Raw genomic sequence first — 54,939 nt, forward strand, 5'->3', positions numbered from 1 at the left:
CGACCATCGTGTTCACCGTCGACTTCAGCTCCAGGATCTCGCCCCGAGCGTCCACCGTGATCTTCTGCGACAGGTCACCCTTCGCCACCGCCGTGGAAACCTGGGCGATGTTCCGCACCTGGGCGGTCAGGTTCGACGCCATCGAGTTCACGTTGTCGGTCAGGTCCCGCCAGGTGCCGGCCACGCCGCGTACCTGGGCCTGGCCGCCGAGCTTGCCCTCGGTGCCCACCTCACGGGCCACCCGGGTCACCTCGTCGGCGAACGACGACAACTGGTCGACCATCGTGTTCACCGTCGACTTCAGCTCCAGGATCTCGCCCCGAGCGTCCACCGTGATCTTCTGCGACAGGTCACCCTTCGCCACCGCCGTGGTCACCGACGCGATGTTGCGCACCTGGCTCGTCAGGTTCGACGCCATCGAGTTCACATTGTCGGTCAGGTCCCGCCAGGTGCCCGAGACGCCCTTCACCTGCGCCTGACCGCCCAGGTTGCCCTCGGTGCCCACCTCACGGGCCACCCGGGTCACCTCGTCGGCGAACGACGACAGCTGGTCCACCATCGTGTTGACGGTGTTCTTCAGCTCCAGGATCTCGCCCTGGGCGTCCACCGTGATCTTCTGCGACAGGTCACCCTTCGCCACCGCCGTGGAGACCTGGGAGATGTTGCGGACCTGGCTGGTCAGATTGCCGGCCAACTGGTTGACGTTCTCGGTGAGGTCACGCCAGGTGCCGGAGACCCCACGCACCTGGGCCTGGCCGCCGAGCTTGCCCTCGATGCCCACCTCACGGGCCACCCGGGTCACCTCGTCGGCGAACGACGACAGCTGATCCACCATCGTGTTGACGGTGTCCTTCAGCTCCAGGATCTCGCCCTGCGCCGCCACCGTGATCTTCTGCGACAGGTCACCACGAGCCACCGCCGTGGAGACCTGGGCGATGTTGCGCACCTGGGCGGTCAGGTTCGACGCCATCGAGTTGACGCTGTCGGTCAGGTCCTTCCAGGTGCCGGCCACGTTCGGCACCTCGGCCTGGCCGCCCAGCTTGCCCTCGGTACCCACCTCACGGGCCACCCGGGTCACCTGCTCGGCGAAGAGCCGCAGCGTGTCAGTGAGGTAGTTGATGGTGTGCGCCAGCTCGGCGACCTCACCCTTGGCCGACACGGTGATCTTCTGGGACAGGTCACCCTTGGCCACCGCCGTGGACACCTGGGAGATCGACCGCACCTGGTAGGTGAGGTTCGACGCCATGGTGTTCACCGAGTCGGTGAGGTCCTTCCAGGTGCCGGCGACGCCCCGGACGTCGGCTTGGCCACCCAGCTTGCCCTCGGTGCCCACCTCGCGCGCGACCCGGGTCACCTCGTTCGAGAACGACGAGAGCTGGTCGACCATGGTGTTCACCGTGCGCCCGATGCGCAGGTACTCACCGCGCAGCGGTCGGCCGTCGATCTCCAGCGCCATGTGCTGGGACAGATCGCCGTCCGCGACCGCCACGATGACCCGGGCGATCTCGGTGGTCGGCCGACCCAGATCGTCGATCAGCGAGTTGATCGCCCGCTGCCCCTCCGCCCAGGAGCCGTCCAGCCCCTCGTCGTCGAGTCGCTCGGTGAGTCGACCGTCCCGACCGACGATCCGGCTGATCCGCCGCAGGTCCAGGTACTGCCGCTCCTGGAGCGAGACCACCTCGTTGAAGGCGTCCGCCACCTCGCCGCCCTTGCCCGCGCGGCGGGGAAGCCGAACCTTCAGGTCGCCGCGACGGACCCGTCGCAGCGCCTCGGTCAACTCACCGAGGAGCGCCTCGTGGTCGGGTGCGGACGGATCCGCCACCGACTGCTTCGCCGTGGTCATCATTCCTCGCTCAACTCGGGGGCGCCGGCCCGTGCGGACACGCCGGCATTCCATATTGTGCCCGGGTCCACCGCAGTGCCAGGGTGCGCGACCCGCCGATTGGCCCTGCCGGGCCGTCCGATCCGCTCGATGCGGGCCGAGCAGGCACGTCGGGTCGGACACCTCGCCCGGGTGCCGGACCCCGCCGCGGCGGGCGGATGGTCGCAGCCGGGCGGAGAGCGGAACGCGACCGGCTGGCGACCTGGCCCACGCGATGGTCGATCGGCTTGGCACCCGGCGGGGGGACGGTGGAGGATACGGGGGTGTCAGCCGAGGCGGGGCCCGCGACGGCCGGGGCCCGGAACGGGGCGGTCCGGCGTGTCCGCCTGCCCGCTGACCGTCGTACGCCGGCCGCCGCCCGCGCGGTGGTCCGCTCGGTGCTGACTGAAGCGGCCCTGGACGAGCTGGCCAACGAGGCGCTGCTGCTCACCACGGAGCTGACCACCAACGCCGTCGAGCACGCCGGCACCGAACTGGACATCGAGGTCGTCGCGGACGAGATCGGGCTGTCCGTGACCGTCTCCGACTTCGCGCCCGGTACGGGCGACGAGCTGACCGTCGGCACCCGCAACGACGCCACCGAGATCAACGAGGTCTCCGAGCGGGGTCGGGGCCTGCTGCTGGTCGACCACTTCGCCAGCCGCTGGGGCACCACGTACCTGCCCACCGGGAAGGGCGTCTGGTTCCGGCTGAACCGCCCCGGCGCCGACCCGCCGGCCGGGGCCAGCGCGGGCGGCGAGTCGATGCCGGCCAGTTCCGGCCCGGGGGCCGCCACCGACGGCTCCGCGCCGAGCGCCGGCGCGATGAGCGAACTCATGCAGACCGCCCCCGACATCTACGCGGACGACCCGCTGCCCGACTTCGCCAACAGCCTGCTCAGCCGGGTCGCCGAGATGGTGGGCGCGGCCGGCGGCATGATCCGTCTGGACCGGGGCGACGGGCAGGGTCGCCAGGTGCTGGCCCGCTTCGGCCGACAACCCCGCGACGACAGTGAACTGCTGCGGGTGCCTCTCACGGTGCACCGCCCGTACGCCGGGGAGCTGGAGCTGGACGCCGCACCGTCGGCGTACGCCCGGCCGCTGGCGGTGCTCACCGCCGAGCGGCTGTCGCTGCACCTGGAGAACGACCGGCTACGCCGGGCCGACGTCCGCCGGCAGGCGTGGCTGACCTTCCTGGCCGAGGCGAGCGAACTGCTGGCCCAGTCACTGGACGTCGAGCTGACCATGGCACTGATCCCGCACCTGGTAGTGCCCCGTCTCGGCCGGTGGTGCGCGGTGCACACCACCGACGAGTGGGGCCGGCTCCGGTTGGCGGCGGCCAGCCACGCCGACGAGTCGGTGCTGCCGCAGTTGCACAAGGTGCTGGCCGAGACCGGCCCGGACTCGATCCAGGCCCGGCTGCGTGAGGCGTCCCGCAGCGCGGCGCAGATTCCGCTCGGCGGGCCGATGGAGGGCTTCGCGGTCCCGTTGATCGCACGCGGGCAGCGGCTCGGCACCCTGGCCGTGGGGCGGCACCAGCGGCACCGGCACGACCCGGACGAGGTGGCCGTGCTGGAGGACGTGGCCCGGCGGGCCGCTCTGGCCATCGAGAACGCCCGCATCCACGCCGAGCGTCGCCGGGTGGCACAGACGCTCCAGCAGTCCCTGCTGCCGCCGGTGCTGCCGCTGGTGGACGGGATCGGCTTCGCCGCCGAGTACGTCCCGACCGGCGACGACGCCGAGGTGGGCGGTGACTTCTACGACGTGCTGCCGCTGCCCGACGGGCGCTGGCTGGTGGTGATCGGGGACGTCTCGGGCAAGGGCGTCCAGGCGGCCGCGGTCACCGGGCTGGTCCGGGACGTCATCCGGGTGCTGGTCGGTGACGGCAAGCCGCTGCCGGAGGCGCTGGCGCGGCTCAACGAGACGCTGGTCGAGCGGGGCGGCGGCCGGTACTGCACCCTGGCACTGGCGGCGGTCGCCCAGGGCGACGGCGACCAGCTGGACGTTTCGCTGCACCTTGCCGGGCATGACCGGCCGGTGCTGCTGGCCGCTGCGGGTGGCGCCGGGTTCGTCGGCACCGGAGGCACCGCGCTGGGCCTGCTCGACACGATCACCTCGCCGACGGCGGAGATCACGCTCGCCCCGGGTGACTCCCTGATCTTCTACACCGACGGGGTCACCGAGCGGCGCCGCGGCCGGGAACTGTTCGGCACCGACCGGCTGCGTGACGCGGCCGCGCCACTGGGCGGGTACTCGGCCGACGTGGTGGCGGCCCGGCTGCGCGCCGCCGCGATCAACTTCTCGGTCGAGCCGCCCCGGGACGACATCGCCATCCTGGTCCTCCGCAACGACGCGCGCTGACCGCCGCTCGTCGCACCGGGTCCCGGTCGGCTCGGTAGATTGACGGTCATGTCCAGTGTCGCGCAGGCCACGCCGTACTCCCGGCCAGCGGTCCGGGCGCTGATCGCCGGGCAGTTGGCGACCGTCGGCGCGTTCCTCACGGTGCTGCTTCTCTACCTGGGCCGGATGGCAGCCGCCGGCGTCGGCCCGGCCGAGATGCTGACCGGCGCGTACGACCCCAAGGAGCTGATCCCGTTCGGGATGCACGGTGCGAACCCGTTCCTCTGGCTCTACGCCGTGGTGGGGATGCTCTACCTGGTGGGCGCAGTGCTCGGGCTGCCGCTGGCAATCGTCGCGGTGGCCGTGGCCGCGCGGGAACGGGACGCCCTGCCCCGGATGACCCGGACGCTGCTGCTGGCCGGTGCGGCTGTCACGTTGCTGGTGCTGGTGGCCCGGTTCACCCCGCCGCTGCTGGACATGCACCGGTGGTGGCTGGACTGACCGAGCACCGGTAGCGGTGGCGGTGGCGGAGCCCCGTCACAGGCCGCCGGGGAGGCGGCCGGGGGCGAGTCGATGCTCCGGGTCGAGGTGCTCCTTGGCGGACCGCAGCCGGGCCAGGCCGGCCAGCTCACCCCAGAGGTCAACGGCCTGCCGCACCGGCGCGGGGGCGGAGACCACTACGCAGCGGCCCTGCCGGGCCAGCAGGACCCCCCGGACGGCGGCCAGGATGGATGCCACCCGGTCGGGGGGCAGTGCGCCGGGCAGCGCCGCGTGCACCACGCCCAGCCCGGCGGAACCCCGCACCGGCACCGGGGTGCCGGCCGCGTCGCGCAGCGCGTAGACAGCGGCGTGCAGGTCGCTGATCGGCACTTCCAGGCGTAGCGCCGTGTCGCCGGGTGCGAACGGGTAGCGGCGCCACCACGGCGGCGCGGAGTGCGTGACGGTGGCCTCCCCGTGCAGCATGCCGACCAGGCGCTCGGCCCGCTCCGTGACGTCGGCCGGACCGCCCTCCAGCAGCACCACCAGGCTGCCCGCCCGGGACGGGGCGCTGGCCCGCCCGGACATCGAGGGGTGGCGCTCCCGGGCGGTGGCGGCCGGGTGGCCGGACGGGTACGGCGAGCGGGGCCGGGGCGCTCCGGCCGGCAGATCGAGCTCGATGGCCGCCGGCTCCAGCCGGGCGGCGAGGATCGCCCGGACCAGGTCGTGCACCTCCAGCGGCGTCCACACCGGCCGGGACACCCAGAGCCGACTGGCCGGCACCGACTGCACCCGCATGCTCGCCGAGACCAGCACACCGAGCGCGCCCTGCGAGCCGCAGAGCAGCCGCGCCAGGTCGAGCCCGGGCGCGCCGCCGCCGGCGCTGACCAGCTCGCCGTCGGCGCCCAGGTAGCGGACGCCGAGGAGCTGGTCGCACGGGCTGCCGTGGCGGTGCCGCAGAGGGCCCGCCTCACCGGCGGCGAGCACCCCGCCCAGGGTCGCGCCCGGCGACGGGGCGTCCATGGCCAGCCGCTGCCCGGTGCGCTCCAGCGTGGCCTGCACCGCGCGCAGCGGGGTGCCGGCGCCCACCTCGGCCACCGGCGCGCCGACCGGCTCGTGACCGATGCCGGCCAGCCGACCGGTGTCGAGCATGATGTCGACCTGCACGGGGGTGGCACCCCAGTCGATCTTCGTGCCGGCACCGCGCGGGACCACCGCCAGGTCGTGCGCGGCGGCCAGCCGCAGCACCTCGGCCGCGGCGTGCGGACCACCCGGCACCGCCACCCAGCGGGCCGGCCGCCCGGCCACCTCGTCGGCCGGCCCGGCGAGCCGGGCGAACGGCGGACCGCAGATCGCCGTCAACCGCCGGGTGATCTCGAGGGCTCCGGACCGGCCGAGGGAACTCGCTGCTGCCGCCATGCCGGTCATCGTACATGTGTTCGAATGGCGTGGTGGCGACTATCGGGATGCCGCTGGTCCGGCGCGCGGAGCGGGCCGGCCGGTAACGTGGCCGCCGTGACCACCGAGACTGCCCCGCCCGCGGCGAAGCGGGTGCCCACCGAGCGCACCCACCACGGCGACACCGTCGTCGACGAGTACGCCTGGCTCGCCGCCAAGGACGACCCGGAGACGATCGCCTACCTGACCGCGGAGAACGCGTACACCGAGGAGCGCACGGCGCACCTGGCCGAGTTGCGCGCGGACCTGTTCGAGGAGACCCGCCGGCGCACCCGGGAGACCGACCTGTCCGTGCCGACCCGCAAGGGCGGGCACTGGTACTACACCCGGACGGTGGAGGGGCAGCAGTACGGGGTGCACTGCCGGCGCGCGGTCCGCGACTCCGAGACCGACCCGCCGCTCAGCGCGGACGGCGCCCCGCTGGACGGCGAGGAGGTGCTGCTCGACGGCAACCTGCTGGCCGAGGGGCACGACTTCTTTTCGCTGGGCGCCTTCGACGTCAGCCCCGACGGGCGTTGGCTGGCCTACTCCACCGACTTCTCCGGCGACGAGCGGTTCACCCTACGGGTGAAGGACCTGACCACCGGCGAGTTGCTGCCGGACGAGGTGCCGGACACCTTCTACGGCACGGCCTGGTCGGCCGACGCCTCGGTGCTGTTCTACGTGACGGTCGACGACGCCTGGCGGCCGAACCGGGTCTGGCGGCACACCGTCGGCTCGGCCGCGGCCGATGACGTGGTGGTCCACCAGGAGGACGACGAGCGGTTCTGGGTGGGCGTGGAGCTGACCCGGTCGGAGAAGTTCATCCTGATCGACATCCACAGCAAGGTCACCAGCGAGGTGCTGGTGGTCACGGCCGGCAACCCGACCGGCGCGCCGGCCGTGATCGCGCCCCGGCGCCAGGGCGTCGAGTACACGGTGGAGCACCACGGCCACCGCTTCCTGATCCTGCACAACGACGGCGCGGAGGACTTCGCGCTGGCGTTCACCTCGGCCGACACGCCGGGCGACTGGGTGCCGCTGATCGAGCACAGCCCCGGCACCCGCCTGGAGGCGGTGGACGCCTTCGCGAACCACCTGGTGGTGTCGCTGCGCACCGACGGGCTCACCGGGCTGCGGGTGCTGCCGATCGGCGGCGGCGACGAGTACGACATCGACTTCCCCGAGCCGCTGTACAGCGTCGGGCTGGACGCCAACCCGGAGTACCGCACCGGGCAGGTCCGGCTGCGCTACTCCTCGCTGGTCACCCCCGACTCGGTGTACGACTACGACCTGGTCACCCGGCAGATGGTGCTGCGCAAGCAGAAGCCGGTGCTGCCCGGGCCGGACGGGCGGCCGTACGACCCGGCCGAGTACGAGCAGCACCGCGACTGGGCGCTCGCCGATGACGGCACCCGGGTGCCGATCTCGCTGGTCTGCCGGGTCGGCACTCCCCGGGACGGCTCGGCCCCCTGCGAGCTGTACGGCTACGGCTCGTACGAGGCCAGCATGGACCCGTGGTTCTCGGTGGCCCGGCTGTCCCTGCTGGACCGGGGCGTGGTCTTCGCGGTGGCGCACATCCGGGGTGGCGGTGAGCTGGGCCGGCGCTGGTACGACCAGGGCAAGATGCTGGCCAAGAAGAACACCTTCACCGACTTCGTCTCCTGCGCCCGGCACCTGGTCAAGGCCGGTTGGACGGCCAGCGACCGACTGGTCGCCCGGGGCGCCTCGGCCGGTGGCCTGCTGATGGGCGCGGTGGCCAACCTCGCCCCGGACGCGTTCAGCGGGATCGTCGCGCAGGTGCCGTTCGTGGACGCGCTCACCTCGATCCTCGACCCGTCGCTGCCGCTGACCGTCACCGAGTGGGAGGAGTGGGGCAACCCGCTGGAGGACCCCGAGGTGTACGCGTACATGAAGTCCTACACGCCGTACGAGAACGTGGCGTCGGTGGACTACCCGGCGATCCTCGCCGTGACCAGCCTCAACGACACCCGGGTGCTCTACTCGGAGCCGGCGAAGTGGATCGCCCGGCTGCGGGCGGTCGCCCCGACCGGCGACTACCTGCTCAAGACGGAGATGGGCGCCGGTCACGGCGGTCCGAGCGGTCGCTACGACGCCTGGCGCGAGGAGGCGTTCATCAACGCCTGGATCCTGGACCGCTTCAACCGCGCCTGACGGTCGAGCCTCCCGGTGCCCACCGGGATGATCGCGCTACAACCTGGAAGTAGTGGCCTTGGCTTCCCGTCGAGGCCACTACTTCCAGGACATTGCCCGGTCGCCGGGCAGCCCCGCGCAGCGAATGACGGTCGGCCGGGCGGCGGTGCCGCCTAGACTTCCGGAGTGATCGGGGGGCGGCGTTGACCGGCGACGACGAGGACGGCTTGACACCCGAAGCGGCACCGACCGCGGCCCGGCGCGCATCCGCCTGGATGATCCTCGCGGTGGTGGCCGCCGCCCTGCTCGTGTGCTGCTGCTCCGCCGCCGTCGGCCTGCTGATCTCCTGGTCCGCCGGCCTCTTCCACCCCCTGACCTGACCGATCGCCGTGCGTCCCCGACCCGCCGGTCCCGCCTGAGCGGCCCAGTCAGCCGGTGCCGCCTGAGCGGCCCAGTCAGCCGCGGCCGGCGCCGACCAGGGCGGCGGCCTCGCCGGTACGCACCATCCGCTGCCAGCGCAGCCGCTTGCCGATCAGCGCGGTGACCACCGACTGCACCACCACCAGGTACATCAGCTGCCGGTAGACCAGCTGCTGGAACGGCAGCGCCCACAGTGGCCCGTACCGCTCCCCGTCGAGGTGCAGCGCGTAGCCGGCGGTGGCCGCCTGGAGTAGCAGCAGCCCGGCCCAGGCGATGGCGAGGGTCGACCAGGGCAGGAAGAGCAGACCGTAGACGGCGAACACGTCGACCGCCGGCGCGGCCAGCGGCAGCACGATCTGGAACACCGTGAGGTACGGCAGCCCACGCCGGCCGAGCTTCCCGCCTGCACCTGACTCGCGCAGCGCGTGCCGGTGCTTCCACATCGCCTGCATCGTGCCGTAGCACCAGCGGTAGCGCTGCCGCCAGAGCTGACGCAGCGACGAGGGGGCCTCGGTCCAGGCGATGGCCGACTCCTCGTAGACCACCCGCCACCCGGCCCTGAGCACCTTCATGGTCAGGTCGGTGTCCTCGGCCAGCGTGTCCGCCGGCACCCCGCCCACCCGCAGAAGCACCTCGCGGCGGAACGCGCCGATCGCGCCGGGGATGGTTGGCATGCACTCCAGTACGTCATACATCCGCCGGTCGAGGTTGAAGCCGATCACGTACTCCAGGTGCTGCCACCGGCCGAGCAGTCGGCGTCGGTTGGCGACCTTGGTATTACCGCTGATCGCGCCGACTGACGGGTCGGCGAAGCCCTGCACCAACCGGTGCACGGTGTCCGGCTGGAACACGGTGTCCCCGTCCACCAGCACCAGCAGGTTCGCCCGAGCGGCCCGGATGCCGGTGTTCAGCGCCGCCGGCTTACCGGCGTTGGCCTGCCGGATCACGCGTACCCCGCGTAGCCGCATCCGCTCCACGATGTCGGCGGTGCCGTCGTCCGACCCGTCGTCCACCACGATCACTTCCAGCGCCGGATATGCGCTGGCCACCAGGGAACGGACCGTGGCCGCGATGTTCGCCGCCTCGTTGTACGCCGGCACGATCACCGACACCGGGGCGCGTACCTCGGGCCCGCCCCGCCGGGGCCGGCGGACCCGGCGCACGTGCCGGTGGGCACAGAACACCTGCACCGCCAGACGCACCACGCCGAGCACGAGGGCGACGGCGAGCAGCAGGTTCATCGCCCCGGCCGACCAGCGTGCGCCGGTCTGGGTCCAGCGCAGCGCGGCGCCGCTCAACCGGGTGCCAACGCCCGCCGGGACCATCGACGGCGAGGCGTCGATGCCGCTGGAGACGGTGGTGAACCGGTAGCCCTGATCGGTCAGGGCGGGCAGCAGCCGGTCCAGCGCGGCCACCGTCTGCGCCCGGTCACCGCCGCCGTCGTGCATCAGCACCACGGCGCCCCGCCCTTGCGTCGGGGTGGCCGCCTGCACGATCTTGTCGACGCCGGGGCGCTGCCAGTCCCTGGTGTCCCGGTCGGCGAGCACCGCGACGTGCCCGGCCCCGGCGGCGGCGCGCAGCGCGGCGTACTCGGGTCCGGTCAGCGCCGTCGGCACCGAGGAGAACGGTGGCCGGAGCAGGGTGACCTCTTGGCCGGTGGCCGCGGCGATCGCCTTGCGGGTCAGCGAGAGTTCGAGGTCACGCCGCCACGGCGGTACGGCGGCGAGGTCGGCGTGGGTGAAGGTGTGCGACCCGATCTCGTGGCCCTCGGCGAGGATCCGCCGGACCAGCTCCGGGTGTTCGTTGACCCGGGCCCCGACCACGAAGAAGGTGGCGTGCGCGCCATGCCGGCGCAGCACGTCGAGCACCTGCGGGGTCCAGCGCGGATCCGGTCCGTCGTCGAAGGTCAGCGCGATGGTCCGGTCCGGCAGGGCCCGGCTGACCGGCTCGGCCCGATCCAGCCGCAGCACCGGGCCGCCCGAGCCGACCTGGGCCGGTACGCCAGCGTCGGGACTGTCGGCCGCGGGGATGCCGGAGCCGCCGGCCATGCCGGTCACCAGGCCGTTGACGGTGAGCGCCGCGAGCAGCAGGAGCAGCCCGAGGAGGAGCAGGAGCCAGTGCGCCCGCGGATCGCGCCGGGCCACGTGTCGCGCCGTCATCACTGCGGCTTACCGGGTGACCTGCTCGGCTTCGCGGTGTTGCGGTGCTGGTCGCCCCGGCCCGGCTGCTCCGTGGCGGACGGCGCCACGGTGGCCGTGGTAGGCGGGCCCGAGCGCCGGGCGCCGGTGGTCGGGGCTGGGCTGGGCAGTGGCACAGACGTGCTGGTCGCCGGGGAGGACGAGGGCGACGGCGTGTCGGCCAACCGTGACTGGTTGATCCCGTCCACGCCGGCCTCCACCGGGGGCACCCGAGGGTCGTCGGACCAGCCGGGCAGCGGCGCCGAGGTGTCCAGGAAGAGCCCGGCGGCGATCAGCCCGAGGCTGGTGAGCAGGCCGAGACCCATCGCGGTTCCGGCGATGACGGTCAGCCGACGACGGCGCCCCGTCGCGTCGACGAACACCGGCGGAGCACCGCCCGTTTGGTTGTGCATCTAGCGAGCTCCCGCCATCACCGCGCCGGGAACCATCCGGTCCGGCGCCGGGGACCCGATGGTCCGGGTCTCCGGTGCAGATAGCGGCACCGCCATCAACGGCGTTACACCGACTCAGGCCGTGCGCAGCTCCTCCACCGCCGTACTGACCTGCAGGAAGAGCAGGCCGACACCGACCGTCACCAGCACCGCCGCCAACGCGCCGGCACCGAGCCAGGCCAACTGCTCCAGCGGTCTGCTGATCGCCTGGTCCGCCGGCCTGTTCCACGCACCGAACTGACCGTCGGTCGTCGTTTTCCTGTCCGGTTTCATTGCGCGAGCAGCACGGATTCCAGAGATCGGTGAATCCTCAATTGCAACCAGCATTCACTGCTGATTGCAGGACGCGGGCATTATTGCCAATGCGCACGGGCGTCGGACAGGTAGCGTCCGACGCCCGGCATCCGAGGGTCTGACTATCGCGTCTGCCACGTCGCATTGAAAGCGACGTGCCCGTTGTCGCACTTGGCGAAAGACGACCAGGTCCCGACGCCCATCCAGGCGCCGTAACGGTCGTAGTCCGGGGCCCACGGCTTGTCACACCGCGTCTTTGCCCGGAACTCTCCGGTGCCGCCGCTGCAGTATGCGCCGGAGCCGTAACCGACGGCGGTCGCCGAACAACCGGTCGGTGCGGCCTGGGCGGCCCCCGACACGCCTACGAGAACCGATGCCGTGGCGACAGCCGCAAGCAAGAAAGCGCGCTTCTTCATCGCACCTTACCCCCCGTAATTGAGACCTCTATCCCGAGCGATCATGGGAATCTATCCCATCGACAGTTGTCAGTCAAGGCTGCTAATCGCGGACCAATGTCGACAAACGCGTCGAGATGCCCTCTGGCCCGGTCCCCGGGAACACCATGCGGCCATCACACCCTGCTGGCCGCCAGAGAATGGGTCACGGGGTGGAAGGCCAGGTGGAGTTGCGGCCGGTGTGGGCCAGGAGGTGGTGCAGGTCCCGAGGGTCCTGGCTGGCCGGGGTCGGGGCCGGGTCGGCGAAGACGCCCATCTTGCGGGCGGTCGGCGCCAACTGTTCGACCAGCCCGTGCAGCTCGGCCACGGCTTCCGGAGCCGGCTGGTACGGCTGGTCGGTGGCGACGGCGAGATCCCAGCCGTGCACGGTCAGATCCAGCAGCGCCATGCCGCCGATGACGGTCTGCGGCATGCCCATGCCCGGCGACACACCCTCCAGGGTGGATGGGTCCGCCCAGGCGGCGATCAGCCGGCCGGTCTCCGTCTCGAACCGGTCCCGCCAGCCGTCGGCCAGGTGGTCGGGCTTGTCGGACCACTCCACGTCCCGTTTCTCGGCCAGGTCCTGGAAGTTCACCACCACCTCGAACAGGTGGTTGAGCAGGTCGCGGACCGTGTAGTCGCGGCACGGTGTGGGCAGGTCGAGCTGGTCGTCGGCGATGCCGCGCACCACGTCGACGGTTCGCGGCGCGGCTGCCGCCAGCAGATCGCTAGTCTGTGTGGTCATAGGGCCAGCGTATGAGGGTGGTCTTGAAAAAATGCGACAGCGACCGCGTGGCGACAGCCGGGGAATTCTCGACCCGGGCCGGTTGCTGCGCGAGGTCCACTTCCGCCGGCACCTGCCGGCGGAGTCGCTGCGCCCGTGGGTCGAGCACTACTGGCTGATCGACTGGGCGTTGAGCGCGCCGTTCGAGCAGCGGGTCGTGCCGCACCCGGCGGTGAACGTGGTCTTCCGACACGACGGCAACGGTGCCGGGCCGGAGACCGGCGAGGTGGCCGGGGTGGGCCGCCACCTCTTCCGGACCACGCTGGTCGGCACCGGCCGGGTCTGCGGGATCCAGTTCCGCCCGGGCGGCTTCCACCCGTTCTGGCGTCGACCGGTCGCCGAGTTGACCGGCCGCCGGCTGCCGTTGCCCACCGGCCGGTTGGCGCTGCCCGACGGTCGGGTGTGCGCGGGCACCGACGACGAGCGCCGCCGCGCGCTGGACGCCCTGCTCACCACCTGGGCGGCCGAGCCGGACCCGGCGGTCGAGGAGGCCGTCCGGCTGGCCGAGGCGATCCGGACGGACCGGGCGGTGCTGCGGGTCGACGACTTCGCCGCGCGGCACGACGTCCCGGTCCGCCGGTTGCAGCGGCTCTTCACGGAGTACGTGGGGGTCGGCCCGAAGTGGGTGATCCGTCGCTACCGGCTCCAGGAGGCCGTCGAGCAGGCCGCTGGCGGGCCGCTGAACTGGGCGGGCCTCGCCGCCGACCTCGGCTACAGCGACCAGGCTCACCTGGTCCGCGACTTCACCGCCGTCGCGGGCGTGTCGCCCGCCGCCTACGCCCGATCGGTCCACTGAGGCCGGGACTGGCAGGCCCGCACCGCCGCGAGCAGCTTCGGCGCCGGCTCAGCGGCGACGCAGCACGACCACGGCGACGTCGTCCTGGATCTCCGGTGGGGCCAGCTCCACCAGCAGTCGGGCACAGAACTGGTCCAGGTCCTCGTCCACGGTGCCGGACAGCGCGGCGAGCGCGGCCAGCCCCTCGTCGATGGTGGCGTCCCGGCGCTCGATCAGCCCGTCGGTGTAGAACACCAGCGTGGCGCCGGCCGGCAGCACGAACTCCAGGTCGGCCGGGCGGGGTGCACGGACACCAAGCAGCGGTGCCAGATGCTGCACGAACTCCACCTTGCCGTCCAGGCTGAGCACCGGCGGCAGGTGACCGGCGCTGGCCATCCGGACCCGCCCGGTCGGCGGGTGCAGCAGCAGCACGCAGAGCGTGGCGATCTCGGCCGGCAGCAGGGTCCGCATCAGCTCGTTGACCCGGTGCAGGATCTCGCCAGGCTGGTGCCCCTCGACCGCGTACGCCCGCACCGCGTGCCGCAGCTCGGCCATCACCGTCGCCGCGTGCAGCGAGTGGCCGGCGACGTCGCCGATCGCCAGCAGCAGGTGCCCGTCGAGCATGACCAGCTCGTAGAAGTCGCCGCCCACCTCGGTCTGTGCGCTGGCCGGCTCGTAGCGCACCGCGAGGTCCAGCCCGGCCACGTCGGGCAGCCGGCGCGGAAGCAGGCTGCGCTGGAGGGTGACCGCGATCCGGTGCTCCTCGTCGAACGAGCGCTGCGCCTCCACCGCCGCCGCCACCGCCTGGGCGAGCTGCACCAGCACCGGTGTCCGGGCGGTCTGGGTGGCGGTCGGGACCACCACGTACAACGGGGCCCGGTCCTCCCGCAGCCGGGCAGCGGCCACCGTCACCGAGCCCGCCGGCCACTCGATCAGCCCCCAGTTCGCCGGGTCCTCCACCCGGACCGTCGCGCCGGTCGGCACCCCGCTGTCGTCGACGACCCACGGCACCAGCGTGGCCCTGGTGCCGGGGCCAGCGGCGATCCCGGCCAGGCAGTCGCCGTCGAACGTCTCGGCGACCACCGCCACCGGGCTCTTGAAGATCTGCGCGGCGCCCTCGGCGGCGGCCTCCAGCAGCCGGGCGAAGGTCGGCGCGGCGTACACCGCCACCGTCGTGTCGGCCAGCACGAGCAGCCGCTCGGCGAGCAGCTCGGCGCGCTGCCGGGCCTGGTAGTAGCGCAGCACCGCCCGGGTGGTGGCGATCAGCTCTTCCGGCTCGATCGGCTCGGTCAGGTAGGCGTCCGCGCCGCGGGTCAGCCCCTGGGCGCGGTCGGCCACGTCCACGGCGTGCGCCGACACGTGGATCACCGGCATCGCCGGGTGCGCAGCCTTGACCCGTTCGCAGACCTCGTACCCGCTCAGGTCGGGCAGCCGGACGTCGAGCACCACCAGGTCGATCCGGTCCACCTCGACCCGGGCCAGCGCCTCTGCGCCGTTCTCCGCCTCGAGCACGGTGAACCCGGCCCGGGTCAGCCAGCTGACCAGCAGGTAGCGCTTGGTACGGCTGTCATCGACCACCAGGATGGTCGCCGGCCCGCCGTCCACCGTCACGCTCCGCCCACGGGCAGGGAGACCGTGAACGTGCTGCCACGGCCCGGCTCGCTGGTCAGCTCCAGCGTTCCACCGAGCAGCGTCACCAGCCGCCGGGCGTACGGCAGGCCGAGGCCGGTGCCGCCGACCCGGGTCGCCCCGGGCACCTGGTAGAACTCCTCGAAGATCCGTTCGTGCAGCTCGGGGGCGATGCCTGGGCCGGTGTCGCTGACCGAGATGATCCACCGGTCATCGCGTTGCACGGCCCGCAGCCGCACCTCGCCGATCTCGGTGAACTTCAGCCCGTTGTGCAGCAGGTTGCGCAGCACCTGGCCGAGCAGCACCTCGTCGGTCCGCAACACGGCGCGCGCGGGCAGCTCCTCCACCACCAGCTCCACCTCGGGGCGGGTGGCCAGCGCGCGCAGCGTGCCGCGCAGTTGACCGAAGATCGGGCGCAGGTCCACCTCCGCCCAGTCCGGCTCGATCCGGCCGGACTCCGCCTTGGCCAGGTCCAGCAGTTCGTTGACCAGCCCGAGCAGGTCGGCCGCCGAGGACCGGATCAGATCGACCTGGCGGGCCTGCTCGGCGGTGAGCGGGTCGGAGGCGGAGTCGGAGAGCAGCCGCCCCAACCCGATGATCGCGGTGACCGGGGCGCGCAGCTCATGGCTCACGTTGGCCAGGAACCGGCTCTTGGACTCGCTTGCCGCCCGCAGTTGGGCCGACTTCTCGTCCAGCTCGGCGTAGAGGGCGACCACACCCCGGTTGGTCTCCTCCAGCTCCTCGGTGAGCTGGTTGTAGAGCGCCAGCACGCCGCGGTTGGTCTCGGCCAGCTCGTCGTTCAGCACGGCCAGGTCGTCGCGTTGGCTGCGCACCTCGTCGAGCGCCGCGATGAGCTGCCCGTTCTGGACGGTCAGCTCGTCCAGGGCGCTGGCCGGCGCGGTACGGCCGAGTTCGGCACGGAACTCGGCGAGCCGCTCCGGGGTGGGCGTCGGCGCGTTGGCCGGGACTCGTCGGGACATCCTCACGACCGTAACCCCCGCGACGGTCGAAACGCTCAGTGTGTCGACCAGTCGGGACACCGCGCCGGACTGCGGCTCGTACCGGCCGTCCGGCAGCGGGGCCATCGGGGCCAGGTCGGCGCGGAGGTGGAACCGGCCGTCGGTGCCCGCATCGATGTGGAAGGAGACCTCCGCGCCCCCCACCGTCCGCAGCAGGTCGCGGGCCACCTCGCTGAGCGCGGTGGCGATCCGGATCTGGTCCTGGTGTTCCAGGCCGACCACCGCGGCCACCTCGCGGCCCCGCTGGCGGATCACGAAGATGTCCTGTTCGACTCGCAGCGCCATCTGCAGCAGCGGCAGCGCGGCCGGCTCCCCGGTCATGCCCAGGACCTCGCGACCAGCACGCAGGCGTCGTCGCGCCGTACTCCGGCGTCGCGCAGCAGGGTCGCCGCCATCACCAGCGGGGACCGTTCCGCGAGGCCCGGGTAGTCGGTCAACCGCCAGCGGTCGACCACTCCGTCGCTGTGCATGACGAGCCGGGCGCCCGGACCGAACGGGTAGTCGTATCCCCGGACCGTCGGCCGCTGGTGCCCGGCGATGCCGGGCAGCGACACCAGCCCTCGGCGCTTGCCGTCGCCCTCGACGACCACGCCGGCGATGTTGCCCAGCCCGGCGTAGTGCAGCACGCCGTCCTCCGGCACCAGCTCGGCGACCGCCAGCGCCGCGCCGCGGGTGTGCGACATGGTCCGGTGCAGGTGACTGACCACCGTTGCGGGTGGGCCGGCCGGGGCGTCACGGAACGCGGCCATTGCAGCCTGGGTGGCCGCGGCGGCCAGCGGGCCGTGCCCCAGGCCGTCGCTGACCAGCACCTGGTGCCGCCCGTCCGCGATCCGGACGGCGTACCCGTCGCCGCTGACCGTCTCACCGGTCAACGGCCGGGTGAGGGCGCCGGCCCAGGACGGTCGGGCCGGCTCGGCCGGCCAGACCTGCACGGCGAGGACGGTGCCCCGGCCGGGCAGCGAGTACGCGTCGAACCAGTTGGCCTGCCGGACGATGGCGCCCAGACCGATGCCGAGCGTGCCGGTGGTGGAGTGCCCGTCCTGGGACGAGGCGGTCAGGTCGGCCATGCCGGGCCCGGAGTCGATGGCCACCAGTTCCACGCCTGCTTCCCCGGCTCGGCGTACCGGCCGCAGGAGCAGAGCGCCTTCGTCGGCGTGCTTGACCAGGTTGCTGGTCAGCTCGGCGGCGACGATGGCCAGGTCGGCGATGCGTGGCTGCCCCAGCTCCACCTGCTCACCGAGGCGCTCGGCGGCACGCCGGACGGCGCTGGCCGCGCTGCTGGCCTCCACCCGGAACCAGATACCGCTGTCGGTGACCGCGTCCCCGTTCACCGGGACCACTTGGTGACCGCGATGCGGGTGCCGGTCTCCGCGGACGTCTCGATCTGGAACTCGTCGACAAGTCGCCGGGCGCCGCTGAGCCCGAGCCCGAGGCCGCCGCCCGTGGTGTAGCCGTCCGTGAAGGCCATGTCGAGATCGGCGATGCCGGGCCCGGAGTCGGTGAAGACGATCTGGACGCCCTGGCGCCGCCCGTTGTCCACGGTGGTCACCTCCACCGTGCCGCCGCCGCCGTACACCAGGGTGTTGCGGGCCAGCTCGCTAGCCGCGGTGACCACCTTGGTCTGGTCGACCAGGGAAAGCTTGACGGCCACCGCCACGGCACGGACCAGCTGCCGGACACGCACCACGTCCTCGTCACTCCGGATCGACTGCGCCTGCGGGTGGCCCAGGTCGATACCCATGGTCACAGCGTGGCCGTCTCGGCGTCCGGATCGTCGGCGAGCTGGTCATCGAGCTCGTCTGGACGCGCCGCCGCGATCAGCTCCATGCCGCGCTCGACGTTCAGAGCGGTACGGATGCCGTTCAGCGACAGGCCCAGTTCGACCAGGGTGATGGCGACGGCGGGGCGCATCCCGACCACCACCGTCTCCGCGTCGAGCACCTTGGAGATCGACGCGATGGTGGAGAGCATCCGCCCGACGAAGGAGTCGACGATGTCCAGCGCGGTGATGTCGATGATGACGCCGTGGCAGCCGGTGGCCACGATCCGCTCGGCGAGGTCCTCCTGAAGCGCGACCGCGGTCTGGTCGGACATGTCGAGCTGGATGGAGACGAGCAGGATGTCACCGATCTTGAGGATCGGTACCCGTTCCATCAGGCGTCCCGGCGTGACTGCCGGCGGGAGTTCTCCACACCGGTCAGCCGCAGCACGTGGCGCAGTGCGTCGGCGAGGGTCGCCTTGGTGGCGATGTCACCGAACTCGATGCCGAGCGCGACGATGGTCTGCGCGATCTGCGGGCGGATGCCGGAGATGATGCAGTCGGCGCCCATCAGCCGGGCGGCCACCACGGTCTTCAGGATGTGCTGGGCGACCTGGGTGTCCACCGCCGGGACGCCGGTGATGTCGATGATCGCGTACGGGGAGCTGGTGTCGACCAGGGTCTGCAGCAGCCGCTCCATCACCACCTGGGCGCGGGCCGAGTCCAGGGTGCCGACCAGCGGGACGGCGACCACGCCCTCCCAGAGCTTGACCACCGGCGTGGAGAGCTCGAGCAGTTGCTCGGCCTGGTCGGCGATCAGGCTCTCCCGGGTGCGCACGAAGCTCTCGAAGGTGAACAGGCCCAGCTCGTCGACCAGCCCGGAGAAGGCGACGTAGTCGTGCAGGGCCTTGTCGCCGCCGGCCTCCTGCACCAGGTCGGCCAACACGTCCTTGAGCGCGAAGATGCTGATCGCGGTCTCGGTTGCGGAGAAGCCCTGCCGGGCCCGACCACGGGACAGCTCGGAGAGCGTGGCGCGCAGTTCGGCGGCGTTCTCGGCGGACAGGTCGATGACGCCCTGCTCGCCGGTGCTGACAATGGCATGGTGCAGGTCCTGAACCTGCCGGCGCAGCTCCGCCTGACTCAGCCGGCCGCGCAACGAACCGGCGATGATCTCGGTCCACCGCTGCGTGACCCGTTCGGCCTGCCCACCCAGCAACGCGGCGAGTCGACCACTTTCCTCGGCGCTCAACGCCATTGCGAAACCCCCCTCGACCTGGAACGGGCCGGACTCTATCACCGGACACTGATCAACTACTTGCCACGTAGCAACGGAATGATGATGACCACCGGATCGCGGCTCCCGATCTGCGTCCGACCCTGTCCGTGGGATACCGTTCCCCCGATAACAGGAGGTCTGCAAATGTCCTTGACGGTGCACACGGAACAACGCGACGACGTGGTTGTCGTGTCGGTCGCGGGCGAGCTGGACATGGCGACCGCACCGCAGTTGCAGGACCAGATCACCGATCTGCTCGACAAGGGCCGCAACCGGCTGGTGTTCGACCTGGCGGATGTCTCGTTCTGCGACTCGACCGGTCTGTCGGTCTTCGTCCGCGCCAAGAACAGCTGCGACGAGGCTGGCGGCGTGGTGCGGCTGGCCGCCCCGCAGCGAGGGGTGCTGCGCATCCTCGAGGTGAGCGGCCTGGTCGAGGTGCTGCACACCTATCCGACGGTGGATCAGGCCGTCGCCGGCGACCCGACGCCGACCTCCTCCTGACCGCTGCCGCTCGTCACTCGTCCTCGACGTAGCGGGGACGGGCGATCGCCAGGCCCGCCGCCGTCTGCACGGCGAGCGCGGCCAGCAGGAACCCGATCGGCGCGGTCCAGCCGCCGGTGACCTCATAGAGGATGCCGACCATCAGCGGGCCGAGGGCGGCGATCACGTACCCGGTGCTCTGTGCGAACGCGGAGAGCGCGACGGTCCCCTCGGCGGTGCGGGCGCGTAGACCAATGGTGGTCAGGATCATCGGGAACGCGCCCTGGCCGATGGCCAGCAGGGCCACCCAGAGCAGCGCAGCGCCCTGCGGAGCGAGCGCCAACCCCAGGTAGGCCAACGTCGACGCGGCGGTCAGCCCGAGCACCAGCGGGCGCAGGGTGGCCAGCCGGCCGGCCAGGGTGGGCATCACCAGCGCGATCGGCACGCCGAGCGCGGTCACCCCGGCGAGCAGCAGCCCGGCCGACTCCGGCTGGTAGCCGGCGTCCCGGAACAGCTGGGCCAGCCAGCCCATGATCGCGTACCCGCTGAGCGACTGGGCGCCGAAGTAGATGGCCATCGCCCAGCCCAGCCGGGTCCGCGCCGGCCGGACCCGCGTCGGTGTGGCGACGGCCGCCGTCGGGGTCGCCCGCCGCGCGGCCGCCCTGGCCCGCAGCGCCAGCGGCACCCACGGGAGTACGGCCACCGCGGCCAGCCCGGCCCAGACGCCGAGCCCGGCCCGCCAGGACCCGAAGGCGTGCGCGATCGGCACCGCCGAGGCCGCGGCCACCGTCGTGCCCACGGTCAACGCCATCGTGTACGCCCCGGTGACCAGGCCGGTGCGGTGCGGGAAGTGCTGCTTGACCAGCATCGGCAGCAGAATGTTCGCCACCGCGATACCGGCCAGTGCCAGCGCGCTGGTGAGCAGGAAGACCCAGGTCGAGTCGGTGGCGACCCGGAGCACCTGACCGACGGCGAGGGCGAGCATGGCGATCACCAGCACCCGGGCCGGCGCCACCCGGCGGACCAGCCACGGAGTGAGCGCGCCGAGGCCGGCGAACGCGATGGTCGGCAGGGTGGTGACCAGGCCGGCGGTGGTCCCGGAGAGCCCCAACCCGTCGCGGATCTCGTCGAGCAGGGCGCCGAGGCTGGTGACCGCGGCGCGCAGGTTGAGCGCGACCAGCAGCATCCCGACCAGCACGAGCGCACCGCCGGTCGCCGGGTGGGTCCGACGGCCCGCACCGGGGTCGTGCGCCGGGCCGGGAGCGACGGGGGCGGGAGGCGCCGGAGCGGCGGTCGGTGGCGGGGTCATGACCTCTAACCTACAATCATGGGATGAATTTGGGACCGGTGATGTAACCAGTGCCACCGTTGGTCGATTCCCCCTCCGCGCCGCCGGTGCCGCCCCGCGGCCACCGCGTCCGGCAGACCATCGAGCAGCTCCGTGCCCGGATCCTGGGCGGCGAGTGGCCGGTCGGCGGGCGCATCCCCACCGAGCCACAGCTGGTTTCCGCGCTGGGCGTCGGGCGCAACACGGTCCGTGAGGCGGTCCGCGCCCTGGTGCACGCCGGTGTGCTGGAGTGCCGGCAGGGCTCCGGCACGTACGTGGTGTCCACCGACGAACTGGCGCCGGTGGTGGCCCGCCAACTCGGCGACGACCGGATGACCGAGGTCATCGAGGTGCGGCGCGCCTTCGAGGTCGAGGCCGCCCGGCTCGCCGCGCTGCGGCGTACCCCGATCGACCTGGCAGCGCTCGACGGCGCGCTCGCCGAGCGCGAGGCGGCCTGGCGCGGCGGTCGGGTGGACGCGTTCGTCGAGGCGGACGCGGCGCTGCACACCTCGGTGGTCGCCGCCGCGCACAACCCCATGCTCGCCGAGCTGTACGCATCGGTCGGCGCCGCCCTGCGCAGCACCGTCGCCCAGGCGATGGGGGACGTGCTCACACCCGAGCGCTACGTCGACCACACCCGGCTGGTCGAGGCGATCCGGGCCGGCGACCCGGCGCTGGCGGCGATCGAAGCCGGCGCTTTTCTGGAGCCCACTCCCGGGGCATAGGTTGTCCCCGACGGAAAACCGGACACGTCGGGAGTACGGATGTTCAAGGGCTTCAAAGACTTCATCATGCGCGGCAACGTCGTCGATCTGGCGGTCGGTGTCGTCATCGGCGCCGCGTTCACAGCGGTGGTCACGTCGCTGACCAACGCGTTCCTCAAGCCGCTGATCACGCTCCTCGTGCTGCTGATCACCGGCAAGGACAATGGTCTCGCAGGAGCCGCCTGGACGATCCGTGGCGTCGAATTCGACTGGATCAGCTTCCTCAACGCGTTGATCACCTTCCTGCTCACCGCAGCCGCGCTCTACTTCCTCGTGGTGTTCCCGATGAACAAGCTGGCCGAGCGGCGCAGGCGGGGCGAGGAGCCGCCGCCGGCCGCGCCGAGCGAGGAGGTCAAGCTGCTGACCGAGATTCGGGACGCGCTGGTCTCCGCCGGCCACGCCACTCCCGGCCAGCAGCGCGGAGCGCTGGACGACGTGCTGGGCCGCCGCACCGAGCCGCCGGCGCCGCGCTGACCGACGGATGCACATCGGCCCCTGCGGGATTCCCGCAGGGGCCGCACCTTCTCGTACGTGTGTTCGATAGAGTCCGCCCATGGAGCAGCGAAAGCACTGGTGGAACGGGAAATGGGGGCGGTTGGCCCGGCGGGACGTGTTCCTCCGGGTGGACGCCGACCGGTGGCACGTCGAGCAGCGGGCCGGCGGCGCCGAGGGCATCTCCCGGTTCTACGAGTACGGCAGTGCGGACGAGGCCGAGGAGACGGTCCGGGCCCTGCTCGACGGCCCGGACGCCTGGCGCGAACTCTCCCCGCGCCCGCCCGGCGGCTGGACCCTCCCGAACGGCTGAGTGGGCGGACGGTCTGGGCGGGCCGCCGGGTGCGGTGTGCCTCAGGCGTCGCGGTCGGTCGCCCGCCACCGTTACTCCCGGGCCCTGGAGGCGGTACTGCTTTCGCCGGCGATGACTCTGAGGCATGAATATGCCTCAGAGTCATCACGCTCTCCGGGCCTATCGCCTCCGTGCGCGGCCGCTGCCGGGCTGGCTGAGCGTGGGGCGGGTTGGCGACGGCGTTTAGCGGCGCACCGCCCCGGGAACCGCGGTGGGATGGACCAGCAGGACAAGCAGCAGGCGACCATCTCGCGGATCACCACCGGCATGCCGGTGATCGACGCCGCCGGCACCGAGGTCGGGACCGTGGACCTCGTCCAGCGAGGTGACCCGAACGCGGTGACCGTGCAGGCGCCGACCGCCGACCCAGGCAGCAGCCTGGACGAGCTGATCGAGGCGACCGCGGTCGAGGAGCCGGGTGTTCCGGCCGATCTGGCGGCGCGGCTGCTGCACAGCGGCTACCTGAAGGTCTCCACCGAGCTGACCCGCACCGGGGCCGTCTACGTACCGGCCGACCGGATCGGGTCGGTGGCCGACGGCCGGGTCCTCCTCGCCGTGGGCGTGGCCGACCTGCCACCCGAGGAGTGATCCACGGCCGTCCTGGCCCGAGTGGATCTCTCTGCGGCGGGTGGACGACGGCGGAAGAGCAGCAGCATCAGGCAGCCGGCGACCAGCCCCCAGAACGCGCCGCCCACACCGATCAGCGTCACCCCCGAGGCGGTCACCACGAAGGTGACCACGGCGGCCTCCCGGGCGCCTGGATCGGCCACCGCCGAGGCGAGCGCGGTGGCGAGCGCCCCCAGTAGCGCCAGCCCGGCGACCGCCTCGATGAGGATCGGCGGGGCGACCGCGACCAGCGCGGTGGCCACGCCGGCGCCCAGCCCGAGCAGGGCCAGGCCGACGCCGGCGGTGACCGAGGCGACCCACCGGCGCTCCGGGTCCGGGTGGGCGTCGGGGCCGGCGGCCAGCGCGGCGGTGATCGCCGCGAGGTTCACGGCGTGCCCGCCAGCCGGTGCGGCCAGCAGGCTGGCCAGGCCGGTGGCCCGCAGCGCGGCACCGAACGGCGGGCGGTAGCCGTAGCCGACCAGCACCGCCATCCCGGGTACGTTCTGCGCGGCCATGGTGACCAGGAACAGCGGAAGGGCGAGCCCGACCAGCGCGGACGCGTTCCAGGCCGGCGCGGTCAGGGTGACCGACGGGGTCAGCGCGGCACCGGTCAGACCGGCCGGCGGTGCGGTCAGCGCGATCGCCGCCACCGCCACCAGCAGCGCTCCGGGCACCGCCCAGCGGCGGGCGAACCGGTGCAGCAGCAGCCAGCCGACCACCACCGGGCCGGCCACCGTGGGCAGTTCGACCAGCGCGCGGACCGGCGCGGTGCACAGCGGTAACAGCACCCCGGCGAGCATCGCGCCGGCCACCGGCTTCGGGATGGCGGCCACCGCCCGGCCGAGCGGCGGGAACAACCCGGCCGCCAAGATCAGCAGCCCGGAGACGAGAAACGCGCCCACCGCGACCGGCCACCCGCCCGGCGGCGGGCCCGTCGCCACCAGCAGCGCCGCGCCCGGCGTGGACCAGGCCACGCTCATCGGCACCCGGTGCCGCCAGCCCAGCCAGGCGGCGGCGAGGCCGCACGCCACGCAGAGCGCCAGCAGCCCGGAGGCGGCCTGCGCGTCGGACGCGCCGGCCGCCCGGAGCCCGGCCAGCACGACGGTGAACGAGCTGGCGAAGCCGACCAGCGCGGTCACCGCGCCGGCCAGCACCGGTTGCACCCGTCCGGCCATCCGATCCCCCCGACTGTTCCGTTTACGGAACGACAGCGTGTAGCACGATAGCCGGATGCCGCACCCACCACCAACCCGCCGTCCCGGCCTCGACGTGGATCCCGCCGTCGTGGGCCGCCGGGTCCGCGCCCTGCGCGAGGAGCGGGGGATCTCGCTGTCCACACTGGCCCGGCTCGCCGGCATCGGTAAGGCCACGCTCTCCGGCTTGGAGCACGGCACCCGCAACCCGACCCTGGAGACGCTCTGGGCGGTCACCGCGCAGCTCGGCGTACCGCTGACCGCCGTACTGGCCGAGCCGACCGCCGCGCCCACCATGCACGGCAGCGCCGTCAGCGCCACCCTGCTGGAGGTGTTCACCGAGGCCGACGCGACCTACGAGCTGTACCGGATGAGAGTCGCGCCCGGGCCGGGGCAGCTCTCCCCCGCCCACCACCCCGGGGTCACCGAGCACATCACCGTCTTCGCCGGAGTGCTACGCGCCGGCCCGGCCGACGCGCCGCTGACCGCCCCGGCCGGCGGTCACCTTCGTTGGGTCTCCGACGTGCCGCACAGCTACACGGCGGTGGGCGACGAGGAGGTCGCCGCCAGCCTGCTACTGCGCTACCCACGCCGCTGACCCGCGTCCCCCGGGGCCGCCATGGCCCGGCCGAGGGTGACTCAGCGGTCCACCGGGGCCGGCCCCGGCAGCCGGTGCCGGACCGCCCAGAGCGCCACCTCGGTCCGCGACGCCGAGCCGGTCTTGCGCAGCAGGTTGGACACGTGCACGGTCACCGTCCGCACCGAGATGCCGAGCGCCTTCGCGACCTGCTTGTTGGACATCCCGGCGACCAGGCAGCCGAGCACCTCCACCTCCCGACCGGTCAGCTCCGGGTCGACCGGTGGGACGACCTCCGACACCGGAGCGGCCGGTGCCGCCGGTGAACGCGGTCCGGGCAACCGCCGGAACAACGCTTCCGGCCCTTCCCCGCCGTGCGCGGCCAACAACTCGGTCAGGGCGTACGGGTTGCCGCCGGTACACCGCCAGACCGAGGCGACCAGCCGACCGGACGGGTTGCTGCCGGCGTACACCTGGGTCAGCACCTCGGCGACCTCGGCCGGGCGCAGCGGGCCGAGGTGCTGGCGGACGGCACCGCGGACCCCGCAGAGCCGGGCCAGCGCGCGGCTCGTGAGCTCCGGTGCCACCGCGTCGGCCGGCGGCCTACTGGCCACCACCAGCAGGGCTGGCAGGTCGGCAACGGTGGCCAGCTCGCCGATCAGGTTGACGCTGGCCGGGTCGAGCGCGTGCAGGTCCTCCACCACCAGCACGGCCGGGCCGGCACCGATCAGCAACTGGACGGTCCGCACGGCGAGGCGGAGCAGGGTGCCCGGCGCGTACCGCTCGCGGGGCGCGGTGGGCTGCTGGGCCAACCAGGCCAGCGCGTCCGGCGGCAGGGCGAGCCGGCTGGTGTCCCGACCGGTCAGCACAGCGGCCAGCCAGTCGTACGGGGCGGGACCGTGCACCCGGGCGGCGCCGGAGAGAACCACCGCGGGACGCGGCGTGAAGGCATCCACAGCGGCAGTGACCAGCAGACTCTTACCCACTCCCGCTGCGCCGGTGATCACCGCGACGGCCGCCGACGGCCGGCCGACGGTCGCCACGGCGGACCAGGCCCGGTCGAGCTCGGCGAGCTCGCCGGCGCGTCCGACCATGGACACCGGCATCATTTCTCAACCCTACGTAGTAGTGCGTAGAGACGGCGGTGGGGTGTTCTTGGCAAACTTGACCCCATGACGCTCATCCTCCGCTCGGTCATCCTCAACGACATCGGACTGATCCGGACCAACAACGAGGACTCCGCCCTCGCCGGTGACCGCCTGATCGCCGTCGCGGACGGCATGGGCGGGCTGCCCGCGGGTGAGGTGGCGAGCGAGATCGTGATCCGGATCCTGGACGAGTTGGCCCCGCCGACCGAACCCGACGCAGCCGCCGACGCCCTACGCGCCGTGGTCAGCACCGCCAACCAGCGCATCCATGCCGCCATCGCCGTCGACCCGGCCCGCGAGGGGATGGGCACCACGCTCACCGCGGCGCTGCTGGCCGCGGAGACGCTGGTGCTGGCCCAGGTCGGCGACTCCCGCTGCTACCTGCTGCGCGACGGGGAGCTCACCCAGCTCACCAGGGATGACACGTTCGTCCAGGCGCTCGTCGACCAGGGCACGCTCTCTCCCGAGCAGGCCCGGCACCACCCGCAGCGGTCCCTGGTGACCCGGGCCGTGCAGGGCGCCGACACCCCACCGGCGGTCGGCGTGCTCACCGTCGTGCCCGGCGACCGGCTGCTGCTGTGCAGCGACGGCCTTTCCGACTACGTCGAGGACGAGGCCATCGCGGCGACGCTGGGCATGTACGCCGACCGCCAGCAGTGCGGCGAGCAGTTGGTGAAGCTCGCCCACCACGCTGGCGCGCCGGACAACGTCACCGTCGTCGTCTCCGACGTCATGGCCCGCTGACGGGTTCGCGCAATCCGGTTGCGGCCAGTGGTGGCGCCGGTTGGGATGGGCTGATGACCATGCGCCGGGTGACCGCCGATGAACGCCTGACCACCAGCTTCCCGCTGGCCGCGTACGCCTTCGAGTCATCGCCGCTCGGTGCGGCCCGCACCGAGGAGTTCCGCGACTACCTGCCCTATCAGTCGGGCAACCGGACGCTGATCGTCGAGGAGGGCGGCAGCACGCTGGCCGCCGCCTCGGCCATCCCGATGCGGCAGAACCTGCGCGGGGTGGTGCTGCCGATGGCCGGCGTGGCCGGGGTGGCCACCCATCCGCTGGCCCGCCGGCAGGGACACGTCCGGACGCTGCTGCACCAACTCCTGGACGAGATGCGCGACGAGGGGCACCCGCTCAGCGCGCTCTACCCGTTCCGGCCCAGCTTCTACGCCCGGTTCGGCTACGTCGGGCTGCCCAAGCCGCGCACGGTCACCTTCAATCCCGCCGACCTGGGGCCACTGGTCCGCGCCGAACTGCCCGGCGAGGTGACCTGGGAGCGGATCCGCGCCGGTTACCCCGCGTGGCACGCATTCACCGAGCTCTGCCTCCACCAACGCCACGGCTTCGCGGTCTTCCCCGACTACCGGGCCGTCGGGTTGCGCGACCGGGACGAGTACTGGCTGCTCACCGCCCGGGTGGACGGCGAGGTCACCGGCGCGGTCACGTACCGGATCGACGACCACGGCGGCGCGCTGATCGGCAACGAGCTGCTGTACGCCGACCCGCTCGCCCGTGCCCTGCTGCTGCAGTTCTTCGCTCGGCACGTCGACCAGGTCGAGCGGATCGCCGTTCAGGTCCCGCCGGACGAGCTGCCGGAGCTGTGGCTCACCGACCTGGCCGTGCACGTCGAGGCGCGGGCGGCCCGACCGGGCTCGTCCGCCCCGATGGCCCGGCTCCTGTCGCTGGACGCGCTGAGCGGGCTGCCCGCCGGGCCGGGCCGGGTCCGCATCGAGCTGACCGGTGACCGGTGGCTGGCCGGCAGCCACCTGCTGGACGGCACGACCGGGTCGCTGGAGCTGGTCGGTGGCGCGGGCGGCTCGGCGCCGACCGCCACGCTGACCGCCGCCGGCCTCTCCGCCCTGGCGTACGGGGTGCTGGATCCCGCCGAGCTGCCGTTGCGCGGGCTGGGCGAGGTGCCGGTGGACGCCGCCGCGGAGCTGCGCGGCATCTTCCCCCGCCGGGTGCCGTACCTCTTCGCCGACTTTTAGCAGCTGGTTAAGCCGGCATGGCGAATTCGCCGGACGCCGTCCCGGCTCCTAGCATCACGGGGTGCGCATGACGTCGCTTGCCGCCCTGCTCGTCCTCGGTGTCGCCACCGCGACCCTGCCCGCCTGCGCACCCAACGACCCGGCACCGGTCTCGCCGCCCGACTCGTCGGCCCAGCCGGCGGCGCTGTCGACCGGTGAGCAGGGCGTCGCGCCGGCGGGCCGGGACGGCCTCGGCGGCCCCGGGGCCAGCGCGAGCCCGAAGCCCGCCACCAAGGCGCTCGCGGCCGGCAACCCGAACGGCAACGCCACCGTGCCGGCCGAGGGGCGGGCGGTCGACACCTCGAAGCCGACCCGGACCATCGGCACCGGCACCCCGGCGAGCTGCACCTCCGCGGCGGTGGTGAAGGCCGTCGCCGCTGGCGGCGTCATCACCTTCGACTGTGGACCGGCCCCGGTGACGATCAAGATGGCTGCCACCGCGAAGGTCCGCAACGCCAACGGGCCGAAGGTGGTGCTGGACGGCGGCGGCAAGGTCACGCTCAGCGGTCAGGGGAAGCGCCGCATCCTCTACATGAACACCTGCGACAGCGCCCAGGGCTGGACCACCTCGCACTGCCAGAACCAGGACCACCCGCAGCTCACCGTGCAGAACCTGACCTTCGCCGACGGCAACTCCACCGGGGACAAGGCCGAGGGCGGCGGCGGTGGGGCGATCTTCGTACGCGGCGGGCGGTTCAAGGTGGTCAACTCGCGCTTCGTCCGCAACCGCTGCGACCGTACCGGCCCGGACCTGGGTGGCGCGGCCATCCGGGTGCTCAGCCAATATGAGAACAAGCCGGTGTACGTGGTGAGCAGCACCTTCGGCGGCGCCACCGGTCAGGGCGGCTCCTGCTCCAACGGGGGCGCGCTGAGCAGCATCGGCGTCTCCTGGGTGGTGCTGAACAGCGTGCTCAGCCACAACGAGGCGATCGGCAGCGGCGCCAACCCGGCCAAGTCCGGTACGCCCGGCGGCGGCAGCGGCGGCGCGATCTACTGCGACGGCAACGAGTTCACCGTGCGGATCGCCGGCACCATCATCGAGAACAACAAGGCCAACGAGGGTGGCGGCGCGATCTTCTTCGTCAGCAACAACCGCACCGGCACCATGGCGATCGAGAAGTCCACCCTGCGCCGCAACCCGAGCGGCAAGTTCGAGACCCGCGGCTTCCCCGGCATCTTCTTCCTCGGCGCCCGCAACCCCACCGTCAGCGGCTCCAAACTGAGCTGACCCGGGCGTACCTCAGTAGGGGTTGCCCTGTCCGGCCGTCCGGGCGCGGAGCAGGCCGGCCGGGCGTCCGGGGAGGTCCGACGCACCGGACATCGGCGGGCTGCCGGTGTGGCCGCCGTCGGCCATCCCGGCGAACAGTTCCTTGAGCGCGGTCAGCGCGTCGATCTTGGGCTGCCAGCCCAGCTCGGCCTCCGCCCGCTCGCTGGACATCAGCGGCGCGTTCAGGCCCAGCTCCACCCAGCCCGCGTCGACCGGCTGCAGCCGCGCCCGCCAGGTCAGCGCCGCCGCCGCACGCAGCACCGGCGCGGCGACCGGCACCGTCCAGCCGTGAAAGTGCCGAGCCACCAGCTCCGGAGTCAGCACCGGGTCCGCGGCGACGTTGAAGGCACCGCGCGCGTCACCCAACACCGCCCGGGTGTACGCATCAGCCACGTCGTCGGCGTGCACCGCCTGCATCCGCAGCCGGCGGTTGGTGGGCACCAGCGGGATCCGGCCGAAGCGCAGCAGCCGCACCGGCGCCAGCGGGCCGAGGAAGTAGCGGGTGATCTCGACGCCGGCGTCCCGCTGGAAGATCAGCCCGGGTCGTAGCCGAACCACCCGGAGCGTTGGGTGGTCCTCCTCGATCCCGTCCAGCAGCGCCTCCACCTCCGCCTTGTGCTCGCTGTACGACGAGCCGGGCACCCCGGTGGCCGGCCAACGCTCGCTGACCGGGTGGTCCTTCGGGCCGGGCGCGTAGGCGCCGACCGATGAGGCGTACACCAGCGCCGGCACGCCGGCCCGGACCAGCGCGTCGAACACCGCCCGGCTGCCGTCGACGTTGGTCCGGCGCAGCACCCGCGGGTCGTGGCTGGGCTGGATCTGCCAGGCCAGGTGCACCACCGCGTCCGCACCGGCGAACACCTCGGCGAGTTTTCCGGCTGCGCTCGGCGCGCCGATGTCGCAGGAGTGCCACTCCACCTGGTCGTACGGCTCGCCGGCCCCCGGCACGGGCAGCCGCCGAGCCACCCCGACCAGCTCCACGCCCTGCTCCTTGCCCAACCGACGCAGCAGCGCAGTACCGACGTTGCCGCTCGCCCCCACCACCACGATCCGCATGTCCGACCCCGTACCCACCCAGCCGCCCGCCAACCACCCACCCCGGCGGCGCGGCGCGGCCCGGCGCGGCGCGGCCCGGCGCGGCGCGGCCCGGCGCGGCGCGGCCCGGCGCGGCTTGATCCACTCCACATCCCCGACAAAGGGTCATCCAGCGCGTCGGACACCGCCGGGTCGCCGATCTGGTGATGATCAGGTGCGGCGAGCATCGGCCAGCCACAGGCATCGACGGCCGGCCGGAAGCCGAGAGTCGTTGGCGCTCACCGTCGGGTAACCTGAGCGCGCGGGCCGCTAGCTCAATGGCAGAGCTGTGGACTTTTAATCCATAGGTTCAGGGTTCGAGTCCCTGGCGGCCCACTTCCTCGCAGGTCAGCGGCCCCGACCGGGGTCGCTTTCGCCGCGATCAGGGCCTGTTCGTGGGCTTGGCCGGCAACCAGCCAGCTCATGCTGAACCGATCCTCCACGCTCTCGACCTCTCCGTGGACGTGATCGGCACGTCGCACGGTTGGGGCGTGGCGAAGCCGTCACCGGCCTTTTTCGAGCGGGTCATTCGCGAAGGCGGTGGCGATCCGTCTTCGATTCTGTACGTCGGCGATCGGCCCGACAACGATGCACGCCCGGCCAAGGAGGCCGGTATGAAGACGTGCCTAATTCGGCGCTCTCCGTGGGGTCACATCCTCGACATGCCAGCCGTGTCTGAGCAGAGCCTGTTCCGCATCGATTCGCTGGACGAACTCCAGAGCCTGGTTGCCAAGCACAACGCGGCAGGCAGCTAGCTCGCCGATAGTGCCGGGGGGGAGCAGAGTGATCCGGCGCCAGCTGACCCGGCGGATGGTCACGGGCGAGCTGAAGCGGTCCCCTGTATTACCGAGGATCGCAGTACAGCCGTCCGTACAGCCAAGCCCACCGGCATAGATAGCCCGAGGCCGACGGGAGGCGACACGGCGAGCAGGTCACCGGCACTCACAGACGTTGGTCGACAGCAGTCTCGATCTTTGCAAGGCAGGGGTTAGAGGTTCGAGTCCCATCCGCAGCCTGGCGCTGAAGTGAGGCAGTTGCTCTACTGATGCGATGAGCCCTCGTCCCCTTCTCTGCACCGCTTTGCTTGCTGCGGGCGTGATGACGGCAGGGACCGGACTCCTGGTCGCCTTGAGATACGTCGAGCAGCCGGGGCCCTTCAACGCGGTGGTGCTGGGCGTCGTCGGCGGAGGGCTGGCCTCGGCTGGTTTCCGCCGATGGAGGAAGTACCGCTCCTTGAGCTTGGTGCACACAGGGGGCACAAGGCAGCGTGAAACGTCGGCAACCAGCCACCAATGACGTGAGCCCAAGCCCGGTCCGGACCAGCATGCCCAGCAGGCCAGCGCAGGTCGCAGGAGGGTCCGTCTAAGTTCCGCTTCAACGTCTGAGTGCAGCCGGAGGCGGCGGCTACATCCAGATGTACTCCTCAGCGATGGCGCCGTCGCGCCATTTCGCTACCGTCACCATTCGGCTGCCGTCTTCCAGTTCGCCCACCACGCAGGTCCACTCTCCCGACCCGAAGCCGATGGGGTGCGACTTGATCTGGACCGGCTTGCCGCCGGTCTTCTGGGCGAACGCCTTCATGGCGTCGATGTGCTCCTGGATGCCGTGAGTCTGCGGTTGCCCCTTCATGTCCACGAGCACGTCATCGGTGTGGTGGTGGGCGAACACTCCGTCCCAGTCCGCCGGGTTCCACCCCTTGAAGTCGAGGTCGTCCATGCCCTTCACGTTGCGGATGACCTGGTCGTCGGCCATGACACAATCCCCTTCCACGGCCCGTCGCGACTCGTCTCTGAGTAAGCCTACGGAGACTTACGGGACCTATCAGGCGAATGGCGAGCCGGGAAGTGGTACCCACTCCGACGTTCCGCGCGGCGTCATCAAGGCCGAGATCGTCTCTAGGGACTACCGGGTTGCGGCCGGCAGTATGGCGGCGACCAAGCGGCGGGCAAGGTTCGCCTCGAGGACGGGGCAGCGCGTCGTTAACTGTCCGCCGAAGAACGGTGTCACGCGTACCACGGGTGGCTTCGACAGCAACGCTGACAGCAACCAGCCGAGATGGAGACGACCGCCGGCTACCGGACATGGACAGCCGCCTGAGGTCGCGGATGCAGACGGACACCGCCAGGCCAAGCGCACAGAACTTGTAAGCGAGATGTCGAAGCCAGGCGGAGTCAGCAGCAAGTCAGCAAGCAGTCCGCGACGCGACGATGACGCACGGAACGAGCAACACGAGCAGCGTGCGTAAGCACACCTGACGCGATCTGCTGACACTGTCTGACAACGCGGACCAGGCTCCCCCCAGCGGGGGTCGTCCCTGCCGAGGGAGCCCTTCAACCTGCTCGTCGTGGAAAGTCGTCCGACCAGTCCCGCTCGGCCTGGGCCCCTGCCACGAGGTCGCGGACGCGACGCACGTCTGGAATGTGCAAGAGCATCGGGGTGGTCGACGGTTCTCTGGCCCATCCCCGCAGACCGTTCCTCGGGTTGAAGGCGTCGAGCACGCCGGGAAAGGCGCCGAAGGCCAGGCTGCCTGACCGGTCCGGCCGCTCGGCCACGACCGGCGGCGGCAGCAACCGTAGATAGGCCCAGGTGGTCCGGTTGCCGGACAGTCCGCCGATGGCCACCACCCGGAGGCCGGTGAGCATGTACCGGGTGCGGCGGGACGCGACGGCTCGCACGACGAATCGTCCGACCACCATATACAGGCCGACGAGCACGAAGGGAATCCCCCACAGCACGATGAACACCGGCGGGGGTCGGTCCCCGGCGACCCGCGCGGCGAGGACCGACGCTTCCCAGAACACGGCGTACCCGAACCACAGGAGACTGACGGGGATCAGCAGCACGTCCGGTGCCCAGAACAGTCGATGGCGGAGCGGGCGGCCCTCCCAGAGGATCCGCTCTCCGGGCAGCAGATCAACCTCGGATTCGGTCATCCGGCAATTGTCACGGGTCCCCGCAACAGTCGCGTCCGGCGCTCCCCGCCTAGCCGCTGTCGACAGCAACGCTGACAGCAACCTCCCCGAACGCGGACGCACCGACGGGGGCAGGGACGGACCATCGTCCGAGTCGGCGACCGTTCCCGGACGAGCTCGGATGCGCTGCACAGAGCTTGTAAGCGAGATGTCGCCGGTTCGATCCCGGCCGGGGGCTCCACACCTGTGCCAGCCATAACCCGCCTGGCGTGCCCGCTAGGAACGGTCGCCCAGAGAGAGCTCCCCGCCGACAGTCCCGTCGAGCAGCCGAGCGAGCAGCCGGCGAGCGCGGGCGGGCGGGCGGGCGGGCGGGCGATCATGGGACTCGTAGTCGGCCGACGCCACCGCCTTGATCGGTGCGGATTAAGCGATATGCGACGGCTGGTCGGCAGTGCCCGGGCAGGATGTACCGAGGGCGTGCGGTTCAGCTGGAGGTGCGTGATCGACAGGGAAGCCCTCAAAAGGTTGGATGATGCCCGGCTCGCGGCGTGGGACACCCACCGTCTCGATGCCTTCGTTGACCTGCTTGCCGATGGTTTCGTGCTTCGCGACACCGCGATCGGCGCGCCAGTCACTACCAAGGAGGGCGCGCGTGAATACGTGCAGGCATGGCTGACCGCGTTGCCGGACATGCGGATTCGCCGTACCAGCCGCCTCGTGGACGATGATGATGGTGCGGTCGCCGCCGAGGTGGAGTTCACCGGAACCCACACCGGTCCCATGGCGGTGGGTTCGACGCAGGTGCCGCCCACCGGCAAGACGGTGGTTGGGCGGGGGGCGTACTTCGCTCGGGTGAAGGATGGGCGGTTCGTCGAGCTCAGCGTCCACCCCGACTTGGCGGGCATCATGGCGCAGCTTGGCCTGATGCCCTGACACTGGTGCGAAGACGGCACCGCAGGCGCTGACATCCGCGGCAAGATCGTCGGGCACAAGGCGGGCACAAGTGACGCCAATAAGGGCTGTCAACCGCTGTAAGGCAGCGGAAGAGCTCGGCGAGGTCAGGCTGCCGATCCGCCCGATTGGAGTTGATCAGGAGCACGCCGGAGGGGTTCAGGGTTCGAGTCCCTGGCGGCCCACTCCACCGCAGGTCAGCGACCCCGACCGGGGTCGCTTTTGCCGCGACCGGGGCCGGTACAGCAGTAGCCACCTCACCGATCCAGCGCGCTGCCGAGCCGCTTGAGCGCGTCGCGGGTGGCTCGCCTGGTCATCGCCGTCGGCGACCCGCCGTCCGGCAGCCGCAACAACACCATCGTCTACCGCACCAGCGGCATCGAGGAAAAACTCGACGGGCGGCCCGTCATGGCCGACGGCGGTTACCGCGGCAGCTCCGAGGTGATCACCCCGTACCGCAAGCCCGCCGACGGCGGTCCTGCCAGCCTGGAAAGAAGAGCTGAACACCCACCACCGCACCATCAGCGCCGTAGTCGAACACGCCCTGGCCAGGATGAAGTGCTTCAAGATCCTGCGCGACTACCGCCGCGCCGCCCACATATTGGCCAACGCCGCTTCCGGCATCGCCAACCTCCACAACATCATCCTGGCCGGCTGACCGCCGGCCGGCGCCGGGCAACGCCTTCACCCAGTTACGGGAAGTCCGTTCGTGTGGGCGGGCCGTGGCCCGCCCACACTGGTGGTGCAGAACGCCAGGGAGCGCGACGGACTACACGTATCCGATCGGACCGTTGTCCATCCTTATCGGCAGGTCTGCCGGCCTGGCAGCCCGATGATGAGCGCCGCGCCGACGGTCAGGTGCATGCCGAGCAGGACCAGCCGGCTGCTGGTGCCGATGCCGCTGCCCAGCGGGCCGGCCAGCGAGAGCACCAGCACGATCAGGGCGATGATCCGGAACGTCCGGGCGGGGGCGCGGCCGACGGTACGCTCCAGCAGCGCGAGCAGGCCCCAGGCAGCCAGGCCGGCGATCAGCGCGGCCACCACCACTGCGGCCGGCCCGATGTGCTGGGTGGCGTCACCCTGGCGGACGGCGAGGTCGATGCCGGCCCAGGGGTCGTTGACGGCCCACAGCAGGAGAGCGCCGGCCGCTCCCGCAGCGACGGTGATCGCGCGGCCGGTACGCCGAGCGATGCTCCTGGTCTTGTCGGTCCACTGCATGTCGTTCGTCATGCCGATGAGCTTCTGCATCGTGTTCTCCCGTGACTCGTGGTTTCGAACGACGGAAACGCTACGACACTTGCCAGTCCCGTGGCAATAGTTTGCCAACGCGATTTGCCAACATGACGTCTAGGGGTGGGGCGAGTTGCCAGACTTGAGGCAAGCTGGCTAGGCTCGGGGTGTGGTGGAGCAACCAGCCTTCGGCCGTCGGCTCAGGCAACTGCGGATCGAGCGGGGCCTGACCCAGGGCGCGCTCGCCGGTGACGGCATGTCGACCGGCTACCTGTCCCGGCTGGAGTCCGGGGCCCGCCAGCCCACCGAACGCGCGCTGGCGCACCTGGCCAGCCAGCTCGGCGTCAGCACCGAGGAGCTGGTGGCGTCCACCGCCTCATCACTGGCGCGAAGCCTCACCATCGCCACCGGCCTCGGCGCGGACGAGACGGGCGAGCTGCTGTCCGGCGCGCTGGCCACCGCCGGGGGCGAGGACCCCCTGCTGCGCTGGCAGGCGTTGTGGCAGGTCGCCGAGTGGCGGCGGCAACGCAAGGAGTACGCCGAGCAGCGGGTCTACCTCGACGAGCTGACCGCCCTCAGCGACCAACTCGGACTGCCCGAGCTGCAGGCCAGGGCACTGGCCGAGTTGGCCCGCTGGCTGCGGTCCACCGGCGAGGTCCCAGCCGCCGTCGACACCGCGCTGACGGCCCACCAGTTGGCCAAGGACAACGCGCTGGCCCCCTATGTCATGGCGAACGTCCTGCTGGCCGTGGTGTCAGCGCTGGCCGAGGCAGACCGGCTGCCCGAGGTCAACCGGCACACCGACGAACTACTCAGCCTCGTCGAGGGCCGGTCAGACACGCTGTGGGCCGAGGCACTCTGGACCGCGGCCAACATCCGGCTCCGCCAGGGCGAGCCCGCCGCCGCGGCCGAGCTCCTCGGCGAGGCCGTGCGAGGGTTCGACGGACGCGACAACCCCACCCTGTGGACGCGCCTGCGGATCAGCGCGGCCAGGCTCAACCTCCAGACCACCCCGCCGGACACCGAAGCCGCCCACCGCCGCGTCGAGGAAGTCCAGGCCTGCCTCCCCTTGACCGGAACACCCGCCATCGAACAAGAGCTGCTGTTCCTGCGCGCGCACCTCGCCATGCACACCGGACACCCCGCCGAGGCCCGCGTGCTGCTCGACCAGCTCGACCGCCTCGACCCGCTCCTGCCCTACCAGGACCGCATCGAACTCGACGTACTGCGCAACCGGCTCCTCCTACTGGACGGCGCACGCGACGAAGCGGTGGCCGGCCTGCGCGGCCTCGCCGAACAGGCCCAGGACAACGGCAACATGGCACTTGCCGCTGAAATCTGGCGGCTCCTCGCCGAATCCCTCGCCCAGGACACACCGCGGCCGGCCCGCGCGTAGACCCAGGCTCTGCTTGTCCGGTCCCTAACGTGAGCCGGGAGCCTGTCTAATCTCGCGAGACCGGTTCCGGCGCCGCGAAGTCAACCTCCATCGCTGACAGAACCCGAACGCTGCGATCGGGGAAGTCGATGTGCCGGTAAATCTCATTGTGGTGGGCGATCGATTGGTTTGGCGGAACGAAGTCTGTCGGTTCGGGGCGAATGGATGTTGTGTGTCCGTCCGCCACGAGTACCAGGTCGTAGCCGTGGCTGAGGGCCTGGCGGGCGGTCGTCTCCACACAGTTCTCCGTGGCGAAGCCCGTGACCAGAACCTCGGTCACGCCGACACGACGCAGCGTCGCATCGAGTTCGGTGTCCAGGAAGGCGTCCGCGGTCGTCTTCGTAACTATCGGCTCACCTTTCCATGGGGTCAGTTCGGGCAGGACGCCACCGCATTGGTGCTGTTGGATGGTGACAACAGGAACGCCCGAGGCGCGCGCCCTGGAGCTAAGGCTCGCGATGGTTGCGACGGTGCGGTCAGGGCAGTGCATGATCGACAGCATGTCGTCCTGCATGTCGATGACGAGGAGCGCAGGGCGGTGTGGCTGCGGCGGCATGAGCACACCGTAGCTTTGGAGAGTTGGCCGCAACCAACATCAGAAGCCGCCAATCCCCCCACGGCGCGCCAGGTGTCACAGCCCTAAGTTCCTTCGCCCAGTCCGCGGGAGCGGGGCAAGGGCAAGGTCTCGACGTACGGCTGCCACTGGCGCAAGGCGTTGAAGGCGGCCAGTGTGGTGACGCCGGACGGGAAGCCGAAGTGCACGCCGCAATCGCTGCGACCATTCTTCGACTCGACGGCCCTCGCCAACGGCGTCGGGCGGGTTCGTGACGATCGACGAAGCCACCGGCCACGTGAGGGCGTACCTTCGCCTGCATGTCCGACCTGGCGCTCGACTCCGCGTTCACGGTCTTCGGCGCCCAAGACTCGGGATGCCTGTCGTACGGCGTCGAGGATGCCGGGCGCCGCTGGTTCGTCAAAAAGGCCACCACCGCGCAGGCCCGCCTGTCGCTGATCCGGGCCACGCAGTTTCACGCCGCGGTCCAGCACCCTGCGATCATCCGCCCCGAGCAGGTTCTCAATAGCCCGGACGGGCCAGTGCTGGTCTACCCATGGCACGACGGCACAGTTCTCAACCACGCCACCATCCACGGCTCGGACCGGACCGCACTGGCCCGGTTCCAGCAGTTGCCCCTCCCGGACGTCGAGGCAGCTGTCACCACGATCCTCGACGCGCACGTGGCCATCACGGCGGCCGGCCACGTCGCGGTCGACCTGTACGACGGCTGTTTCCTCTACGACTTCGACAGTCGGCAAATGTGGCTGATCGACCTGGACGAGTACCGGCCCGGCCCCTTCGTCCTCGACGCCGACCGCCTCCCCGGATCCCGCCGCTACATGGCACCGGAAGAGTTCGTCCGTGGTGCCGTCATCGACCAGCGGACCACGGTGTACACCCTTGGCCGCACCATCCAGCACTTACTCGACTCCCCACACGGCTGGCGAGGCTCCCCGGCCCAAGGTCGGCTCGCGACCCACGCCACCCGACCAACACCCGGAGACCGATATCCCGACGTGGTGGAGCTGGTCACCGCGTGGCGAGCCACGCTCACGACGTGAGACGGGCACTGGTCGGCCTGGACAATGGCGTTGCGCAGCCCCCGGTCCGGCCGATTAGGCTGCTGGCATGACCAGCTCGCACGCGTTCCCGACGGCGTCCTCCGACGTCCTGTTCGGCGCGCTGCGACGCCGGCGGTCCCGCGACCGCCTGCGCTGAGTCTTCTTCTCCTGCGACCGGCGGATCGAGCCGCCGGTCACCCTCGATCGTCCTCGGTCCGCCCGCATCCTCATCCGGTGATCCGCGTGGCGGATCCGAGCGAGATCGGCGTACCCATGGATCTGGAGAAACTGCTGACTGACCGGCTGGCGCCGGCGTTCGCGGCGGTGGCCGGCGCGTCGGTGGACCCGGTCGTGCGGCGCTCCCAGCACGCGGACTTCCAGTCCGACGCGGCGCTGGCACTGGCCCGGCGGCTCGGCCGGCCGCCGCGCGCCATCGCCGCCGACGTGCTGGCCCGCGCGGACCTGACCGACCTGTGCAGCGCGGCGGAGGTCTCCGGTCCGGGCTTCCTCAACCTGACCATCGCCGACAAGGCCTTGGCCGGGCTGGTCTCTGCGCTGGCCACCGACCCGCAGCTCGGGGTGCCGGTGGTCGCCGAGTCGGAGACTGTGGTGGTCGACTACTCGGCACCGAACGTGGCAAAGGAGATGCACGTCGGGCACCTGCGCTCGACGGTGATCGGCGACACGGCGGCCCGGCTACTGGAGTGGTTGGGGCACCAGGTGCTGCGGGCCAACCACCTCGGCGACTGGGGCACGCCGTTCGGCATGCTGATCGAGCACCTGGTCGACCTGGGCGAGGCCGAAGCCACGCAGGAACTCTCCATGGGCGACCTGGACTCGTTCTACAAGGCGGCCCGGGTCAAGTTCGACGCCGACGAGGCGTTCCGCGAGCGGTCTCGGCTGCGGGTGGTGGCCCTGCAGGGCGGCGATGTGGCGACGCTGCGGCTGTGGCGGCTTCTGGTGGAGCAGTCCGAGCGGTACTTCCTGACGGTGTACGACCTGCTCGACGTCACCCTCACCGAGCGAGACTTCCACGGCGAGAGCAGCTACAACGACCTGCTCGGTCCGGTGGTCGAGGAGTTGGACCGGCTCGGTCTGCTGCGGGAGAGCGACGGCGCGGCCTGCGTCTTTCCGCCCGGCTCGGTCGGCCGGGACGGCGAGCCGCTGCCGCTGATCGTGCGCAAGTCCGACGGCGGGTACGGCTATCCAGCGACCGACCTGGCGGCGATCCGGCACCGGACCGGCACGCTGGGCTCGACCCGGCTGCTCTACGTGGTCGGGCTGCCGCAGCGGCGGCACTTCGAGATGGTGTACGTCGCCGCCGCGCAGGCCGGCTGGCTGGCCCCGCCGGCCCGGGCCGAGCACATCGGGTTCGGCTCGATCCTCGGGCCGGACGGGCGGATGCTGCGCAGCCGGGCTGGCGGGTCGGTGAAGCTGGTCGGGCTGCTGGAGGAGGCGATCGCCCGGGCCACCGCGCTGGCCCGGGAGCGGAACCCAGACCTGGGCGAGGCGGAGGCGGCCGAGGTGGGTCGGGCGGTAGGCATCGGCGCGATCAAGTACGCCGACCTGTCCAGCGACCGGCACAAGGACTACGTGCTCGACTGGGAACGAATGCTCTCGCTGGACGGCAACACCTCGCCCTACCTGCAGTACGCGTACTCCCGGATCCGGTCGATCTTCCGGCGGGCCGGCGTGGCGGCCCGGCCGGAGGCGGGGATTTCGCTGGCCGAGCCGGCCGAGCGGGCGCTCGCCTTCGAGCTGGTCGTCTTCGGCAGGGTGGTCGGCGAGGTGGCGGAGAACCTGGAGTTCCACCACCTGGCCGGGTACCTGTACCGGCTGGCCGCCTTGTTCAGCGCGTTCTACGAGCGGTGCCCGGTGCTGCGGGCCGACGGGCCGGTCCGGGAAAGCCGGCTGGTGCTCTGCGACCTGACCGCGCGGGTGCTCCGGCAGGGGCTGTACCTGCTCGGCATCCGGACTCCCGAACGGATGTGATCGGAGTCGGGTGGCCGCTACCGCCGCCTGATGAGGTAGAGGCCTTGGCAGGTGGTGGCGAAATGCCCGTCCGCGGGGTGCAGTGTCGACGAGTGGTACGTGCCGGACTGGCGGAGGTCGGGGCGCCAGAGGGCCATGTCGAGGAGGTATCGGGCCGTGCGCCTGTACGCGACCGCGTTGCCGGCCAGGAACAGCGTGTGGCTGTGGAGGCGTTGGTGGAACCCATCGCTGCGGGAGGAACGCTGACGCCCTTGGCGGTTTATCTCGTGCACCTCGTCCCACGTGGGGACGTCGTTCGGATTCCAGGAGATGGTGTGCGGTGCCCCGACTCCCAGTCGGTGGCGTAGACGCTTCCACTGATGCGGCGCGAATTGCAGGTCGCGGTGGCTCAGTACGAGGTCGAGCTCACCGATGACGGTGGGGAGAGATGGCTCCGCAGGCGTGTTGCTCCGTAGCGGTAGATGGATGAGCGTGTGGCGTGATCGGGCTGCCAGCATCCACAAGCCCGTGATGGTGAACGCGGCGTCGGCGTTGAGCTCCAGAACGAACCAGGGGTTGTTGTCGCTCAGCACCGCGCCGGTCACCGAGGTAGCTGGGCGGATGACGCGGTACGGTTCGGCACCGAGCAGCGCCTGATATGTGCGGATCTTTAGGTTCATCCGTTGGTGAGCTGTGCGCGGGCGTGCATCAGCGCGAACCCGAGGAGGTTGCGGCCACGCCATTGGGCGGGATCGTGCGCGCGTGGGTCCGTGGCGGCCAGGCCGATGCCCCAGACGCGATCCACCGGGCTGGCTTCCACCAGTACCCGGTTGCTCGTACGCGACAGATACTGCCCGAGGTCGGGGTGCTGGCTGAACTTCACCACGTTGGCGGCGACGACCAGGTCGAAGCAGTGCCTGTCCCAGATGGCCTGGTCGAAGTCCCGGACCTGCCGACCCAGGGCCTTGACCGCGCCCGGGTGCGGCACCGTCAACATCTGCGCGGCGATCGCTTCGTCGCCGAACAGGCGGGCCTTCCCGACCATCATGTAGTGCTCAGCCGTGGCGTACCGGATCCCGTCCACGATGAATGGGGCCGGCCACCATTGGCTCAGGCATCCCTGTCCGATGCTGCCGTCCGGTTGGGGGTGGTGCCCCCAGAAGAACAGGTACTTGACCGGCCCTCCCGCGGCAACGAGCGCCCGCAGCTCGGACAGGCTGCGCGGCGGGGAGGCGGTCTCGGGCACGTCCAGCAGGGTGCCAGACCCGCGTGGTCACGCACCATCGGGTTTGTCCACCGTGCGCGGCTACGATTCGCGGTCAGTTTGCCACGCAGCCCAGGTCACCGACCTGGGTTCGGTGTCAGTGCGGGTACTTCCCGAATGCGCTGCTCAAGGCGACCTCGGCGGTGCAGCTCATCTCGCCTGGGGCTAGCTGGGTGTGCGAAGGCCGCCAAAGCTCCGCTCCCTTCGAGGTGACGCGGGCCAGGATGCAGTCGTACTGCGAGGCTCGCAAGGCGACGCCAACCGTGCCGTCCCGCGCGGCGACGTCCTGGCGAATCGCCGGGTCGAGCTGCAGGCCTACGATCGCCGCGCGGACGGCGGCTTCGTTCGAGCCGGCGGACTGGAGGGCGTGCTTCAGTCGGTCATCGACGCCGTCGAGCGACGGGTCCTTGGTGACCGGTACCGGAGCTTCCGTCGGGCAGGCGATGTCGTCGTCGCGGGTGTCGTCCTCTGGGCCGAGCTGGATTCGAAAGCAGATCTGCTCGTCGCGTTCTTTGATCACTGAGCCGTCCGCGCCGATCTCCACACCATGACCGACCACCTGGAGCACCAGGCTCACGCCGGTCTGCCAGTGCGTCTCGCCGCTGACCGCGAGGACCTTGACGTCGGGGTGCTGGCCTGCGGAGTGCACGTACTTGTCAGCCTGGTAGAGGTGGTCGTACTCGAACCGGAAAAGGACTCTGTCGACCTTCTCCGCAGCATCGGCCACCGCGCTCTTGTGGACCGAGCTCTCCCGAAGGTCAACGGAATTGCCGATTTTGTCCGCGAGCCGGCCCCCCAGTTTGTTGAGGAACGCCCACGACGCGCCGCCCACCAGCGCCACAACCAGGAGCACCACCACGCCGGACGCTATCTGCTGTTTCCTGCGATCCACGAGCGTGAGTATGCCCGCGCCGGACAAGCCGCGCCGCCCACAAGGCCCGCGACAGAAATGTCTCGGAAGGGAGCCGACGGCAACAGCACCCCGGCATGTTTCTCATTCTGCCCGCAGAAGAGGACACATCCTGGCCGCTTCCGCTGTGAGGGTTGTCGAGCGTCAGACATCCACCCGAACGCGCAAGGAGCTCATCATGTCCGTCACGACCACGACCCACCTGAACTTCCGGGGTGACGCCCGCGCGGCGCTGGAGTTCTACCAGTCCGTGTTCGACGGCCACCTCGTCCTCGTCACCTACAAGGACGCCGGCAACGTCCAGGAGGAGTCCGAGGCCGACCAGGTCATGTGGGGCCAGGTGCTCGCCGGGAACGGTTTTCACGTCATGGCGTACGACGTGCCCGCCAAAATGGCCTACGACCAGGGAGAGAACTCCTTCTTCGTCTCCCTGCGGGGCAAGACGGTCGAGGAGGTCACCGGCTACTGGGAGAAGCTCTCCGCCGGGGCGAGCGTGGTGATTCCCCTGGGCCCGGCGGGCTGGGCGCCCGCCTACGGGATGCTGCGGGACCGCTTCGGTGTCGTCTGGGTCGTCGACGTCGTCAGCGAATACAGCGCGTAGCAGCACCCACCCTGGATGGGCGGGAGGGAACCACCCCGCCCATCCAGGGCCTTCGGCCAACGACCAGACCGGGCCTATCAGCACTGCCGCATGGTACGAATGCCTCGACACGTGCAAAAGCCATAGAACGGGCGAGTCGATGACGGCGAGTAGGGCGGGCAAGCTGCTTCGGAAGCCCGGGGATCCGCAACGGGCAACGTTCCTGGAGCTGTTCTTCGACCTGGCGTTCGTCTACGTGCTCACCCAGCTCTCGCAGGTGCTCAGCCGGGATCTCACGTGGCGCGGCGCCTTCCACACGATGGTGTTGCTGCTGGCGGTGTGGTGGGTGTGGTGCAGCACGGCGACAGTGCCCGACAGGTTCGACCCGCAGCGGCCGGCGATACAGGCGCTGGTCATCGCGACCCTGGTCGGCAGCCTGGTGATGGCTGTCGCGCTACCCGAGGTGTTCGGCGCGCAGGGCTTCGTCTTCGCGGGCGCGTACGTCGCCATCCAGGTCGGTCGAAGCCTCGGCCTTCTGATCGCCCTGCGGGGCCACGAACTGCAGCGCGGCGCCGTACGGACGCTTGTCTGGTTCGGCGTGTCTGCCGTGCCGTGGATCGCGGGGGCGCTCGTGCACGGCGCCGCGCGCGAGGCACTGTGGACGCTGGCGGTGGCCCTTGACTACCTGGCCGGCAAACTCCGCTACCCCATACCCGGCCTGGGCCGCTCGCCGACCTCCGAGTTGCCGAGCGCGGCCGAGCACCTGGCCGAGCGTCACCGGCAGTTCTTCATCATCGCGCTCGGCGAGTTGATCCTGGTCTCCGCTTCGACCCTCGGCGGCGAGGGCTTCGCGCCCGACCGGACCACGGCATTCCTGGTGTCGATCGCCACCACCGTGCTGCTCTGGCGCATCTACATCTACCGCGCCGGGGAAGTGTCGGCCGCGGCCATCGCCGGATCTTCCGACCCGGCCCGCCTCGGCCTGTCGGCGTTCTACGCCCACCTGGTCATGGTGGCCGGCGTCGTCGTGACCGCTGTCGGCGCCGAACTCGTCATCGCCCATCCGACCGGGCACCCTCAACCGGCCTGGATCGCGGTCATCCTCGGCGGGCCCGCGCTGTTCCTGGCCGGCCGTGCCCGGTTCGAGTACGCAGTCTTCGCCCGGGTGTCCTGGGATCGACCGATCGGGCTGCTCGCGTTGGCCGCCCTGGCACCGGTCATGCTCCTCGTACCATCGCTCGTGGCCACCCTCGCCGCCACCGCGGTCCTGGCCGGGGTTGCCATCTCCGATGCCGCCCACGCGAGAGGGCACCCGCCCGAGCCGCCCTCACCGCCCGGCTAGCCGGAACCATTCGACGACAACAGGAGCAGCATGGACCAGCCGAGCCGCCGCCGCGCCCGCGACCTCGGGGTCGTCGTCGGGCCGCTGCCGACCGGCCCGCACAACGCGATCACCGACGTCGCCGGAATCCTGGTCGGCCACACCACCATCGACGACGGCGCCGACCTGCACACCGGCGTCACCGCCGTCGTACCGAGCCAACTCGGCCCGGGACGATGGACCCTGCCGGGCGCCGTGTATTCCGGCAACGGCCACGGGAAGCTCGTCGGCTCGACACAGGTGGACGAACTCGGCGTACTGGAGTCACCGATCGTCCTGACCGCCACGCTGTCCGTCTTCCGGGCGGCGGACGCGCTGCTGAGTCACCTGATGGACCGTCGCCCCGAGGGCCTGTCGTTCAACCCCCTGGTCGGCGAGACCAACGACGGCCACCTTTCGGACATCCGCCGCCGCCCGATCAACGAGGGACACGTGCTCGCCGCGATCACGGGGGCGTCCGGCGAACCGCCGGCGGAGGGCTGCGTCGGGGCGGGCACCGGTACCACGACGCTGGGCTTCAAGGGCGGCATCGGCACCTCGTCGAGGACGGTACGGGTGGCCGACCGTCCGGCGACGGTCGGTGCCCTCGTCCAGTCCAACTTCGGTGGAGAGTTGACCGTCCTCGGCGTCCCGATGCCGGTCGATGAGCTGATCCAGGACGCCGACCGGAGCGAACCGCCCGGCAACTCCTGCATGATCGTGGTGGCCACTGACGTACCCCTGGACGCCCGGCAGCTCGGACGGCTCGCCCGGCGGGCGGTCTTCGCGATGGGCCGGGTCGGGGCGTCCTACAGCAACGGCAGCGGCGACTACGCGATCGCGTTCAGCACCGCACCACCGGACCGGCAACCCATCCCCGACGGGGAGATCAACCCGGTCTTCGCCGCCGTCCTGGACTCGGTCGAGGAAGCGCTGCTCAACTCCCTCTTCACCGCCGCCACCACCACCGGTGTGGCCGGTCGTACCAGTCACGCCGTTCCGCACGAGGCGATGATCCGGCGGTTGTCGGCGGCGGGCCGGCTGGCGGCGCCAGCCTGATCGGGCGTGGGCCGCTGGCGGCGAAAGCGGGTCAGTGGTGGATGCCGACTCCGGCATAGCCGTGCGAATCCACGGCCTCCCGTTCGCCGTCCGGCCGCCACCGAGTGGTTTCGACCAGGCCGGGCTCCACCAGGTCGTACCCGGTGAAGAAGCGCAGCGTCTCGGCGTGCGTGCGGGGCACCAGCGGGGCACTGCTGTTGCGATATACGGCCTGCCCGCGCTCGGCCAGCTCCGGCGGGATGCCGTCCAGCGTCAGGTGGGACAGCACCAGGTGGCTGCCGGGCGCGGTGGCGTCGCGCAGCCGGGCGATCGCCGCCCACGGGTCGTCGTCGTCCGACACGAAGTGCAGCACCGCGAGGAGCAGCACCGCCACCGGGCGGTCCAGGTCGAGGGTGCCCCGCACGTCCGGGTGGGCCAGCAGCTCGTCCGGCCGGCGCAGGTCGCCTTGGACGACCGCGGTCCCGGGCGCGCCGGTCAGCAACTGCCGGGCGTACGCGACGGCCACCTCGTCGTAGTCGACGTAGACCACCCGAGCGTCGGGCGCCACCGTCTGCACCACCTCGTGCACGGTGCCCTGCGTGGGCAGCCCGGCGCCGATGTCGAGGAACTGGCGGACGCCCTGCTCGGCGGCGTACCGGACGGCCCGGCGCAGGAAGTGCCGGTTGGTCTGGGCGGCGACCCCGGTCTCCGGGAAGAGTTCGAGCACCCGTTCGGCGGCGGCCCGGTCAGCGGCGAAGTTGTGGCTACCGCCCAGGAAATAGTCGTACATCCGGGCGACGTTGGGTCGGGCGCTGACGTCGGTCGGGTCGGGTGCCGGCTGGTCGGTCACGAGGGGGTTCCCTTCGACGGCAAGGTCGGATCTCGATGTCTAGCACCCGGGACGACGACCCGCTGACCCCTCGTGTCGTTGATCCGGCTGCGCCCCTGGTCACGGCCGACCACGGTGGGGGCACCGACTCATCGAGGAGCGACGCCGATGACCAGTCAGCGGGAAACCGTGCGGGTCGACCACGACCTGTTCCGCGCCGTGTACGACTCGCCCGCGTCGCTGCCCGGCCGGCATCGGTGGACCACCCCGGAATCGGACGTCCGGCGGCTGGAGAAGCTGCTCGGCATGCCCGCACGCAGCATCGGCGCCCCGCTCTGGGTCAGCGGCGACGAGCCGGACTGCCCGAAGTGCAGCCGGCGGATCACCTGGTACGACATCGTCTCGTCGGCGCTCTCCGGCCTGCACGACAAGACCATGATCGCCACCGTCATCCTCGGCGAGCACAAGTACGTCAACACCGAGGTGCCGGATGCCATCCCCGGCGTCCGCTGCACCGACTGCCGCACCGCGATCGAGGGCCTGCGCAGCTTCAAGTGCCACAACTGGGCGTACGCCTTCGAGGAGCTGGAGGCCGTCCGCCAGCGGATGGCCGGCGGTCCCGCGCCGGCCTGAGCGGACCCTGGCGGGTCAGCCGGCCGGGCGATCGGCGGGGCGGCGATCGGGTGGTGACTGCGGGCTCGGTCCCGGGGTCGGGCAGCGGCGGCATCGACCGGGTGACCGGCGTGGTGCCGGTGACCCGCAACTGCTCCCGTGGCTGGCACTCGTACGCGGCTGACGTGGCTGCCCGGTATCCCGCACGGCACACCCTCATCGACGTCCCTGATCAGACAAGCAGAGCCGACTGTGTGATCACTGGACGAAGGTCGGGAGGCGGTCCCGACCTTCGACTCCTGCGCTGCCCAGTGCCGCTTTCTACGCTTTCTCCCAGATGAACGGGGTATGAACATTTGGTGAGGTGATTCATGGTGGAAACCGGCAACGTGGACGTTCCGGAGATCAGCGCCGATTGGTACCGCGACATGGTCGACGTCGCCGCCGACAGCCCGCAACCGGTGCAGTGGTTCGTCGGGCACGCCACCGAGGGGGTGATCCTGCTGCTCGGCGCGCTGCTGCTGATGGCCGCGCTGAGCCGCCTGTCCGGCGGCCCGCGCGACCGGGCGCTCGCCCTGGTCGCGCCGGTGCCGACCCTCCTGGCGTACGCGGGCAGCGAGTGGATCAAGACGGTGGTGGACGAAGATCGCCCGTGCCGGACAATCGGCTCGGCGATCATCGCGGGTGCCTGCCCACCCCCGGGCGACTGGTCGTTCCCCAGCAACCACGCCACCCTGGCGGGAGCGCTGGCGGTCACCACGCTGCTGCTGTCCCGCCGGTTCGGACTGGTCGCGCTGCCGTTGGCCGCGCTGGCCGCCTTCTCCCGGGTCTTCGTGGGCGTGCACTACCCGCACGACGTGGCTGCGGGCGTACTGCTCGGTGCCCTGGTCGCCGTGCTGGCCACCCCGCTGCTGGCCCGCCTGGCCGCCGAGGCACTACGCCGCCGGACCGACCGCACCCGTCGCCCGGTCCCCGACCTGGCCGGTCCACCCCGCTCCTGACCCACCCGGCTGACACCGCCGCGCTCACACCGCCATTCGCCACCAAGATCGCGCTCGATCCTGGTTGTAGTGGCCTCGACCGCGAACGAGACCACTACATCCTGGATCGAGCACGATCTTGCGGCGGGCGGCGGGCGGCTGGCGGCGGGCGGCGGGCGGCTGGCGGCTGGCGGCTGGCGGCTGGGCGGCTGGCGGCGGGCCGGGCGGGCGGGTGGCCCGGGCGACAGGCGGGCGCGGGCGGGTCCGGGCGGTGGGCGGTTAATTGGCTGCCAGGAGGGCGCCGACGGTGCCGAGCAGCAGGAACGGGCCGAACGGCAGGTGGCTGCTCCAGCGGGCCCGCCGGGCGGCCAGCAGTCCCAGGCTGACCAGCGCGGACAGCCCGAACGCGAGCAACAGCCCGAACATCAGGACCGGCCAGCCGTACCAGCCGAGCAGCGCGCCCACGCTGAGCGCCAGCTTGGCGTCACCCAGCCCGAAGCCACTGCGGCCGAGCAGCAGCGTGCTGCCGGCGAAGAGCAGCGCCAGCCCTGCGCCAGCGGTGACGGCGCGCAGCCAGTCCCCTGTTTCGGCATCGCCGAGTGCGGCAGCACCGAGCAGCAGCCAGGTCCCGGCTGCCGCCGGCAGTGTGAGCCGGTCCGGCAACCGGTGCACGGCCAGGTCGACGAAGACCGCCGGGACCGTCCAGCCGAGCCACCACGCCAGTGCCGGCAGCACCCCGACCGGCGGGCCGACCAGCACCAGCAGGACCACTGCGGCGAGCGTGGCCAACTCGACCGTGCCGGGCCGCGGGCCGACGCGGGATCGGCAGCGACCGCACCGGCCGGTCGGTCCCAGCGCGGGCCAGGGCCGGGTCAGGCGGACCGGCTCGCCGCAGGCGTCGCAGCCGGTCCGGCTGGCGGTGCCCGGGGGTACGGCGTAGCGCAGGGCGGCCAACCGCAGCACCGGGCTGGCCGCCATGATCGCCAGCAGGCCCGAGATCGAGATGCGCGGGGTGGCCGGCACGATCCCCGCCGATCGCCGGAGACCCGGGGTATCCGGCGGCACGGCATCCGCCGGCCAAGAGGCCGCTCGTCCGGCGGGTGCCGTCATGCCCGGCGGCGCGGCATTCGCCGGCTGGGAGGCCGCTCGTCCGGCGGGTGCCGTCGGTGTGGTCTCGGCCAGTTCGGCGTTCCCGGCCCTCGTCCGAGGGTCGAACCTGACACCACCGCCACCGGACGACTGGGGCGCAGGGCTCCGATCGGGTGGGTCTTCCTGACCGGGGGTGGCCGCCGAGGGGCCGGTCAGCGCCATGTCGACCCCACCGCGCGCCAGGCGCCACCCGTGAAGGCGAACACGGATCGTGACTGAACGATCGCTTTGGTGTAGCGGATGGCGCAGAAAGCGACCTGCGCGATCGGCTGCCCGATGGCCTCCCGGGCCGGGTGCCTGCCGGCCACCGCGCCGATCGGCGACGTTTGTCGACCGGCCCGCAACTCCGACCGGATGCCGGGATGACGCCGCGATGTCGCACTCCCGGGACCGGCGGAAGGGTCAGGTCGGGGTCGTCCGGCCCGGCGGCGTCCACCCATCGGCAGCCCCTCGGTCGGCAATCGCCCGGAGCGCAGCACGGACACCCACCACCACCACCTGTCATCACGGAGAGTGTTCACTTGAATTGCCTCTGTTGCATCGGCGAGCGTCAGCCTATGCTCGCCCCTTGGGTGCGACGCAAGCCTCACCACAACAACCGGACTACACAGGACATTGCATTTGTAGAAGATCCGTAACGGTGAATGTAGAAGCGCAATGAACGGCTCCGGATGTGCTGATCCGGGCGCGCTTCCGCATGCCCGGCGGCGGTGATCCGTCGCCGCACCGGGCGACCACGAGGAGGCTCGACGGTGCGCGGACGGCAGCTCAGGCGAGCGGCAATCTGCCTGCTGACGGTCGTGGCGGCGGTGCCAGTCACCGGCTGCGGCAGCGGACGGGAGGCCGTCGAAAGGCCGGCGGCGGTCCGGGGCGATGAGCAACGGGCGGATCCGGAGGTCGAACGGCGGGCCGCAGAAAAGGCGGCACTCGACGCGTACTCCGGTTATCTCGCGGCCTCGCGCACGGCGAGCCGCCGCAGTGATCCGCGTGCGCCGGAACTGACCCGGTTTCTCGCCGATCCGCTGCTCACTCGGGTCCGATGGTCCATTCGCGAGGCTAAGGAGCACGGCGCGATGCGTACCGGGACGCTGAAGTCCGACCCGACCGTGACCGCCGTCAGCCTGGACTCGAACCCGGCCACCGTGGAGATCCAGGACTGCCTGGATACGACCGGCTATCGGCTGGTCTACGCCAAGGATCAGCGGGTGGTCCCGGGCACCGGGGGCGGCCGGCACTTCGCCACCGCCACGGCAGCCCGCTATCCCGACGGCCGGTGGCTGATCAACTCCAGCGCGGCGCACCGGGACCAGCCGTGCTGACCTGGGGAGGAGGGGGCGCCCCGGCCCGTACCGCCCGGGCCGGGACGCCCCGCCGGGCGCTCGCCGGGCTCGGCCTGGCGCTGCTGCTGGCGGTCGGCGGAACCCTGCCGGCGGTCGCCGCCCAGCGTGCCGACCCCGGCGGCGAGTGCCCGCCCGACCAGCCGGACTGCAGCGTCTGGGACGACGAGCCCGGGACGCCGGGAGGTCCCGGCGGCGGCGGGGACAACGGCGGCGGGGACTCCGGCGGCGGCGGTGGTGGCGGTGTCTGCCAGTGGGGCGGGAAGACCATCCCCTGCTACGACGACCTGTTCGGTTGGTTCAACAACAGCGACGGGTGCTACTACAAGCTGACCGAAGGGCCGGTCGAGCCGCCAGAGGGACAGCAGTGGTATTTGCAAACCTGCAACGGCGGCGACGTGGGTGCCCAGGACGTGGTGCTGCTGGATGAGCCACCGCCCGGCTTCGGGGCGCCGCCCGATCCCGAGGAGTTGGCCCGCCGCGCCCTGGCGTCGATCAAACTGCTGCCGGCCCGGCTCAAGGTGGCACCCCGCAAGAGCGTCGGCCCCGGCCTGGTCGGCCTGCCGGTCTGGATGTGGGCGACGCCGAGCGCCAGCTACTTCGGCCCACTGACCGCCTCCGCCACCGACCGCGGGCTGACCGTCTCCATCGAGGCGAAGGTCAGCCGGATCGTCTGGGACATGGGCAACAACGACACGGTGACCTGCACCGGCCCCGGCACCGCGTACAACGCGAAGGGCAGTCATGCCGGCAAGCCCTCCCCGGACTGCGGCTACGACAGCGGTTACCCGAAGGCCGGCACCTACCGGGTGGGCGCCACGACGCACTGGACGGTGACCTGGAGCGGTGGTGGCGAGAGCGGCGAGATCCCGCAGACCCGGACCAGCGGCACCGTGCCGATCCAGATCAACGAACTCCAGGTGGTGACGCGATGAACGCGAGGAACGAGCGGCTCTGGACGGCGGTGGCCCGGTGAGTCTCGCGACGCGCAACGGGACCGGGTCGGTGGACGCGCCGGTCAGCCCGCCCAAGGTGGTCCGCCAGCGCCGGGTCCGCCCGGGCCTGCTCGGCCTGGCCGTACTCCTGATCGCCCTGGGTGGGCTGGGCGCGGCGTTCGCGGTCACCTCGGTCCGGGCCACCGGCAGCTACCTCGCGGTGGCCCGGCCGGTGGAGGTGGGCCGGGAGATCAGCGCCGCCGACCTGGTCGCCGTGCAGGTCGCCGGTGGTCAAGGGCTGCGCCCGGTGCCCGCCGGCAGGTTGGACGAGGTGATCGGCAAGCGGGCCGCCGTGGCGCTGGTCCCGGGCACCCTTCTCACGCTGGGGCAGGTCACCGACGACCCGCTGCTCGGCCCCGGCCAGCAGCAGATCGCGCTCGGTTTGAAGACCGCGCAGGTGCCGGCGCGCGAGTTGCACCCCGGGGACAAGGTCCTCCTGGTCAGCACCCCGGACGACGATGCCGACGGAGAAGCCGCCGCTGCGGGCACCCGGTTCTCGGCCATCGTGATCGACACGGACAGCCCGGCGAACGACGACAAGGTGCTGTACCTGGCGCTCGCCGTCCGGGACGTGCCCGCGGTGGTGGCGCTGGCCGCGGAGGAGCGGATCGCCGTCGTGCTGACCGAGGCGGCCTGAGCATGGCCATCATCGCGCTGGTGTCCGCGAAGGGCTCACCCGGCGTCACCACCTCGGCGTTGGCCTGCGCACTGTCCTGGCACCGCCGGCTCGTGCTCGCCGAGTGCGACCCGGCCGGCGGGTCGATCCTCGCCGGTTACCTGGGTGGTCAGCTGGACGGGCCGCGCGGTATCGGCGAGTTGGCCGTCGGGGAGCTGCGCGACGGCAACCTGGAGACCGCGTTCTGGTCCCAACTGGTCGACCTGGACGCGCCCCGTCGGGAACGACTGCTGCTGCCCGGGCTGGTCGACCCGACGCAGGCCGGCAGCGTCACCCCCCTGTGGCAGCGCTTCGCCGATCACTTCAACGCCCTGGACCGAGGCACTCCCGGTTACGACGTGCTGGTCGACTGCGGCCGGCTGCACGTCACCGGTCCGCCGTGGCCGCTCCTGCGGGCCGCCTCGGTGGTGCTGCTGGTGACCCGGGCACAACTGCCGGACCTCTCCGGCACCCGGGCGGTGGTCACCGCGATCGAACGGGACTTCGCCGAGCACCGGGTGCCACCGGGCACCCTGCGGCTGCTGCTGGTCGGCGACGGGCACGGGCGTACCGAGATCAGCCGCGCGCTGAAGCTGCCGGTGATCGCCCGGCTGCCACACGACCCGCGTACCGCCGGGGTGCTCGGCCTGGGTGGGACGGTGCGGGCCGGACGGCCGCTGCTGCGCGCGGCGGCCGCCCTGGAGGTGCCGGTCGGCGCGCTGCTGGAGCGGCGGCGGGCCCGGCTGGCCTGGCCGGTGCAGCAGGGGGTGTCGGATGCGGTTTGAACCGGTCTCCGCAGACCCGCGCCAGCAACCGCCGGGCGCCACCTCCATCGCGCCGCCGCTACCCCCGGCAAACGGCCGGCACCCCCAGTCGGCGCCGATGCCGCCACCGGCGCCCGCGGCCAGCGGGCCGTCGGAGCCGCCGCACCGCCCCCGCATGGACTTCCAGGTGGTCCGGGAGCTGCGCCGGGAGCTGACCGAACGGCTCACCCTGTGGCAGCGCGGCCGGGAGTTCACCGTCGACGAGGAGGACACCGAGCGGGCGCGGCTGGCCGTCGCGGTGGTCGCCGAGTACGCGGACGCGGTCCGCCGGGCCGGCACCCCGATGGCCTCCGGGGAGGAACGCCTGCTGCTCGACCAGGTGACCGCCGAGCTGGTCGGGCTCGGCCGACTGCAGACCCTCCTGGTCGACAACACCATCGAGGAGGTGCACGTCCTCGGCTGCGACCAGGTGCGGATCACCCGGCACGGCGGCGGGGTGGACTGGGCCGAGCCGATCGCCGACAGCGACGGCGAGCTGGTGGAGATCCTCCAGGCGGCGGCTCGCCGGGCCGGCGCGACCGAGCGGTCCCTGTCGACCGTGAAGCCCACCCTCGACCTGCAACTGCCCGACGGCAGCCGGCTGGCCGCGGTGTTCCTGGTCAGCCACCGCCCGTACGCGGTGATCCGCAAGCACAACACCCTGGACGTGAGCCTGGACGACCTGGCCGGCGCCCGGGGTGACCTGGACGAGATGATCGACCCGCTGCTGCGCGACTTCCTCCGGGCCGCGATGCGCGCCGGGCTGAACATCATGGTGGCCGGGCTGGCCGGCGCCGGCAAGACCACGATCATCCGGGCGCTGATGAACGAGATCCCGCCCGACGAGCCGTACGTGCTGCTGGAGGAGAGCCGGGAGCTGCTGCCAGCCCGCCGCCGGGAGCGGCACCGGGCGGTGATGAGCTTCGAGGCACGGGAGGGGCACGGCGAGCGCGGCTTCGACGGCCGGCCAGCGGGCGAGGTGACCATCGCTGACCTGATCCCGCTCTCACTGCGGATGGGCGTGCTGCGGATCATCGTGGGTGAGGTGCGGTCCCGGGAGATCGTGCCGATGCTCCAGGCGATGACGACCAGCCGGGGCTCGATGTGCACCATTCACGCCCGCACGTCCGCCGGGGTGGGTGAACGGATCGTCGAGCTGGCGCTGGCGCACGGCCGCGAGATGACCGTGGACCAGGCCCGCCGGATGGCCGGCAACGCCCTCGACCTGATCGTCTACGTCACCGTCGAGGACGAGACCGCGATCGGCGGGCGCAAGCACCGGTTCGTCTCGCATGTGGAGGAGGTGATCGGGGCTGGCGAAGCCGGCCGGATCACCACGACCACCGTCTTCGGGCCTGGTGCGGACGGCCGCGCGGTCCCCCGGCACCTGCCGGAACGGGTCCGCGACCAACTGCTGCGGGTGGGCTACGACGCCCGGCTGCTGACCCGGTGGATCGAGGCCGGCACCGGCGCCTGGCGGCGGCCTCGGCAGACCCGACTGGCGCGGCGGTGACCCGATGACGAACAGCCTTGAGTTGATCGCGGTGGTCTCCGGGGCCGCCTGTGTCGCCGGGCTGCTGCTGGCGGTGGTCGCGCTGATCGGCACCCGCCGTCCCGCCGGGCCGGGCCCGGGCGCCGGGCCGGGTCTGAGCCGGCTGTGGCGCGGCTCCGGCACCACCCCCGGCGAACAGCGGGCCTACCAGGTGCTGCTGCTCGC

Annotated in this window: 54 protein-coding genes, 1 tRNA gene and 2 pseudogenes (1 of these 57 running past the window's edge); 32 read left to right on the plus strand and 25 right to left on the minus strand. The window is 71.7% G+C overall.

The features are described from left to right. The coding region (locus ACFY29_RS13640) for a HAMP domain-containing protein (protein WP_386985802.1) at positions 1-1,843 on the minus strand (1,843 nt) is incomplete at its 3' end. A gap of 302 nt (positions 1,844-2,145) precedes the next feature. Here ACFY29_RS13640 and ACFY29_RS13645 point away from each other — a divergent pair. Further along, positions 2,146-4,221: a SpoIIE family protein phosphatase gene (locus ACFY29_RS13645; protein ID WP_386985804.1), complete on the plus strand. Its 2,076-nt coding sequence runs from the start codon at positions 2,146-2,148 to the stop codon at positions 4,219-4,221. 48 nt (positions 4,222-4,269) lie between these two features. After that, complete coding sequence (locus ACFY29_RS13650; protein ID WP_386985805.1) at positions 4,270-4,701, plus strand: hypothetical protein; 432 nt, start codon at positions 4,270-4,272, stop codon at positions 4,699-4,701. A gap of 36 nt (positions 4,702-4,737) precedes the next feature. Here ACFY29_RS13650 and ACFY29_RS13655 read toward each other — a convergent pair whose 3' ends face one another. Next, positions 4,738-6,096 carry an FAD-binding oxidoreductase gene (locus ACFY29_RS13655; protein WP_328422511.1) on the minus strand — a complete coding sequence of 453 codons (1,359 nt, stop codon included), beginning with the start codon at positions 6,094-6,096 and terminating at the stop codon, positions 4,738-4,740. Between the two features lie 96 nt (positions 6,097-6,192). Between ACFY29_RS13655 and ACFY29_RS13660 the strand changes: the two genes are divergently transcribed. Together ACFY29_RS13660 and ACFY29_RS13665 are read left to right on the plus strand one after the other, a co-directional pair. Continuing rightward, positions 6,193-8,289 (plus strand): S9 family peptidase, encoded by a 2,097-nt coding sequence (locus tag ACFY29_RS13660; protein WP_386985807.1) that lies wholly within the window; start codon positions 6,193-6,195, stop codon positions 8,287-8,289. A gap of 206 nt (positions 8,290-8,495) precedes the next feature. Further along, a complete protein-coding gene (locus tag ACFY29_RS13665) occupies positions 8,496-8,648 on the plus strand; it encodes a hypothetical protein (protein WP_328422507.1) in 153 nt (50 codons plus the stop codon). A gap of 75 nt (positions 8,649-8,723) precedes the next feature. Here ACFY29_RS13665 and ACFY29_RS13670 read toward each other — a convergent pair whose 3' ends face one another. The 4 genes from ACFY29_RS13670 to ACFY29_RS13685 form a co-directional block, all read right to left on the minus strand. Beyond that, on the minus strand, positions 8,724-10,847 hold the full coding sequence (locus ACFY29_RS13670) for a bifunctional polysaccharide deacetylase/glycosyltransferase family 2 protein (protein ID WP_386985809.1): 2,124 nt from the start codon (positions 10,845-10,847) through the stop codon (positions 8,724-8,726). After that, positions 10,847-11,278 (minus strand): hypothetical protein, encoded by a 432-nt coding sequence (locus tag ACFY29_RS13675; RefSeq protein WP_386985811.1) that lies wholly within the window; start codon positions 11,276-11,278, stop codon positions 10,847-10,849. The genes ACFY29_RS13670 and ACFY29_RS13675 overlap by 1 nt, the downstream gene beginning before the upstream one ends. A gap of 114 nt (positions 11,279-11,392) precedes the next feature. Beyond that, on the minus strand, positions 11,393-11,590 hold the full coding sequence (locus tag ACFY29_RS13680; RefSeq protein ID WP_386985812.1) for a hypothetical protein: 198 nt from the start codon (positions 11,588-11,590) through the stop codon (positions 11,393-11,395). 621 nt (positions 11,591-12,211) lie between these two features. Continuing rightward, a complete protein-coding gene (locus ACFY29_RS13685; RefSeq protein WP_386985814.1) occupies positions 12,212-12,790 on the minus strand; it encodes a TIGR03086 family metal-binding protein in 579 nt (192 codons plus the stop codon). Between the two features lie 31 nt (positions 12,791-12,821). On the opposite strand from ACFY29_RS13685, the gene ACFY29_RS13690 reads away from it, so the two are divergent. Next, complete coding sequence (locus ACFY29_RS13690; RefSeq protein WP_386985816.1) at positions 12,822-13,625, plus strand: DUF6597 domain-containing transcriptional factor; 804 nt, start codon at positions 12,822-12,824, stop codon at positions 13,623-13,625. A gap of 48 nt (positions 13,626-13,673) precedes the next feature. Here the strand turns inward: ACFY29_RS13690 and ACFY29_RS13695 are convergent, their stop codons facing one another. The 6 genes from ACFY29_RS13695 to ACFY29_RS13720 are packed head-to-tail and all read right to left on the minus strand — an operon-like array spanning position 13,674 to position 19,266. After that, positions 13,674-15,209, minus strand: a complete 1,536-nt coding sequence (locus tag ACFY29_RS13695; RefSeq protein ID WP_386985818.1) for a SpoIIE family protein phosphatase — start codon at positions 15,207-15,209, stop codon at positions 13,674-13,676. A 2-nt stretch (positions 15,210-15,211) separates the two neighbouring features. Further along, positions 15,212-16,573 (minus strand): ATP-binding protein, encoded by a 1,362-nt coding sequence (locus ACFY29_RS13700; RefSeq protein ID WP_386985820.1) that lies wholly within the window; start codon positions 16,571-16,573, stop codon positions 15,212-15,214. Continuing rightward, complete coding sequence (locus ACFY29_RS13705) at positions 16,570-17,583, minus strand: SpoIIE family protein phosphatase (protein WP_386985822.1); 1,014 nt, start codon at positions 17,581-17,583, stop codon at positions 16,570-16,572. Before ACFY29_RS13705 ends, ACFY29_RS13700 begins: the two co-directional genes overlap by 4 nt. Then, positions 17,580-17,999 (minus strand): ATP-binding protein, encoded by a 420-nt coding sequence (locus tag ACFY29_RS13710; protein ID WP_355600765.1) that lies wholly within the window; start codon positions 17,997-17,999, stop codon positions 17,580-17,582. Before ACFY29_RS13710 ends, ACFY29_RS13705 begins: the two co-directional genes overlap by 4 nt. Further along, a complete protein-coding gene (locus ACFY29_RS13715) occupies positions 17,996-18,406 on the minus strand; it encodes an STAS domain-containing protein (RefSeq protein ID WP_328422485.1) in 411 nt (136 codons plus the stop codon). The genes ACFY29_RS13710 and ACFY29_RS13715 overlap by 4 nt, the downstream gene beginning before the upstream one ends. Further along, the gene (locus ACFY29_RS13720; RefSeq protein WP_386985824.1) at positions 18,406-19,266 is read right to left on the minus strand and encodes an STAS domain-containing protein; all 861 of its coding nucleotides are present in this window, start codon (positions 19,264-19,266) and stop codon (positions 18,406-18,408) included. Before ACFY29_RS13720 ends, ACFY29_RS13715 begins: the two co-directional genes overlap by 1 nt. 165 nt (positions 19,267-19,431) lie before the next feature. Here ACFY29_RS13720 and ACFY29_RS13725 point away from each other — a divergent pair, with 165 nt between their 5' ends. After that, complete coding sequence (locus ACFY29_RS13725; protein WP_355600771.1) at positions 19,432-19,788, plus strand: STAS domain-containing protein; 357 nt, start codon at positions 19,432-19,434, stop codon at positions 19,786-19,788. A 13-nt stretch (positions 19,789-19,801) separates the two neighbouring features. Here ACFY29_RS13725 and ACFY29_RS13730 read toward each other — a convergent pair whose 3' ends face one another. Continuing rightward, on the minus strand, positions 19,802-21,076 hold the full coding sequence (locus tag ACFY29_RS13730) for an MFS transporter (protein WP_386985826.1): 1,275 nt from the start codon (positions 21,074-21,076) through the stop codon (positions 19,802-19,804). A 50-nt stretch (positions 21,077-21,126) separates the two neighbouring features. Between ACFY29_RS13730 and ACFY29_RS13735 the strand changes: the two genes are divergently transcribed. The 4 genes from ACFY29_RS13735 (at position 21,127) to ACFY29_RS13750 (ending at position 23,290) form a co-directional block, all read left to right on the plus strand. Further along, positions 21,127-21,819 carry a FadR/GntR family transcriptional regulator gene (locus tag ACFY29_RS13735; RefSeq protein ID WP_386985828.1) on the plus strand — a complete coding sequence of 231 codons (693 nt, stop codon included), beginning with the start codon at positions 21,127-21,129 and terminating at the stop codon, positions 21,817-21,819. A 39-nt stretch (positions 21,820-21,858) separates the two neighbouring features. Next, on the plus strand, positions 21,859-22,332 hold the full coding sequence (gene mscL / locus ACFY29_RS13740; protein ID WP_328422475.1) for a large conductance mechanosensitive channel protein MscL: 474 nt from the start codon (positions 21,859-21,861) through the stop codon (positions 22,330-22,332). Positions 22,333-22,411: 79 nt separating this feature from the next. Continuing rightward, on the plus strand, positions 22,412-22,663 hold the full coding sequence (locus tag ACFY29_RS13745) for a hypothetical protein (RefSeq protein ID WP_386985831.1): 252 nt from the start codon (positions 22,412-22,414) through the stop codon (positions 22,661-22,663). Positions 22,664-22,918: 255 nt separating this feature from the next. Then, positions 22,919-23,290, plus strand: coding sequence for a hypothetical protein (locus tag ACFY29_RS13750; protein WP_386985834.1), 372 nt, complete (start codon positions 22,919-22,921; stop codon positions 23,288-23,290). On the opposite strand, the gene ACFY29_RS13755 is transcribed toward ACFY29_RS13750, so the two are convergent. Further along, positions 23,203-24,483, minus strand: coding sequence for a benzoate/H(+) symporter BenE family transporter (locus tag ACFY29_RS13755; protein ID WP_386985836.1), 1,281 nt, complete (start codon positions 24,481-24,483; stop codon positions 23,203-23,205). The two genes, ACFY29_RS13750 and ACFY29_RS13755, sit on opposite strands and share 88 nt — an antisense overlap. Before the next feature lie 55 nt (positions 24,484-24,538). Between ACFY29_RS13755 and ACFY29_RS13760 the strand changes: the two genes are divergently transcribed. Beyond that, positions 24,539-25,099 (plus strand): XRE family transcriptional regulator, encoded by a 561-nt coding sequence (locus ACFY29_RS13760; protein WP_355600782.1) that lies wholly within the window; start codon positions 24,539-24,541, stop codon positions 25,097-25,099. 41 nt (positions 25,100-25,140) lie between these two features. Here the strand turns inward: ACFY29_RS13760 and ACFY29_RS13765 are convergent, their stop codons facing one another. Then, complete coding sequence (locus tag ACFY29_RS13765) at positions 25,141-26,187, minus strand: LuxR C-terminal-related transcriptional regulator (RefSeq protein WP_386985838.1); 1,047 nt, start codon at positions 26,185-26,187, stop codon at positions 25,141-25,143. Between the two features lie 63 nt (positions 26,188-26,250). Here ACFY29_RS13765 and ACFY29_RS13770 point away from each other — a divergent pair, with 63 nt between their 5' ends. From ACFY29_RS13770 to ACFY29_RS13780, 3 genes are all read left to right on the plus strand, one after another. Then, on the plus strand, positions 26,251-26,970 hold the full coding sequence (locus ACFY29_RS13770) for a PP2C family protein-serine/threonine phosphatase (RefSeq protein ID WP_386985840.1): 720 nt from the start codon (positions 26,251-26,253) through the stop codon (positions 26,968-26,970). Positions 26,971-27,023: 53 nt separating this feature from the next. Beyond that, the gene (gene eis, locus ACFY29_RS13775) at positions 27,024-28,214 is read left to right on the plus strand and encodes an enhanced intracellular survival protein Eis (RefSeq protein ID WP_386985842.1); all 1,191 of its coding nucleotides are present in this window, start codon (positions 27,024-27,026) and stop codon (positions 28,212-28,214) included. A 67-nt stretch (positions 28,215-28,281) separates the two neighbouring features. Then, positions 28,282-29,481: a hypothetical protein gene (locus ACFY29_RS13780; RefSeq protein WP_386986736.1), complete on the plus strand. Its 1,200-nt coding sequence runs from the start codon at positions 28,282-28,284 to the stop codon at positions 29,479-29,481. Positions 29,482-29,493: 12 nt separating this feature from the next. Here ACFY29_RS13780 and ACFY29_RS13785 read toward each other — a convergent pair whose 3' ends face one another. Beyond that, positions 29,494-30,576, minus strand: a complete 1,083-nt coding sequence (locus tag ACFY29_RS13785; RefSeq protein WP_386986739.1) for an NAD-dependent epimerase/dehydratase family protein — start codon at positions 30,574-30,576, stop codon at positions 29,494-29,496. Between the two features lie 282 nt (positions 30,577-30,858). Between ACFY29_RS13785 and ACFY29_RS13790 the strand changes: the two genes are divergently transcribed. Both ACFY29_RS13790 and ACFY29_RS13795 read left to right on the plus strand, forming a co-directional pair. Next, a tRNA-Lys gene (locus ACFY29_RS13790) sits at positions 30,859-30,930 on the plus strand. Between the two features lie 41 nt (positions 30,931-30,971). After that, positions 30,972-31,349: pseudogene (locus ACFY29_RS13795) on the plus strand (HAD family hydrolase); the annotation flags it as partial. Between the two features lie 649 nt (positions 31,350-31,998). Here ACFY29_RS13795 and ACFY29_RS13800 read toward each other — a convergent pair. Beyond that, on the minus strand, positions 31,999-32,346 hold the full coding sequence (locus ACFY29_RS13800) for a hypothetical protein (RefSeq protein WP_355600790.1): 348 nt from the start codon (positions 32,344-32,346) through the stop codon (positions 31,999-32,001). 578 nt (positions 32,347-32,924) lie between these two features. Beyond that, entirely contained in the window at positions 32,925-33,527 is a 603-nt protein-coding gene (locus ACFY29_RS13805; RefSeq protein WP_386985844.1) for a hypothetical protein, read from the minus strand. A gap of 477 nt (positions 33,528-34,004) precedes the next feature. On the opposite strand from ACFY29_RS13805, the gene ACFY29_RS13810 reads away from it, so the two are divergent. Continuing rightward, positions 34,005-34,439 (plus strand): ester cyclase, encoded by a 435-nt coding sequence (locus ACFY29_RS13810; protein WP_386985845.1) that lies wholly within the window; start codon positions 34,005-34,007, stop codon positions 34,437-34,439. Positions 34,440-34,763: 324 nt separating this feature from the next. Beyond that, positions 34,764-35,115 (plus strand): annotated as a pseudogene (locus ACFY29_RS13815) (transposase family protein); the annotation flags it as partial. A 143-nt stretch (positions 35,116-35,258) separates the two neighbouring features. Here ACFY29_RS13815 and ACFY29_RS13820 read toward each other — a convergent pair. Beyond that, positions 35,259-35,705, minus strand: a complete 447-nt coding sequence (locus ACFY29_RS13820) for a DUF6069 family protein (RefSeq protein ID WP_355600794.1) — start codon at positions 35,703-35,705, stop codon at positions 35,259-35,261. 151 nt (positions 35,706-35,856) lie between these two features. Between ACFY29_RS13820 and ACFY29_RS13825 the strand changes: the two genes are divergently transcribed. Beyond that, a complete protein-coding gene (locus tag ACFY29_RS13825) occupies positions 35,857-37,083 on the plus strand; it encodes a helix-turn-helix domain-containing protein (RefSeq protein WP_386985847.1) in 1,227 nt (408 codons plus the stop codon). Positions 37,084-37,129: 46 nt separating this feature from the next. Here the strand turns inward: ACFY29_RS13825 and ACFY29_RS13830 are convergent, their stop codons facing one another. Further along, entirely contained in the window at positions 37,130-37,678 is a 549-nt protein-coding gene (locus ACFY29_RS13830; RefSeq protein WP_386985849.1) for an isochorismatase family protein, read from the minus strand. A 317-nt stretch (positions 37,679-37,995) separates the two neighbouring features. Here ACFY29_RS13830 and ACFY29_RS13835 point away from each other — a divergent pair, with 317 nt between their 5' ends. Together ACFY29_RS13835 and argS are read left to right on the plus strand one after the other, a co-directional pair. Further along, positions 37,996-38,739 (plus strand): serine/threonine protein kinase, encoded by a 744-nt coding sequence (locus ACFY29_RS13835; protein WP_386985851.1) that lies wholly within the window; start codon positions 37,996-37,998, stop codon positions 38,737-38,739. A 273-nt stretch (positions 38,740-39,012) separates the two neighbouring features. Then, on the plus strand, positions 39,013-40,731 hold the full coding sequence (gene argS / locus ACFY29_RS13840; RefSeq protein WP_386986741.1) for an arginine--tRNA ligase: 1,719 nt from the start codon (positions 39,013-39,015) through the stop codon (positions 40,729-40,731). A 17-nt stretch (positions 40,732-40,748) separates the two neighbouring features. On the opposite strand, the gene ACFY29_RS13845 is transcribed toward argS, so the two are convergent. From ACFY29_RS13845 to ACFY29_RS13855, 3 genes are all read right to left on the minus strand, one after another. After that, the gene (locus ACFY29_RS13845; protein ID WP_386985853.1) at positions 40,749-41,390 is read right to left on the minus strand and encodes a hypothetical protein; all 642 of its coding nucleotides are present in this window, start codon (positions 41,388-41,390) and stop codon (positions 40,749-40,751) included. After that, on the minus strand, positions 41,387-41,956 hold the full coding sequence (locus ACFY29_RS13850; protein ID WP_386985855.1) for an NADAR family protein: 570 nt from the start codon (positions 41,954-41,956) through the stop codon (positions 41,387-41,389). The genes ACFY29_RS13845 and ACFY29_RS13850 overlap by 4 nt, the downstream gene beginning before the upstream one ends. 115 nt (positions 41,957-42,071) lie before the next feature. After that, a complete protein-coding gene (locus ACFY29_RS13855) occupies positions 42,072-42,866 on the minus strand; it encodes a hypothetical protein (protein ID WP_386985857.1) in 795 nt (264 codons plus the stop codon). 196 nt (positions 42,867-43,062) lie between these two features. Between ACFY29_RS13855 and ACFY29_RS13860 the strand changes: the two genes are divergently transcribed. From ACFY29_RS13860 to ACFY29_RS13870, 3 genes are all read left to right on the plus strand, one after another. Then, on the plus strand, positions 43,063-43,485 hold the full coding sequence (locus tag ACFY29_RS13860) for a VOC family protein (protein ID WP_386985859.1): 423 nt from the start codon (positions 43,063-43,065) through the stop codon (positions 43,483-43,485). A gap of 139 nt (positions 43,486-43,624) precedes the next feature. Further along, on the plus strand, positions 43,625-44,806 hold the full coding sequence (locus tag ACFY29_RS13865) for a low temperature requirement protein A (protein WP_386985861.1): 1,182 nt from the start codon (positions 43,625-43,627) through the stop codon (positions 44,804-44,806). Between the two features lie 30 nt (positions 44,807-44,836). Continuing rightward, positions 44,837-45,883, plus strand: coding sequence for a P1 family peptidase (locus ACFY29_RS13870; protein ID WP_386985863.1), 1,047 nt, complete (start codon positions 44,837-44,839; stop codon positions 45,881-45,883). Between the two features lie 31 nt (positions 45,884-45,914). Here ACFY29_RS13870 and ACFY29_RS13875 read toward each other — a convergent pair whose 3' ends face one another. Beyond that, positions 45,915-46,712 carry an SAM-dependent methyltransferase gene (locus tag ACFY29_RS13875; protein ID WP_386985865.1) on the minus strand — a complete coding sequence of 266 codons (798 nt, stop codon included), beginning with the start codon at positions 46,710-46,712 and terminating at the stop codon, positions 45,915-45,917. A gap of 147 nt (positions 46,713-46,859) precedes the next feature. Between ACFY29_RS13875 and ACFY29_RS13880 the strand changes: the two genes are divergently transcribed. Both ACFY29_RS13880 and ACFY29_RS13885 read left to right on the plus strand, forming a co-directional pair. Next, positions 46,860-47,324, plus strand: a complete 465-nt coding sequence (locus ACFY29_RS13880) for a hypothetical protein (RefSeq protein ID WP_386985866.1) — start codon at positions 46,860-46,862, stop codon at positions 47,322-47,324. 350 nt (positions 47,325-47,674) lie between these two features. After that, a complete protein-coding gene (locus ACFY29_RS13885; RefSeq protein ID WP_386985868.1) occupies positions 47,675-48,304 on the plus strand; it encodes a phosphatase PAP2 family protein in 630 nt (209 codons plus the stop codon). Positions 48,305-48,562: 258 nt separating this feature from the next. On the opposite strand, the gene ACFY29_RS13890 is transcribed toward ACFY29_RS13885, so the two are convergent. Then, positions 48,563-49,261: a prepilin peptidase gene (locus ACFY29_RS13890; protein WP_386986744.1), complete on the minus strand. Its 699-nt coding sequence runs from the start codon at positions 49,259-49,261 to the stop codon at positions 48,563-48,565. A 953-nt stretch (positions 49,262-50,214) separates the two neighbouring features. On the opposite strand from ACFY29_RS13890, the gene ACFY29_RS13895 reads away from it, so the two are divergent. The 6 genes in view from ACFY29_RS13895 to ACFY29_RS13920 are tightly spaced (at most 37 nt apart) and all read left to right on the plus strand, a layout consistent with a single transcriptional unit that may run on beyond the window. Next, complete coding sequence (locus ACFY29_RS13895; protein ID WP_386986747.1) at positions 50,215-50,751, plus strand: hypothetical protein; 537 nt, start codon at positions 50,215-50,217, stop codon at positions 50,749-50,751. Beyond that, positions 50,745-51,704, plus strand: a complete 960-nt coding sequence (locus ACFY29_RS13900) for a hypothetical protein (RefSeq protein WP_386986750.1) — start codon at positions 50,745-50,747, stop codon at positions 51,702-51,704. The genes ACFY29_RS13895 and ACFY29_RS13900 overlap by 7 nt, the downstream gene beginning before the upstream one ends. Positions 51,705-51,741: 37 nt before the next feature. Next, on the plus strand, positions 51,742-52,401 hold the full coding sequence (locus ACFY29_RS13905) for an SAF domain-containing protein (protein ID WP_386985870.1): 660 nt from the start codon (positions 51,742-51,744) through the stop codon (positions 52,399-52,401). A gap of 2 nt (positions 52,402-52,403) precedes the next feature. Then, complete coding sequence (locus tag ACFY29_RS13910) at positions 52,404-53,204, plus strand: ParA family protein (protein ID WP_386985871.1); 801 nt, start codon at positions 52,404-52,406, stop codon at positions 53,202-53,204. After that, positions 53,194-54,735, plus strand: a complete 1,542-nt coding sequence (locus ACFY29_RS13915; RefSeq protein WP_386985873.1) for a CpaF family protein — start codon at positions 53,194-53,196, stop codon at positions 54,733-54,735. Before ACFY29_RS13910 ends, ACFY29_RS13915 begins: the two co-directional genes overlap by 11 nt. A 4-nt stretch (positions 54,736-54,739) precedes the next feature. Further along, positions 54,740-54,939, plus strand: the beginning of a protein-coding gene (locus ACFY29_RS13920) for a type II secretion system F family protein (RefSeq protein ID WP_386985875.1). 703 nt of this gene lie beyond the right edge of the window; the window shows 200 of its 903 coding nt (coding positions 1-200); its start codon is at positions 54,740-54,742; its stop codon lies off the right edge, out of view.

It is taken from the genome of Micromonospora sp. NPDC000668 (assembly GCF_042897975.1).
Taxonomy (GTDB): domain Bacteria; phylum Actinomycetota; class Actinomycetes; order Mycobacteriales; family Micromonosporaceae; genus Micromonospora.

Bases quoted from the DNA above. Each gene is read 5' to 3' on its own strand.
- ACFY29_RS13860 (WP_386985859.1), top strand. From the start codon at position 43,063: ATGTCCGTCACGACCACGACCCACCTGAACTTCCGGGGTGACGCCCGC.
- ACFY29_RS13745 (WP_386985831.1), top strand. From the start codon at position 22,412: ATGGAGCAGCGAAAGCACTGGTGGAACGGGAAATGGGGGCGGTTGGCC.
- ACFY29_RS13730 (WP_386985826.1), bottom strand. From the start codon at position 21,076: ATGACCCCGCCACCGACCGCCGCTCCGGCGCCTCCCGCCCCCGTCGCT.
- eis (WP_386985842.1), top strand. From the start codon at position 27,024: ATGACCATGCGCCGGGTGACCGCCGATGAACGCCTGACCACCAGCTTC.
- ACFY29_RS13800 (WP_355600790.1), bottom strand. From the start codon at position 32,346: ATGGCCGACGACCAGGTCATCCGCAACGTGAAGGGCATGGACGACCTC.
- ACFY29_RS13870 (WP_386985863.1), top strand. From the start codon at position 44,837: ATGGACCAGCCGAGCCGCCGCCGCGCCCGCGACCTCGGGGTCGTCGTC.
- ACFY29_RS13675 (WP_386985811.1), bottom strand. From the start codon at position 11,278: ATGCACAACCAAACGGGCGGTGCTCCGCCGGTGTTCGTCGACGCGACG.
- ACFY29_RS13685 (WP_386985814.1), bottom strand. From the start codon at position 12,790: ATGACCACACAGACTAGCGATCTGCTGGCGGCAGCCGCGCCGCGAACC.
- ACFY29_RS13820 (WP_355600794.1), bottom strand. From the start codon at position 35,705: ATGCAGAAGCTCATCGGCATGACGAACGACATGCAGTGGACCGACAAG.
- ACFY29_RS13910 (WP_386985871.1), top strand. From the start codon at position 52,404: ATGGCCATCATCGCGCTGGTGTCCGCGAAGGGCTCACCCGGCGTCACC.
- ACFY29_RS13915 (WP_386985873.1), top strand. From the start codon at position 53,194: ATGCGGTTTGAACCGGTCTCCGCAGACCCGCGCCAGCAACCGCCGGGC.
- ACFY29_RS13780 (WP_386986736.1), top strand. From the start codon at position 28,282: ATGACGTCGCTTGCCGCCCTGCTCGTCCTCGGTGTCGCCACCGCGACC.
- ACFY29_RS13765 (WP_386985838.1), bottom strand. From the start codon at position 26,187: ATGATGCCGGTGTCCATGGTCGGACGCGCCGGCGAGCTCGCCGAGCTC.
- ACFY29_RS13835 (WP_386985851.1), top strand. From the start codon at position 37,996: ATGTCCGACCTGGCGCTCGACTCCGCGTTCACGGTCTTCGGCGCCCAA.
- ACFY29_RS13650 (WP_386985805.1), top strand. From the start codon at position 4,270: ATGTCCAGTGTCGCGCAGGCCACGCCGTACTCCCGGCCAGCGGTCCGG.
- ACFY29_RS13770 (WP_386985840.1), top strand. From the start codon at position 26,251: ATGACGCTCATCCTCCGCTCGGTCATCCTCAACGACATCGGACTGATC.
- ACFY29_RS13880 (WP_386985866.1), top strand. From the start codon at position 46,860: ATGACCAGTCAGCGGGAAACCGTGCGGGTCGACCACGACCTGTTCCGC.
- ACFY29_RS13670 (WP_386985809.1), bottom strand. From the start codon at position 10,847: ATGACGGCGCGACACGTGGCCCGGCGCGATCCGCGGGCGCACTGGCTC.
- ACFY29_RS13725 (WP_355600771.1), top strand. From the start codon at position 19,432: ATGTCCTTGACGGTGCACACGGAACAACGCGACGACGTGGTTGTCGTG.
- ACFY29_RS13700 (WP_386985820.1), bottom strand. From the start codon at position 16,573: ATGACCGGGGAGCCGGCCGCGCTGCCGCTGCTGCAGATGGCGCTGCGA.
- ACFY29_RS13720 (WP_386985824.1), bottom strand. From the start codon at position 19,266: ATGGCGTTGAGCGCCGAGGAAAGTGGTCGACTCGCCGCGTTGCTGGGT.
- ACFY29_RS13750 (WP_386985834.1), top strand. From the start codon at position 22,919: ATGGACCAGCAGGACAAGCAGCAGGCGACCATCTCGCGGATCACCACC.
- ACFY29_RS13760 (WP_355600782.1), top strand. From the start codon at position 24,539: ATGCCGCACCCACCACCAACCCGCCGTCCCGGCCTCGACGTGGATCCC.
- ACFY29_RS13655 (WP_328422511.1), bottom strand. From the start codon at position 6,096: ATGGCGGCAGCAGCGAGTTCCCTCGGCCGGTCCGGAGCCCTCGAGATC.
- ACFY29_RS13890 (WP_386986744.1), bottom strand. From the start codon at position 49,261: ATGGCGGCCAGCCCGGTGCTGCGGTTGGCCGCCCTGCGCTACGCCGTA.
- ACFY29_RS13830 (WP_386985849.1), bottom strand. From the start codon at position 37,678: ATGCCGCCGCAGCCACACCGCCCTGCGCTCCTCGTCATCGACATGCAG.
- ACFY29_RS13845 (WP_386985853.1), bottom strand. From the start codon at position 41,390: ATGAACCTAAAGATCCGCACATATCAGGCGCTGCTCGGTGCCGAACCG.
- ACFY29_RS13715 (WP_328422485.1), bottom strand. From the start codon at position 18,406: ATGGAACGGGTACCGATCCTCAAGATCGGTGACATCCTGCTCGTCTCC.
- argS (WP_386986741.1), top strand. From the start codon at position 39,013: ATGGATCTGGAGAAACTGCTGACTGACCGGCTGGCGCCGGCGTTCGCG.
- ACFY29_RS13755 (WP_386985836.1), bottom strand. From the start codon at position 24,483: ATGGCCGGACGGGTGCAACCGGTGCTGGCCGGCGCGGTGACCGCGCTG.
- ACFY29_RS13680 (WP_386985812.1), bottom strand. From the start codon at position 11,590: ATGAAACCGGACAGGAAAACGACGACCGACGGTCAGTTCGGTGCGTGG.
- ACFY29_RS13690 (WP_386985816.1), top strand. From the start codon at position 12,822: ATGCGACAGCGACCGCGTGGCGACAGCCGGGGAATTCTCGACCCGGGC.
- ACFY29_RS13805 (WP_386985844.1), bottom strand. From the start codon at position 33,527: ATGACCGAATCCGAGGTTGATCTGCTGCCCGGAGAGCGGATCCTCTGG.
- ACFY29_RS13865 (WP_386985861.1), top strand. From the start codon at position 43,625: ATGACGGCGAGTAGGGCGGGCAAGCTGCTTCGGAAGCCCGGGGATCCG.
- mscL (WP_328422475.1), top strand. From the start codon at position 21,859: ATGTTCAAGGGCTTCAAAGACTTCATCATGCGCGGCAACGTCGTCGAT.
- ACFY29_RS13785 (WP_386986739.1), bottom strand. From the start codon at position 30,576: ATGCGGATCGTGGTGGTGGGGGCGAGCGGCAACGTCGGTACTGCGCTG.
- ACFY29_RS13885 (WP_386985868.1), top strand. From the start codon at position 47,675: ATGGTGGAAACCGGCAACGTGGACGTTCCGGAGATCAGCGCCGATTGG.